Genomic DNA, 55,919 nt, shown 5'->3' on the forward strand with positions numbered 1-55,919 from the left:
TGGCAGGGCGACGCTGATCGTTGTTCCCGCCCCTGGGCGGGATTCCACCGTGATCGGATAGCCGAGGTGATCCGCCAGCGTCTTCACGATGAACAGGCCAAGGCCCAGGCCAACGACCTCATCTCCGGCTTCGATGCGGTAGAACTCTTCGAAAATGTCGGCCAGGGAACTCTCCGGGATGCCTCGGCCGGTATCGCAGACGTCGACCCATACCTTGCCGCCGGCGGTGCGGCACACGATCCGGATTTCCCCGCGGTCGGTGTACTTGATGGCGTTGTCGACGAGGTTGTGGAGAATGCGCGACGCAAGCAGCCGGTCCGTGCGCACCGTCACCCCTCTGCCACTCCCTTCCATGCGCCAGTCAAGCCCCTTGGCTTCGGCGGCCAGTTGGAACGTCGCCGTGGCGTGCGTCATCAGATCGTCCAACGGGACGTCTTCGATCCGGACGGCGATCGTGCCGTCGTCCATCCGCACCAGATCCTGCACGCCATCCATCAGTCGCTTCACAACGCCCAGGCAGTGCTTCATCGTCGACACGTAGGTTTCCCCGCGGGCGGTCACCCGGGACGACAGGGCGTGGGTGGCGAGGGTCAGGGCATGGACCGGTTGGCGCAGGTCATGGTTCAACGTCGCGAGGAGCCGGGTGCGCGCCGCGTTGGCCCGCGCCAGTTCCCTGGCCTGTGTCCTTGCGGCTTCGGCCGATTCCTGCAGCGATTCAAGAAGGCGGACGTTGGACAGCGCCAGGGCCGCCGATCGGGCGATCGCCAGCAGCAGGGTGACCGTGCCCGTGGCGGGCGTGTGCCGCGTCGCCCAATACGCACCGATGGCGGCGATGGGCTCGGGCGCGCCGACCGGCACCATGACGAGGCTCCGCACGAAGGTGGGGCGATAGGCTTCGTGCGGGATGCGCGGATCGGCGTAGATGTCCGGGATGACCGCCGGTTGCCCGGTCAGCATGGCCCAGCCCGAGATGCACATGCCCATGGGAAACCGCTGCCCTTTCCACAGCGGACTGATCGCGTCCTCCTCGACGTAATGGCACAGCTCGCCGTCGCGCAGCACGATGGTGACGCCGTCGGCGCCTGTCAGGCGGCGCGCGACCGTTCGGAGGATGGCAACCACGGCCGGCAGGTCGCGGGCGAAGAACAGGCGTTCGTTGAGATCGACGAGCGCCGTCAGATGGTCGGCATCGCGCAGGGCGGACGGTTGCAGGGCATCGGTATCGGCAGCGGGCATCAGCCACGGTTCCCAGGCGGTTCGTCACGCCAACAGTCCTTGGCGTGAAGAAGCGGACGAGCGCTTCGTAGACCGAAATATAGCGCATGGAAGCCGCTTCCGCAGCAGGAACTACAGCGCCATCGGCTGCCGATGCCTGTGCGATCACAACCTTTGGAGGTCGGCCCGGTTCTGGGGGAACCGCCGGAACCGGTTGAATTGGCGGAGGGTTGAATCGCCATGGCAGCACGGAGACAATTCATGGCGGAGGCTCTCAGCAACCGAACCATCGACATCGTCAAGGCCACGGTTCCCGCTCTGGAGAAAGGCGGCACCGCGGTCACCGACCGCATGTATCAGCGGTTGTTCCGCACCCCGGAAATCCGCGACCTGTTCAATCAATCCCATCATGGCGAGACCGGGTCGCAGTCCAAGGCGCTGACGGCGGCGATCATCGCCTATGGCCGCAACATCGACAATCTGGGTGTGCTGGCCTCGCGGGTGGAGCGGATCACGCAGAAGCATGTCGGGCTGAACATCCTGCCCGAACATTACCCCTATGTTGCCGATGCCCTGCTGGGCGCAATCAAGGACGTGCTGGGCGATGCCGCGACCGAGGAGGTCCTCGACGCGTGGGGCGAGGCCTATTGGTTTCTGGCAGACGTGCTGAAAGCGCGGGAGGCCAGCATCTACTCTGGGCTCGCCACGGCGCCGGGCGGCTGGAACGGCTGGCGCGATTTCACGGTGGAGAGCGTGACTCCGGAAAGCGACATCATCCGCTCCTTCATCCTGGTTCCGGCAGACGGGCGCGGTGTGATCCGCCACCGCCCTGGTCAGTATCTGACCTTTGCGCTGGATGTGCCGGGAGCCGGTGTGCTGAAGCGCAACTATTCCATCTCCTCCGCTCCGGATTCCCGGTCCTACCGCATCAGCGTCAAGCGGGAGGTGGGGTCGGGCAGGCCGGCGGGGCTGGCCTCCAACTGGCTGCACGATCACGCCGAGCCGGGCACAATGCTGAAGGTGGCGCCTCCGGCCGGCGAATTCTTCCTCGACGAGGCTTCCGCCGGGCCGGTCGTGCTGCTGAGCGGCGGCGTCGGGCTGACCCCGATGATGAGCATGCTGGAGACCATCGCCGGTTCCGGCAACGGCCGGCCGACATGGTACATCCACGGCGCCGAGAACGGCCGCGTCCACGCGATGCGTGATTATTCCCGGGCGCTCGCCGCTCAGGCTCACAACATCACGCTGCGCACCTATTACAACGCCCCTGACCCAGCCGACGTTCAGGGGCGCGACTACGATGAGCGAGGTTTCATCAGCATGGATTGGATCGTGGCCAACACGCCGACGCAGGAGGCGGCCTACTATCTGTGTGGCCCTCGACCGTTCCTGCGCGCTATGGTCGGTGGCCTCGCCGGCCGGGGCGTGCCATTGGGCAGCATCCATTACGAGTTCTTCGGCCCAGCGGACGAACTGCTTGCCGTATGAGATTTCAGGGCGTGCGCCGGTTTATTCCAGGGAGACTTCAATGGCGCGACACGTTCTGTTGTTTGTTTGTCGCTACACGCTTTGTTTTTGCAAGGAGCCAAAGGCATGCCTCGAAATCCACGGCGCTTTGCTTTCTTGCGAAAGCACAATCTGGTGTCGTTCCTATTGACGCACCTCGCGATTGGGGTGGTGGCCGGGGTTGTCGTTTGCCTTGGCCTTCTCGCCCTGGATGTCGCCAGTCTTCGTACACTGCTCCTTGGCTCCGAATACTGGCTGATCGGTTTTATTCTGCTCTTCGGCTCGGTTTGCGGAACGTTCGGCGGTGTGGCGATGGCGGTCGCCGTGATGAATCTGGGCGACTGGTCCGATCACCCGGATCGGGATTACTGACCCACCCCTGGCATCGTCAGGAGACGACCGTCGTGAAGCCGGCCACCATAGGGTTGCCGGGCGGGCTGGACAGAGGTCCTCGATCGGCGGACCCGTCGTCCGGGCCTGCGCCACTCACACAGCGGGTCTCTTCGGCATCCACCTCGACCTCATGCAACATGAAGTGCATGGCCCTGCGCATCCAGAATCAGAACCGATTGCCGTGCCCGGTAGCGGAAGGTCACCCGCCTCCGACCATGGTCCACACCCGTTCCCTGTTCATGAACCTGATGGACCATGCCTTTCTTCAGTTCTTCCATGAAGGCGCCCGGTTCGAGGCCGAGGAGCGGCCCCACGATCGCGGCGTCAAACACGAGATCCCCGGCCCCGTCCACCTCGGCAACCTGGGTTCCGAGCAGCCCCGCCGGCTGCGGTTGCGTCTCCGTCATGTCCGCCTCGCTCGTCCTTGGAATGATGGCCGGAAGGAATCATGACGTGGGGCGTGGTTCCCGTCTTTGCCCGGGGGCAAACGCACGGCAGATGCCCTGTCACCGGCGGAGCGGACATGTCATGGCGGTCGTCGGCCTCAACGGGCCTTGGTCGGATCGCCATACTGAACCGGCTGGCCCGTTGCCGGTGCGCTGATCCCGAAGCGGCCGGCCATCTGCCGCAGGGCGTCGCGGTCCTTCTGGATGGACACCAGACTGGTGATGGCGAAGGTGGCAAGCTCGCGGTCCGGCGTGTTCGACGCCTCGGTCTGGTAGAGGTCGACGATGCGGTCATGAATGCGGAGCTGCGCCTCGACGTAGCCCTTGGCGAAGGCATCGCCCGACGCCCCGGACAGCGCCTTGACGGCGTCCTGCGTCATGCCCTCCTGGGCGTTCGCCGGGTTGGTCACCGCCCCGGCGGCACCGAAGGCGTCGGCGCGCTCCGGCTTCAACTGGTCGGCCGGCGGCAGGGAACGGGCGGAGGAGAGCCGCTTCAGGGACTCACCCAAGGTGGCGTGGGTTTCCGCAATTCCTTTGGCCAGGTTCTTGAACGCGTCGTCCGCCCCCTTCTCCGCCGCGAGACGCCCGAGTTCCGCCTGCCCCTGGCTGGCCGCGGCCGCCTCCTTGAGGAAAAGCGCATCCTCGACGGGCAGGGACTGCCCCGGTTGCGGCGGCAGGCGGGGCGTTGTGTCCGGCCGGATGTTGACCTGCGCCCACGGAGAGCCGGACACCAGGACGGCTCCGAGGATGGCGGCAAGGATGATCCTGAGCATGATGCCTCCTGTTTCTTGAGCGTTCAGCCGGTCAGCTGGCGGTAGATGGCGGGCAGCGCCGCCGGCAGGCGGGCGGCGTGCGGGAAGATGGCGTAGGCGCCGGGGCCGAAGATGTAGGGCAGGTAATCGCGCCCCTTCTCGTCCACCGTGACGCCGAACAGCCGCAGTCCGGCGCGGCGCGCCTCCTGCACCGCCACGCGCGTGTCCTCGATGGCGTAGCGGCCCTCGTAATGGTCCGTGTCGTTCGGTTTGCCGTCCGTCAGCACCAGAAGCAGCCGGTGTGTGTGCGGGCGGTCCTTGAGAAGGGCCGTCGCGTGGCGCAGCGCCGCTCCCATGCGCGTGTAGCTGCCCGGCTTGAGCGCCTGGATGCGGCGCACGACGCGGGCGTCCAACCGCTCCTCGAAGTCCTTCACGGTGCGCATGTCCACCCGGTGGCGCCGGTGCGAGGTGAAGGTGAGGATGGCGTGCTCGTCGCCGCAGGCGGTCAGCCCGTGCGTCAACGCCAGCAGAGCCTCCTTCTCGACGTCGAGCACGCGCCGCTCCTCGATGCAGCTGTCGGTGGACAGCGAGACGTCGACCAGCACGCACACCGACAGGTCGCGGGCGACGTTGCGCACCGCCGTGTAGACCCGATCCGAGCCGATGCCCCCCGCGCGCCGGTCGGCGACCGAGCGGACCAGAGCCGACAGGTCGAGTTCGTCACCGTCGGGCTGCCCGGTCATCACCTGGCGGCGTGGCCGCATCGCCTCGAACTGGCGGCGGACCAGGCGGATGCGGCGCAGCGCGTCGTCGTCGGGCCGCCACTCCTCGCCCTCCAGCGCGGCCGGCTCGGCAATCACGCGGCAATGGTCGGGATGATAGAGGCGGCGTTTCCAGTCCCACTCGGGATAGGTGATTTCCGCCCGCAATGGCGCGACGTCGGCTTCTTCGGAGGCCAGATCGAGGTCGAGCTTGAGCTTGGTCGACGCCTTGCGCTCGTGCTGCCCTACGGAGATCTCGTCCAGGTCCTCCGCGGCCTTGCGCGCGCTTTCCTCGTCGTCGTCCTCGACCTTGCGATTGAGATTGACCATCTCCGCCAGCCCGAGAATCTTCTCGAAGCGGTTCAGCATCAGCGGGTCGTCGCGCCGTGTCTGGTCGTTGTCGCGGCGCTTGGCCCTGCGGCGCTTGCCGTCCCCTTCGGCCCCGGCGCCGCCCTCCTCATCGCTCTCGGGGGAAGCGGCGCCCTCCGGTGGCGCGGACACCTCGCCCCACAGCGGCACCGGCAGGAAGGGCCGATAGCCGGAGGCGGCGCGGAAGCGGTCGAGCGGGACCGTCGCGTCGGTGACCGCGGCCAGCAGGTCCGGATCGGATGGGCCGCCGCTTCCGATGAGCGTTCCGACGAGCGTCTCGACGGCGGCCTCCCGTCCGGGCAGCCGCCGTTCGGGCCGGGCCGCGCGCATGGCCTGGCAGAGCCGGACGTGCAGCGGGCGAAGACCCGGCCATTCGGCGAGCGCCCGTTGCGTGGCCCGATGGGCCGAACGCAGGCGGACGAGGTCGGCTTGCAGCCGGTCGTCGGGCATCGCCGGAGGCGGTTCGGCCTGGACGAAGAAAGCGGTGAGCCATTCGTAGAGCGCCGCGTTGTCCTCGCGGGACGGGAAGACATCGACGCGGTCGGGAAGTTGGAGGGTGACGCCGTCGTAGCGGGCGCGCTCCAGCTTCTCCGTTCCGAGGCCGAGACGCTGCTTCAGACCGAGGCGATGCCCGGAGGTTTCGGCGGAGGTCCCGGCGATGCGAACGGCGCCGGGGCCGCCGAGCGCCCGAAACAGCACGCCGAGGCGCGCGCGCATCGCGTCCAGGCGGACCGCGGCGTCGGGATGACGCGGGTAGGACGCGGCGTCACCGACCAGACGGTGCCACAGGGCTCCGACGAACTCCTCGGGTTCCCAGATGGAGGCCATGCGATCATCCCAGCGTGAGTTCGGCGACCCGAAGCAGCGCCTTCTTGACCTCCGGGTCGTCGGTGAGCGGCTCGATCATCGACGCCAGGATCGCCTCGTCGCGAGGCATGCCGTCGCGGATCAAGGAGGCGCAATACACCAACAGCCGGGTCGACACTCCTTCCTCAAGATCCTGCCCCTTGAGAGCGCGCAGGGCATTGCCAAGCCGCACCAGCGGAGCGACCCGGTCTGCGGGCAGCCCGCTTTCCTGGACGACGATCCCGGTTTCGGCATCGGGCTTCGGGAAGCCGAACTCGATGGCGACGAAGCGCTGGCGCGTGCTGGGCTTCAACGATTTCAGGATGTTCTGGTAGCCGGGGTTGTAGGAGACGACCAGCATGAACGCCGGCGGCGCCTCCAGCAGTTCGCCGGTGCGTTCCAGGGGCAGCAGGCGGCGGTCGTCGGTCAGCGGGTGCAGCACCACGGTGACGTCCTTGCGCGCCTCGACCACCTCGTCGAGGTAGCAGATCGCGCCTTCGCGCACCGAGCGGGTCAGCGGGCCGTCGGTCCAGACCGTGTCGCCACCCTTGAGCAGGTAGCGGCCGGTCAGGTCGGCGGCGGTCAGGTCGTCGTGGCAGGACACCGTGTGGAGCGGACGCCCCAGCCTTGCGGCCATGTGCGCGACGAAGCGGGTCTTCCCGCAGCCGGTCGGCCCCTTGAGCAACAGCGGCAGACGGTTGCGGTGGGCGTGCTCGAACAACGCCACCTCGTTGCCGGTGGGGGCGTAGAAGGGGACGGCGCCGCCCGCCGTCCCATGCTGGGAGGACGTCTCCTCCGCCATCACTCGGCCGGCGCGACGGAGGGTTGGGTGCGCGCGGGCACCCGCTCACGCGCCGGTCCGAACATCGCATAGACGAACATGAGCACCGAGATGACCACGAAGATGCCGGAACCCAGCCGCATCCAGTAGAACAAGGCCAGCTGCTCCTGGACCTCCATGTAGGTCATGCCCAGCACGCGCTGCAGGTGGACCTGCACGACGCCCGCGAAGGTCAGCGTGAAGGTCATGAAGGCCATGGCCGAGGTCATGATCCAGAAGCTCCACATGTTGAGCACCTGGTTGTAGGGCGCACGGCCGCGCAGGCTCGGCAGGGCGTAGCTGATGATCGCGAGGTTCAGCATCACGTAGGCCCCGAAGAAGGCAAGGTGCCCGTGCGCCGCGGTGACCTGGGTGCCGTGGCTGTAGTAGTTGACCCAGGACAGCGTGTGCATGAATCCCCACACGCCAGCACCGAAGAAGGCCATCACCGGGGTGCCGAGCGTCCACAGGAAGGCAGCCTTGTTCGGGTGGTCGCGCCGCCCCTTCCAGGCCATGGTGAAGGCGAACACGACCATGGCGAAGAAGGGCGCGACCTCCAGCGTGGAGAACAGCGAGCCGATCCACTGCCAGTAGCCCGGAGCGCCGATCCAGTAGTAATGGTGCCCGGTGCCCAGCAGGCCGGAGAACAGGGCCAGCCCGACGATGGCGTAGAGCCACTTCTCCACGACCTCGCGGTCGACGCCGGTCATCTTGATGACCAGGAAGGCGAGGACCGAGGCCATCACCAGCTCCCACACGCCCTCGACCCACAGATGGACGACGTACCACCAGTACAGCTTGTCCAGCGCGAGGTTGGTCGGGTTGTAGAAGGCGAACAGGAAGAAGACCGCGATGCCCCACAACCCGAGCAGGAGGACGTTGGTGATCGCCGTCCTGCGTCCTCTGATCACGGTCAGCGAAACGTTGTAGAGGAAGATCAACGCCGCGACGACGATGCCGATCTTCACCCACAGCGGCTGTTCGAGGAACTCACGCCCCTCGTGGATGCCCAGCGTGTAGCCGACCACCGCGCCCAGCGCGCCGACCATCAGGATGGCCAATTGGGCGTAGGCGAGCGCCGGGCTCTCGATGTCGCGCTCCGCCTCCTCCGGGATCAGGTAGTAGGCCGAGCCGAAGAAGCCGAGCAGGAGCCACACGATCAGCGCGTTGGTGTGGATCATGCGCAGGATGTTGAAGGGCAGGATCTCGGACAGGAAGTTCGGCAGGACGTAGACGGTCCCGGCGAGCGAGCCGACCAGCACCTGGACGACGAACAGGGCCATCGCGCAGGCGAAGTACCAATAGGCGATGCGTTGGGTCGCGTATTTCATGCCATGCCTCCCCCTTCAGCCCGCTTGGTTCGGTGGCCAGCCTTGCGTGTCGATGCGGCTGGTCCATTCGAGGAAGTCGACGAGGTCGTTGAGTTCCGCGTCGGTCAGGTTGAACTGCGGCATCTGGCGGCGCCCCTCGACGCCGCTGGGCTGCGACTGCATCCAGGCGATCAGCGCCGTCCGCGCGCCTTCGGCGTCCTCCCGCCCGCCGTAGCGGACCCAGACGTTGCCGAGCTCCGGGGCGAAGTAGGCACCCTCACCAAGCAGCGAGTGGCAGTTGATGCAGGCGTTCCTTTCCCACACGTGCTTGCCGCGTGCGACGCTCTCGGACAGCGTGGCCTCGTCCGTGCTGGTCGTTCGGATGTAGTAGTGGCTGTGAATCGTCAGGGCGACGAAGGTGACGAAGAAGAAGAGCGACCCGCCGTAGAAGATGTTGCGCGCCGCTGATTTCGTGAATCGCTCGGCCATCACCTCCCCCTGTTATCGTTACACGGTTAGGTTACGTGTCCAGGACCAGTGGAAGCGCAAACAGGACCGTTGGGCCAGTGCGGAAAAGGATAGGATGGAACGACCGAGTGTCCTCGAACGCGGTTCTCGAAGCCGAAGGGTGCTGCATGGCGCGGCAACCCTGTGCGGCGGCATTGTTCACGCCGTGAGCTGCGGCGGGATGTCGCAGGGGTGCCGGGCCGATTCCATGCTCCCAGCGGGACGGACGATGAGCTGCTCGGTGACCTCATCAGCATCCGCCTTGTGATTCGTGGTTTTTCTCAGTCCTTTGCAGGCGATACACCCCTTCAACCCCCCTCGCTCCAGAAAGCAACTTCTCGCAATTGCGAAAAAATCAGAATAAAAACGGAAGTGATCGGAGCGTTGCCCTTACCTAAAATTCTTGACGACCGTCAAGTAACGGGGCCGGGAAATCTGGGACGTTGGCTTCACAAGCAACACTCGCCCTGGATTGCATCATGAAAACCAAGACCTTCCTCGCCACCGTCAGCGCCGCCGCCCTCATCGCCCTGTCGGGGATCGGCGCCGCATCGGCCACCACGCTGTACGCCGAGCCGAAGGTCAAGGAGCCGGCGGTCGACATTGTCCAGGACCCCGCGGCGGTCCCGGCGCCGGAAGCGGCGGGCAAACGCGCGCCAAAGACCCACAACGTCGTGTTGACCACGACCGAGGTCGAAGCCAGGCTGGATGACGGCACGACCTACACTTACTGGACGTTCAACAACAAGGTCCCCGGCCCGATGGTCCGCGTCCGTGTCGGCGACACGGTGAACGTGTCCATGACGAACGCGCCCGGGTCGGTCATGAACCATTCCATTGATTTCCACGCGGCCACCGGTTTCCTCGGCGGCGGACAGATCACCCAGGCGGAGCCGGGCCAGACCAAGGAATTCTCGTTCAAGGCGATGGCGCCGGGTGTGTACGTCTATCATTGCGCCACGCCGATGGTCGCCCAGCACATCGCCAAGGGCATGTTCGGCCTGATTGTGGTGGAGCCCGAAGGCGGCCTGCCGAAGGTCGACAAGGAATTCTATGTCATGCAGCAGGAAATCTACGCCACCAAGGCGAAGAACCTGCCGGCTGCGGAGGACGACTATGACGGCTTGGTCAACGAGAAGCCCGGCTATCTGGTGTTCAACGGCGCCGTGGGTGGGCTGGTGAAGGACAAGCCGCTGAAGGCCAGTGTGGGCGAAACCGTGCGCATCTGGTTCGGTGTCGGCGGGCCGAACTTCACCTCGTCGTTCCATGTCATCGGTGAGATCTTCGATCGCGTCCACAACCTCGGTGCCCTGGACACGCCGCCGCTGAAAAACGTGCAGACGGTCTCGGTGGCGCCGGGCGGGGCGACGATGGTGGAGTTCAAGGTCGACTATCCGGGCAAGTACGCGTTGGTCGACCACGCTCTGAGCCGCGCCACCAAGGGGCTCATCGGCATTCTGGAGGTCGATGGCAAGGCGGACGACAGCATCATCCTCGACAAGAGCGGCGACTCCCGCAAGCAGCTCGGCGAGATGAAGCACTGATCCCACCCCGGTGGGATGCGCACGGGGAGGGTGGGGGTGAGACCCTGCCTTCCTCCGTTGGGCATTTCCCGTTTGCCGCCGGTGCTTGGCCGTGCCGTTTGCGCGAGGACAAAGAGGCTCTTGCATCATCGTGGCACGATCCGGTCATGACCTTTCCATCCTTCTATGATGCGGCGCCGCGGCTCGTCGTGTTCGATCCGCTCAGCGCGTTCCTCGGCGCGGCCGAGGACGGCCTGCTTGAGTACGGCTATGCCGATGCGGTGCGGCTGGCCGGCCATTCCTGCCCGACCGTCGCGGGCGCTTACCTGATGACCGTACGGTCACTGGAACGTCTGTATCCCGATGAGGTGCCCGAGCGCGGGGCCGTCGCGGTGTCTGTTCGCGAGGCCGCCGACGACGGTGTGGCCGGCGTGATGGCAAGCGTCGCCACGCTGCTGACCGGAGCGACGGAAAACACCGGCTTCAAGGGCATCGCTGGACGCTTCGACCGCCGGAACCTCCTGTCCTTCGGTGTCGGCATTCAAGGGACGATGGCCTTCGTCCGCATGGACACGGGAGCGGGCGTGCAGGCGACGCTCGACAGCGGCGTCGTGCCGGTCGATCCGGCGATGCCCGGCCTTCTTCAGCGCCTGTTGTCCCAAGCGGCATCCCCGGACGAAGCGGCACAGTTCCGCACCTTATGGCAGGAACGGGTCCGACGCATGCTGGTGGACCACGCCGACGATCCTCGGCTGGTCAGGCTTGCCGCCTGGAATGGCCGACCCGACGCGTGACCTCCTTTCAAACGGCTTCGAACATGCACACCGACAGCAAGACCGGCCAACTCCTGCACGACGATCATCACCGGACCATCGACCTTCTGAACGCGTTCGAAGCCTATCTCGAACGCACCGGGGAGGACGACATCCCGCATCTCGACGCGGACGGTCGCGGTCTGCTCGCCACCCTTGGCAAGGAGCTGGGCCAGGACCTTGAACGGCATTTCCTCCTGGAAGAGCAGTGGCTCTTCCCGCCCATCGCCGCCGCCGGCGCTTACGAGATGACGGCCGACCTCTCGACCGATCATGAAGCCCTGCGCCCGCTCGTCCGCCGCATTGCCCGGCTGTGTGCCCTGGCTCTGCGTGAGGGGTTCGATGAGGAAAGCTGGCCGGTCTTCCGCCATTTCGGGCAGCAACTGATCGAGGGCCTCGTCCTGCACATTCAAAAGGAAGAGACCGCGCTGCTCAGCGCCGTCGATGCCGTCCTCACGCCGGCGCAGGACGTTGCCCTGGCACGGGCTTACCGCCATGGGGACGAGGTGCTTGGCGGCACGGATGAACGCGCATCATCTCCGCAGGTTTAGGGCGGGCATTCAGCGGCAGTTCTGTCGCGGCCAACGTGCGCCGGTGTTCCGAACCGCATCAGGCCGGATTCATCGGCTCGGTGGGCGGGGTGGGGTTGTCCTCAGGTTCCGCCGGAGCGGCGGGCACGGGCTTGTCCTCCTGCTCGTCCGGAAGACGACCGAGGCAGGACCCGTCGGGGCGTGCGAAGGGTGACGAGGGCAGGGGCGCGGACCGCTGGGGCTTCATGGTGATTCCTCCCTTCCTGCCAGAACACCGTTCACGCCGCATCATCGCGACGGCGTGAAATCCTGCCGGTGAAGCGGCATCCAATTGCGGGCATCAGCCCCGCGCGCGCCGACGCCGGCCGGAACGGGATTCTATTGGGCGTCGGCACCTTGTTGAGAATTCCCTGTCACCTCGTCAGAGCCGAGGATGGCCCGCAGGCCTTCGAACGCGGTTTCGAGAACGCTGACATCAGGCTCCGCCGGGTGAACAGCGTAAATGGGCAAACTGAACGGGTGCGCTTCGGGAACGACTTCCCCCACCCCCTGGTCGAGCATGGGCTGGACCAAGCTCCGTGGGAAATGCCCGGTTCCCCCGCATTGCTTGACATAGTCCAGCCCGAGCGTGCCGACGCCGATCGACAAGGGTGTGGACAGAAGCTCCGGATTTCGCAAACGGATGCTGCGCTGGAACTCGTCGCTCCAGTCGATGAGGACGTAGTGGTCGCCACCGGCGCTCGGAGCGGGGCGAACCCTGACAAGGACCAAATCCTCCTCCAGCAGCAGGCGCACGGCGAGGCCCGGCACGGCGCGCGGCGAATAAAGGACCGCGAGATCGAGCGTCCCGTCGCGAAGGCGCTGGAGCAGATCGTCCGCCAACCCGACCTCGCACCGCAGGGCGATGTCTTCGGCATTCCGCCGCATCCAGGGAATCCAACGGTTCAGCATCCGGTTCCACAGACCGGCCTCGCTGCCGATGCGCAGCAGGGCGCGATGCCCGATGGGAAGCGCAGCCTCCTGCCGGGCCTGCTCCCAGAGGCGGAGCATGGCGATGGCATGACGCTGGAACCGGACCCCGGCCGCAGTGAGCATCGCGCCGTTCTTGTTGCGCACAAACAGCTGGCAACCCAGCTGATCTTCCAAGTGCCGGATGCGCGTGCTGACCGTCGATTGCGTGACGTGCAGCCGCTCCGCCGCCGCGACGAAGCTTCCAGCCGTGGCCGCTTCAAGAAAGGTGCGGGCCGCTTCCATGTCCATGCGACGTCCCTGCCAGAATTCGTATCGGATAATCCGATGCAATCCATCGAATAAATTCGCTTTTGCTATGCTTAGGCGCGACCTAGGCTCTGCGCAACCGTGTTACGAGCCGTCGGGCAAGGCGCCTGTGATCCTCCCATTCCAAAACGGGACGGGAGTCCGCGCGCCCTGCGCCGGGCGGCCCTGACCGGCCATCGCCGACCGGGCCGCCATGACGTCGGCCGTCCGGCCGTTCCCGCCTTGCGACGTCGACAGGGTCTTGCGCATGACCGATCTCGCGATCAGCACCACGCTATCCATACCCGCGGCCGGCCGGCCGGACGGCGACGCGGCCTCGTACGACGCCGGAGACGCCGCGGTGCGGATGTTCATCCAGGCATCCCTGTTCTGGTGTGTGGCCGGACTGGCAATGGGCCTGTGGGTTGCCCTTCTGCTGGTCGCTCCGACGTTCAACCTCGGGCTGGAATGGACGAGCTTCGGCCGCGTCCGGCCGATCCACACCACTCTGATCGTCTATGCCTTCACCGGGAACGCGCTGATCGGCTCGTCCTTCTTCGTGGCGCAACGGACCTGCCGAACTGCCCTATGGGGAAGCCGTGAACTGCACCAGCTGCTGTTCGGGTGCTATCAGATATTCGTCCTCCTGGCGGTGTCCGGCTACGTGATGGGCGCCACCCAGAGCAAGGAGTACGCGGAGTTCGAGTGGTACACCGACCTGTTTCTGCTCGGTGTGTGGCTGCTCTACGCGACGATCCTGGTCCGGACGATCCTGCAGCGGCGGGAGAGGCACATCTATGTGGCCCTGTGGTTCTACCTGTCCTTCGTCATCGTCGTCGGCATGGTGCACACGCTGAACAATCTGGCCGTGCCCGTCTCCTTCACCGGAGCGAAGAGCTACCCGTTGCTGTCCGGTGTGCAGGACGCGATGGTGCAGTGGTGGTTCGGGCACAACATCGTCGGCTTCTTCCTGACCGCCGGTGTCGTCGGCATGATGTATTATTTCGTGCCGAAACAGGCGGAGCGGCCGGTCTATTCGTACCGCCTGTCGATCGTGCATTTCTGGTCGCTGGTGTTCATCTACATCTGGGCCGGTCCGCATCATCTGCACTACACGGCCCTGCCGGACTGGGCGCAGACGCTGGGCATGACCTTTTCGATCATGCTTTGGATGCCGTCCTGGGGCGGCATGATCAACGGCATCATGACCCTGTCGGGTGCCTGGGACAAGCTGCGCACCGACCCGGTCCTGCGCTTCCTCGTGACGTCGGTGGCCTTCTACGGCATGTCGACCTTCGAGGGTCCGCTGATGGCCATCAAGCCGGTGAACGCCCTGTCGCACTACACCGACTGGACGGTCGGCCATGTGCATTCCGGCGCGCTCGGCTGGGTGGCCTTCATGGTGTTCGGCTCCCTCTACCATCTCGTCCCGCGGCTCTGGGGGCGGAAGCGCCTTTACTCCGTGGGGCTGGTCAGCCTGCATTTCTGGACGGCGAGCGTGGGCATTCTGCTTTACATCGCCGCCATGTGGGTGTCGGGCATCATGCAGGGTCTGATGTGGCGCGCCTACGACACCCTTGGCTTTCTCCAATATTCGTTCGTCGAGACGGTCACGGCCACGCACCCCTTCCACGTCATCCGCGCAGCCGGCGGCGCCCTGTTTCTCGCGGGTGCGCTCATGATGGTCTATAACCTGGCGCGCACCATGCGGGGCGATGTGGCGAGCGAGCCCGGACGGACAAGCCGCGCCGCGAACCTTCGGGCGGTGGCGCGCTGACGCGGCGCCATCGGGGCGGGCCGGGAGCGGTCGAACAGCCGGACCGCAGCACGCAGCAAAGGATGCCGAGCATGGACAATGGAAAATCCCCGCAGACGATCGCCGCCGCCAACGGCATTGGGAGCGACGCGCAGTACGGCGCGGTGACGCCGCCGATCCACCTGTCGACCACCTACCGGTTTCCCGGCTTTGAGAAGCCCGGACCATACGACTATTCGCGAACGGCCAACCCGACGCGCGATCTGCTCGCCGATACCCTCGCCCAATTGGAGGGTGGCGCCGGTGCGGTGGTCACGGCCACCGGCATGGCCGCTGTCAGCCTGCTGCTGGCGACGCTTGACCCTGGCGACCTGGTAGTCGCTCCTCACGATTGCTACGGCGGAACCCATCGCCTGCTTTCGATGCGAGCGGCGAAGGGGCATTTCGACGTGGCGTTCGTCAATCTGAACGAGGCGGCAGGTTTCGCCGAGGCTCTTCGACACGGCCCGGCCCTCATCCTGATCGAAACCCCAAGCAATCCGCTGATGCGCATCACCGACATCGCGAAGCTGGCCGAGCAAGGCAAAGCGGCGGGAGCAAAGATCGCCGTCGACAACACCTTCCTTTCGCCCGCGCTCCAGCAGCCGCTGGCGCTCGGGGCCGACTTCGTCATCCATTCAACGACCAAGTACCTCAACGGCCATTCCGACGTCGTGGGGGGAGCCGTCATCGCCGCGGACACGCGGGATCTGAACCACCTCAAGGATTGGGCGAACGCGATGGGCCTCACAGGGTCGCCCTTCGACGCGTACCTGACGTTGCGTGGCTTGAGAACGCTGTTCCCACGGCTGGAGCACCAGCAGCGCACTGCTTTTGCGATGGCCGATTTTCTCGATCGTCATCCGTGCGTGGAGACCGTGCATTATCCAGGCCTGCCGTCTCACCCCGGCCACGCCATCGCGGAGCGCCAGCAGCGTGGCTACGGCGCCATGCTGAGCTTCAACATCAAAGGCGGAGCGGACGGCGCACGCCGTTTCGTGGAGGCGGTGAAAGTGTTCACGCTCGCCGAGTCCCTTGGCGGCATCGAAAGCCTCGTCGCTCATCCGGCGACGATGACGCACGCGAGCATGGGGATCGAGGCGCGGCGCGCAGCGGGCATTGACGACAGCCTGTTGCGCTTGTCCATCGGATTGGAAGGGGAACGAGACTTGCTCATGGATTTGGACCATGCCCTGAGAACGGTCGCTCCGCTGCTTGGTCGCAATTCCGTATAAGGGTTCCGTCAGGTGTCGCGCCATACATGAGTCGACGATGCCGAAGGGCTGGCGGGAGGCGCCATGAACTACGCGAGGCCGATCATATCGCGCAGCGCGGCGACCCTCTGAACATGGATCACCCGTCGCTGCGCCACAGAGACGTGCTGGTTGCGGCGGGTTCCGGCGTCGCCACCACTCCCATCCGCATCGGCTCAGGCCTTGGCGGCCACCGGGAGACGGAAGGGGGCACCCAGCCGGTTGAAGGCATTCATCGCCGCGATGGCGATGGTGAGATCGATCAGATCCTTCGGCTCGAACGCCGACGATGCCGCCGCGTAGGCGGCGTCGGACGCGTGGGTTTCGCTGACGCGGGTCACCTCTTCGGCCCAGGCCAAGGCCGCGCGCTCCGTGTCGGAGAACAGGTGCGGGACCTCCTCCCACACCGGCGCCAGCGTGACCTTGTCGATCGACATGGTCTTCCGGAGGTCGCGGCTGTGCAGATCGATGCAGTGAGCGCAGCCGTTGATCTGCGAGACCCTGAGGAACACGAGGTGGATGAGTTCCTCGGGCAGGTTGGTGCTCTTCGTGACGTAATGGTGGACGCCGAAGAGAGCCTTCGCGCCGTCGGGCGCAACCTCGTACCAAGCCAAGCGTGCCATGTCCTTTGCCTTTCCTATCAACAATTGATTGCGGTTCCCACAGCGCCGGCCCATGGCCGCCGGGTGTCTTCGACGCCCCTCAGCGCGCGGTTTGCTGGCCGAGCCAGTCCTCGAACCGGATGGCGCCGAGTTGGGCGCCCCGGCCGGAGGTCAGTGATTGATCGTTGAGAACGTCGCCGAAGTAGCGCGCGTGGATGTCCGGCACGACCTTGCGCGTGTCCTTTGTCGCCTGCAGGAAGCGCCGGACCAACTCGTCGAGCGGGATCGCCTCCGGACCGGCGACTTCGAGCGTGCCGTTGACCGGCGACGCGAGCGCGACCTCGGCGAGGGCCGCCACGACGTCGTCGGAGGCGACCGGCTGGATCAGCGCCGGCGACAGGCGGATCTCCCCGCCGATGGTGGCCGACTGCGCGATCCCGCCGACGAATTCGAAAAACTGCGTGGCGCGCAGGATGGTGTGGGGAATGCCCGACGCCTTGATGAGGTTTTCCTGGGCGACTTTCGCCCGGAAATAGCCGTTGTCGGGAAGCCGTTCGCTGCCGACGATCGAGAGGGCGACGTGATGGCGGACACCGGCGGCCGCTTCGGCGGCGAGCAGGTTGCGGCCCGAGGTCTCGAAGAAGTCGAGGACGGCCTTGTCCTCCCAGGCCGGCGCGTTCGCCACGTCGACGACAACGGCGGCTCCGTCCATCGCCTAGGCCAAGCCCTCGCGGGTGATGGTGTTCACGCCCGTTTTTTGGCGAGGCTGCGAGCGCATCGTGGCCGCGCTCGCGGAGGGTCTGCACCAGCTTCGATCCGATGAGGCCGGTGCCTCCGATGACGACGATCTTCATGGGGCTCTCCGCTTCTCGACGCAAACCAGCGCCGTCGATGGAAAACAGAGTGCCCGCGCACGCCGGGGAAGTCCTTGCGGCGGGCTTGAATTGCCCTCCAAGAATGCTTGGACTTCCGTCCAAGAAACCATACGGCGCGCCTCGACGCGAACGGTGCAGCCGTCCATGCGCCGCCGTGCTATCAAGGGCGCATCGTTCGCCCGCTGCCCCGGACAGGGAGGCGATGGCGCTCGGTCCAGGGAGGTGCGGGCCTTGCCGTTCCGTTTCGGAGAGTGTGTGCTCGATCAGGAGCGCCGGGAACTGACCCTGCGCGGACAGGTCGTGGGCGTTGGCCCGCAGGTCTTCGACCTGCTGCTGCATCTCGTCCGCAACCACGACCGCGTCGTCAGCAAGGACGATTTGCTGGAGGCGGTGTGGAACGGACGGATCGTCTCGGAATCGACCATCACCAGCCACATCAACGCGGTTCGCAAGGCCATCGGCGACAGCGGCGGGTAGGCCGGAAAGGGTTTCGCCGTCGTGGCGCAGGAGGTGAAAAAATCTTGCCAATCAGACGGCGCGCTCGACCGGGGAGATCACCCGCCAGATCGCCGAGATTCAGGGAGCGACGGTGACGGCGGTGACGGCGGTGGACGAGCCCTGCACCGTGACGGTCGGCGGTCAGACGCAGTCCGGGCAGGTCGTGAGCCTGTCGGTTGGCGGTGCCATGATCACCGGGCTGACCGGCCTCGGCGCCGCTGATCACGGTTACTTGCGCCTGGACCGGCATGGCGTGCAGATCGGGTTTGAGGTTCGCAGCCTTTATGGTGACGCCGTTCACGTCGAGTTCGCTGAGGCCGATTCGTCGGCTCCCGCCTTCACGGGTGTGATCGAGCGCCTGACCCATGGCTTCAGCCGCTCGACACCCTGTCCCTCGGCGCAGTGGCTTGAACTTGGAGTGGGGCCGGTGCGGCGCTTGCAGAACCGGCCCCCCTCATCGCCGATCGGAACGGTCGGCCAACGTCGGGCCGAATTGGGCGCCAGGGCCTTCCTGGTCCACCCATTCAGCCGGATGGCAGGAGGTGATGGGTGTCCAGAAGCACTCCCGGCGGCACGCCCAGCGCGTCGGCGAGTTCCTTCAGCACCGTGACGGTCGGGTTGCGTGCGCCGCGCTCGATGCCGCTGATGTAGGTGCGGTGCAGACCCGACTCGAAGGCAAGCTCCTCTTGCGACCAGCCGCGCGTGCGCCTGATCCGCTGAACGTTGAGCCCGACCTGCTGACGGATATCCATCCGGGCAGCTAGCCGGCGTGCAGCCTATCGGTCTACAGACTATGAGTAACATTTTGTTAGGAGCAGGCGCGCTACGGTCCGGGACGGCACAGCCGGAACGCGAGAAACGGCTAACATTCACCGCGCAGGAAGGCCTGAGGCAGGAGGAGACTTCGTGGACGTCGTATCGGGGGCGAAGCGCCAGGGGCGCGGCCGTCGGTCCAAGGCCGGGAGCGGGCTGGGCATGGTGGACACGCACGTGGACAGCCGGCTGCGGTCGCGCCGCACGCTGCTCGGCCTGACGTTTCAGCAGATCCAAAAATATGAGCACAGCACCAACGGCATCGCCGCGTCCCGGCTCTGGCCGTTGACGGAGGAGTTCCACGTGCCGGTCAGTTTCTTCGACGACGACATGCAGGACACGCTGCCCCGTAACCCTGAGCCGTTCGATTCCGAAACGCTGGTGCCGCCTTCCGGCCAGCACTCTCTTCAGAGGCGCCTCGTCACGCCTGTCAAAGCTCAGGCGAGCCAAGCAACCATGGGAGGTCAATAGGGCGCCATCGTTGCGCACTTATGTCGCAGACAAGGCGACTTGAAAATAAAATTGCTTAGCGCAAAATGTTTTCAGAGGAGTTTGTGAGCGAATTCGGTTCAGTATTCGCTTTGCAAGCAAATTAATGCGTTGTGATTCCATGTAATAAATTGTCAATTCGGCGTACTTGCTGAAGTCTCGTTGCATTTTGATTTTGTAAGATCGCTAGGCCGTTTGGCATTGATTTTCTTTTTCTATGGCAATAGCCGCTGAGATGCAGTTTCGACTATCGCGACGGAATTCCGTTACGCGGGATGTCGCATCCAGACCGCGTCAAACGGTCGTCAAGCGCCTGAGATCCTCGGGGCCGACGTTCTGGCCGACGTTTCGATGCCGGCGATGGGGGTCCTCATCCCTCCGCATTGACGAGGCCGCCATGACCCGGTGTCCCAAACGGACCTGAGATCGGGCGTGAGCCGGGGTTCGCCGCCTGCCCAACCCGGACGTCTCCGCCCGGCGCACGGGCACGGTGGTTCCCGGGACTCCAAGCAACGCTGACCGGGCCGGACGCTCCCGAGAAAGGATACCTGACTAAAGAACGAAGCGCAGTCGTCTCCATGAACGCGTTCAGAACAATAGGAGGAAACAGAACACAATGCTGACGGCTTTCAGGAACATTTCGATCGCCGCGAAGCTCTCCGGCAGCGGTATTCTGGTGGTGATGCTGGTCGCCGGCATCGCCTATTGGACGCACGAGGTTTTCGACCAGGTTCGCACCGACATGACCCTGTCGCAGCGCGCGGCGCAGGTGGCGTCGATCACGCAGGAGATTCAGGCCCGTTTCATGGGCGTCGCCTACACGAACCTCGCCATCACGGCGGCAGGCAGCGAGGAGGAGGTGAAGCGGCTCGAAACGGTGAGCGTGCAGGGCCGGGAGCAGAGCCGGATGCTCCTCGACCGGGTCATCGAGGCGTCCGTACACCCCGATCGGAAGGCGACGCTGCACGAGGCGCGGGAGATGATGCAGCGCTACGGTGAGCTGGCGGAGCGGGGTATTGCCGCTCGGCGGCGTTCCCTCCAGGCCTCCGAACAGGACTATCGGACAGCGCGGGCGGTTCTTGACCGGGAGGTCGCAGCCGCGGTTGGCACGACGGAGGCCAACAGCCCGCATGGCAGCGCCATTCGTGTCTATGAACGGGGGATGAAGGCTGCCTTCGATGCGGCAGCGGCTTTCCTGGTGACCGGTGCGGATGGTGACGCCGCGAATATCGCGCGGGCGGAGGAGGCGTTGCGCGCTCCGGTTGCCGAACTTGAACGGCTGGCCGCGACCGGTCCGAAGTTTCGTGACGCCGTCGCCGCGCACGCCGTGTTCACCGGGGCGCTGGCCGAAATGATCCGTTCACGGCAGGTGAACGACCGCATCTGGTTCGGCGAGGCTCGTCCGTTGCGCTTGGCCATGCAGGATCGCCTGACTGCCATCGCCGACGCCGCTCAAGCTCGTTCCGCCGAACTGGCCGAGCATGCGGTCGTGACCACCGACGACGCCGTCCGGCGCACCTTGATCGCCATCGCCGCGCTGATCGCCCTGGTCGCCGGGATCAACGTGGCGCTGTATCGCATCATCGCGACGCCGGTCATCCGGCTCACCGGCGTCATGCGGAGTCTGGCGGGTGGCAACACTGACACCGCGATCCCGGCGCTGGAGCAGCGGGACGAGATCGGCGCCATGGCGCGCGCCGTGGTTGTCTTTCGCGACAGCATGGTCGAAGCACAGCGGCTCCGCGCGGCGCAGGAGCACGCCCGTGCCAAAGCCGAGGCGCGCAAGGCGGAGGCGATGCGGCGCATGGCCGAGACGATCGAACGCGAGGCGGGCCGAGCCGTGGAGCAGGTGGCGCGGTACACCGGTGCGATGGCCCGGGACGCCGACGGCATGGCCAACTCGGCCGACCGGGTGAGCATCAACGCACAGAGCGTCGCCGGGGCCGCCGGGCAAGCGCTGGCGAACGCCCAGACCGTGGCCGCGGCAACGGAGCAGCTGGCGGCGTCGATCCACGAGATCTCCGGGCAGATCGCCCAGGCCGGTGCCGTCACCCGGCGGGCGGTGGAGACTGGACAGCAGACCCAGGGGACGATCCGGTCGCTGTCCGACACGGTGGGGCGCATCGACGAAGTGGTGAAATTGATCAGCGATATCGCCGCGCAGACCAATTTGCTGGCGTTGAACGCCACCATCGAGGCGGCGCGCGCCGGGGAGGCCGGCAAGGGTTTCGCCGTCGTGGCGCAGGAGGTGAAAAATCTTGCCAATCAGACGGCGCGCTCGACCGGGGAGATCACTCGCCAGATCGCGGAGATTCAGGGAGCGACGGCGACGGCGGTGACGGCGGTGGATGAGATCGGCGCCACCATCGGCGAGATCGATCGGATCTCCAGCGCCATCGCGGCGGCCATGGAGGAGCAGGCGGCAGCAACCCAGGAGATCAGCCGCAACGTCGTCGAAACCTCGAACGCGGCGCAGGAGGTGTCGGCCCGCATCGCCGTGGTGTCCCAGGAGGCTGAGCACACGGGCGGGCAGGCGCAGCGCCTGCGTGACGGATCGGGCGCGGTCGCCAGCAGCATCGAGGAGCTTCGGCACGTCCTCGTCCGCGTCGTTCGCACGTCGACCAGCGAAGCGGACCGCCGTCGGCAGCCGCGCTATCGGGTGGACGAGCCCTGCACCGTGACGGTCGGCGGTCAGACGCAGTCCGGGCAGGTCGTGAACCTGTCGGTTGGCGGTGCCATGATCACCGGGCTGACCGGCCTCGGCGCCGCTGATCGCGGTTCCTTGCGCCTGGACCGGCATGGCGTGCAGATCATGTTTGAGGTTCGCAGCCTTTATGGTGACGCCGTTCACGTCGAGTTCGCCGAGGCCAATTCGTCGGCGCCCGCCTTCACGAGTGTGATCGAGCGCCTGACCCATCGGCTTCAGCCGCTCGACACCCTGTCCCTCGGCGCAGTGGCTTGAACTTGGAGTGGGGGCGGTGCGGCGCTTGCAGAACCAGCCCCCCTCATCGCCGATCGGAACGGTCGGCCAACGTCGGGCCGAATCGGGCCTCAGGGCCTTCCTGGTCCACCCATTCAGCCGGATGGCAGGAGGTGCTGGGTGTCCAGAAGCACTCCCGGCGGCACGCCCAGCGCGTCGGCGAGCTCCTTCAGCACCGTGATGGTCGGGTTACGGGCGCCGCGCTCGATGCCGCTGATGTAGGTGCGGTGCAGCCCCGACTCGAAGGCGAGCTCCTCCTGCGACCAGCCGCGCGTGCGCCTGATCCGCTGAACGTTGAGCCCAACCTGCTGGCGGATATCCATCCGGGCAGCTAGCCGGCGTGCAGCCTATCGGTCTACAGACTATGAGTAACATTTCGTTAGGAGCAGGTGCGCTACGGTCCATGCTGCACATCCAAAGCGCGAGAAATGCCGAACGCTCACCCCGCAGGGAAAGGCCTGAGGCAGGAGGAGACTTCGTGGACGTCGTATCGGGGGCGAAGCACCAGGGGCGTGGTCGCCGGCCCAAGGCCGGGAGCGGGCTGGACATGGTGGACACGCACGTGGGCAGCCGGCTGCGGCTGCGCCGCACGCTGCTTGGCCTGTCGCAGACCGAACTGGGGCGAAGGCTCGGCCTGACGTTTCAGCAGATCCAAAAGTACGAGCACGGCACCAACGGCATCGCAGCGTCTCGGCTCTGGCAGTTGGCGGAGGTGCTCGACGTGCCGGTCAGTTTCTTCTTTGACGACATGCCGGACACGGCGCTCCGTGCCTCCGAACCGCCTGATACTAAATCGCCACCGATGGGGCGGCGGGAGACGCTGGAATTGGCCAAGTGCTACTACCGGATCAAGGACCCACACGTGCGCCGGGGGATCTTCGATTTGGTCAAGGCGACCGTGGGCGCGGTCGAGGGCATGATCAAATGACGTCCGTCTCCTGCGGCCGATCCTTCTTGAACCGAACCCCTTCGCCGCCGCCGTTCTCTGGGATGAATTCCACACCGGCAGCCTCCAACGCCGCGCGAAGTGCACGAAGGGTCCGGACGTTGAGTTGGCGCTCAATTTCCCGCTCGAAGTCGGCCACGGTCTTCGTCGAAACCTCCGCCGCCTTCGCGAGGTTCTGCTGGTTCATCCGCACCAGAGCCCGTCCCGCACGACATTGCGCCGGCGAAATGACATTATTCTTGGCATCAATCATTTTTTATGGTGTCATCATTAATGTCATTTTGCATCATATCAGTTGCGGCGAAAGCCGCAAAGGAGGTGACGTGTCTCCAAGGACGCGAACGCCAAAGATAAGCCACGCATCCCGGAAAGGGAGCATCGTTGCCGCTGCTCGTCTACTGACCTCCACTTTGAGAGAGAGTCAGGACGCCGACCCGCTCATCCTGCTCTGGCAGGATTGGCGGGAGACCTTCGCCTCCTCGCAGCGGCTGTGCCGCGAGGCCCAACGCCTAGAACGGGAATTAGCCGAGACGATCGGCTTTCCCCGTGTCGAAATCCCCCTCGACGACCCAGGGCGCCCCTCGATTGTCGCCACGGAAGCCCGCCAGATCGACCGGGTGCTGGGGACGGCGCCGGCCACCCGCTCCCTGCGCCGGCGACTGAAGCGTGACCTCGCCGCCGCACAGGCGCGCTGGGACGCCGAGGCGGCCGCGGTCGGCCTCACCAGCGCCGTGGAGCGGGAGGCCGCAGCGGATCGGCGGGTGGACGAGTTGCTCAAGACCGCGTCCCGCATGCCGGCACACTCGCTCCTCGGCGTCATCGCCAAGCTCGCCATCGCGACCGAATGGAGCGAGTTGGAGCCGGACGCCGACGGCTATCCCTGGGACTTCATCCGCGGCGTTCTCGCCGACCTGACCGCGCTGACCGTAAAGGAAGCCTAGCGTGGCTCGTGCCTCTTTCCATGCTTTGGGTGGGTGACTGCCAAGAGAGCACCGCCAAGCTCCGCAAACACAGGAATCATGTCCGAGCGCACAAGTCGGGATCATTTGACGGTGAACAGAGGAAGCCTCGTTGCCGCGCTGGTCGGATCGGCGGTTGCCGTCACCATGATCGCCCAAAGGCGCAGCCCGAACTGTGCAATCAAGATAACGCACGGAACGCAAAGAACATTTTTCGTGTGCGATGCCACTGCGTCAAAATGACCACCCGCTACCGATTGGCAGTAAAATGTATATTAAGGGTTGTTGATGTTCAATGTTTTCAAATGGATCTGGCAACTCGCGACGAGGGAGGGCATAAAGATCTTTATAGAGAAAATTAAATTCCCAATGAAATCGTCAGCGCTCTTGATGGTTTCTGTTCGGATAGAAAGTGAACATCATTTTTTCTGTCAAAGGCGGGTGCTGTCCGCTTTGACGGAAACAAACGGATGAGCAACTTGCCCATCCCGAGCGAAAGCCTGTGCCCTCTGGCGAGTGCGAAAGAGGAGCCTTGTGCGTATGCGACGTCACTTTGAAGCAATCTCACCGATCCTGGAGCAAATCTTATACGGAGGTTCCAGCGTATCGCTGAACCTGCTGTCCATTACCCAAAGCCTGCCGGAAGAGGCCCATCTCTTCCGGACGCATGCTCTGAACCATGTCATCCTGTTCAAGTACCCGAATTTCGACGAAAGCCAGGGCGACGGGCACGATTTCCTGAATTGCGACGCTGGGAACGCGCTCAGCAAGCGTCCGGTCGAAACCGGCATTTACATCCCCCATGACGGCCGTCAATGGGAGACCGGTGGGGTCGCCATCTATCTGAGGTCCCGCAACAGCACCGTTCTATTGGAGGAGCACTTCGGTCCCGAAGCGGTGGAACAGGAAAGTGTCCATAATGACCTTAGCCTTCTATCCCTGATCGACAACATTCCATCTCTGGATGCCTTTCTGCTGAAGACTTACTTCGAAGCGAAGAAAATTCGGCTCGATCAACGTTATTGGCAGATTGCCGCAGAGGAAGAGGCCCAGTTGCGTCGGCTGATCAGCCGGCGAGTGGAGCCAATCGTGCGCAAGGCCGTCAACGATGGTATCGGCAGCGAGGCAATCGTTGCTCGGTTTCTCGACGCCATCTGGAATCCCGACATGGAAGAGGCCGGGCATTTCGTATCGGCCTTCGGCATCGATCACTCCGAAGCCGACGCAATCTTCAGCGCCTGGAAGGGGATCACCTTCTATGAATACCAACTCCGCCGCATCGCTCCGCGGGTCCGCACCATCATCACATGGTTGAGATCCCGGGAATGCGTGCCGGCTGACTTGAAAATGCACCGTCCCTACGATGAGCATTTGCTGATGCACATTGACCGGGTGGGGCATATGCTCAACGCCACTCTGCTGGATATCCGCCACATTCTGGGCGAGTACGAGAAGAGCTTCAAGGCGCTGATGAATGGGTCACCGTCACTGTTCCGCGAGTTCCTGCGCACAATCCATGCGCATTACTGGCTTCTGGGCTATTGCGTGTCGGCGCTGATCAGCGTGGTGCATCTGGACAATCGTTGCATGAAGAATTTGCCGTCCCGCCACGTCGATTTCGAGACGTTGAGCCGCCTGCTGCGCCAATTCGATGTCGCTCTGGACCGGCGTCGGGAGCAGAAGTCAGCATTTTGAGTGTTCAGCGCCATGACGACGTCGAGCGATCGCCGACAACGCTTCTGAGACAGGGAGTTCCCGATGGGGCTGTGCAGCCCAAGCCGGAACCCGAGACGGAGATCCGACAAGCGGGCGGCGCCCCTTACGGTGCGTTCCGTAATCTCCGCCCGGTTCGACCGAGTCCCCTCGCCTTGGCGAGCGCGGAGCAGGACGCCGCGTGGTTTGGAGCGGTCATCGGGTAGTTGTCCGGCAGTTTCCATCGCGTCCGGTACTCCTCCGGCGACAGGCCATAGACGGTTCGTAGATGGCGCTTCAGCATCTTCAGCCTCCGGCCGTCTTCGAGACAGACGATATAGTCGGGAGTCACCGAGCGGCGGATCGGCACCGCTGGCTCCCGTACGAGGTTAGGCGGTTTCGCAGGCGTGCCAAGGGTCGTCAGGGCCCGGTGCACGGCTGCGATCAGCGGCGGCACCTCCTCGACACCGACACGGTGGTTTCGGACGTAGGCGGCCACAATCCTGGTGGCCTGCTCGAGAACATCGGTCATGGCACAGAGCACTCGGCGTTGATGTTGCATACTATTGTATGCAATCGTTGCTGGCCGGTCAAAATCCATATTCCTTAAATGGCTTTTTGACCCTTTCGTGACGTTGCCGGGCACAAGGGCCGCTTCCACCCACGCGCTTGAGCGCTGTCACGAAAAGCCAAGCACGGTCTGGATGGCCGCGATGACCGGCGGGGAACTCACCGGTTTGGCCAGGATGACGATGCCGGCTTCCGTTGCGTCGCGCAGTTCGTCGAGGGCAGTGTCGTCCGGGGCGCCGGTCATCATGACCACCGGCAGCGCGGGGCGCGTTGCCCGTAACCGCCGGATCAGTTCCCGTCCGTCGAGGCGGGGCATCTGGAAATCGGTCATCAGCACGTCGACGGGGCCCTGGGCCTGGAGTGCGAGCGCCTGCACGCCGTCGTGGGCGAGCGTGACGTGGTAGCCAGCTTCCTCCAGGATGGCGCGCAGCGCCCAGGCGACCAGCACGTCGTCCTCTGCGATGAGGACGTGGATGGGCGTGTCCTTGGTCATGGCTGATGTCCTCATTGCCCCTCGGGATGTGCCGGTTCGTACCGGCCGCGCGCCGACGATCACTGCTTCTCTTCGATCCAGGCCGGCCGTGTCCTCCATACCGTTGTCGGTTCATTTCCAGGCGTTTGCCGCCACGTGAGGATGGGCGATGCCGGTGGCGGGGTGGGGCGGGTATGCGGTCCCTCCATCACCACTCTGTGGCCGGGAAAAGGCGGTGGACCATTTCGGCTCGGGAGTGTATCCCCATCGGCATTGCAATGCGACTATAATAGTCGTCTTGGTGGCGCCGGACGCGCGCTTCGGGAATGTGATCATCGATGATCACACCCAGGCAAATACGGGCGGCGCGGGCGCTCCTCGGCTGGACGCAGGAAATGCTGGCGGACACGGCTCTGGTCGCCTTGACCGCCCTGAAGCGGCTTGAATCGGACCGACTTGACGTGCGCGACACGACGCGCGACGCCGTGCGCAAGGCGTTGGAGGAGCATGGCGTCATCTTTCTGTCGTCGGCCCGCGGCCTCGGCGTCATGCTGGTCGATCAGCCGGAAGACACGCCCGCTGCGCCGCTGGAAACGTCCGGGCAGAAGCGCGGCTGACCGCCCGTCGCCCGGCCTTTCCATTTCCCGTCTCCGTTGACCCCTTAAGGCTTCCTCCGTGCGGGCGCCTCTGCCGCTGCACGGCGGATCGGGGCGCCGGCTCCGGGCTGGGCAGAAGGCTCCTTGGACCCCGCAGCCCGCGGCACTTGAGTGGGGGCGCTGGTTCAATCCCTGGCATTTGCTCAAACCGGTCGACAGCATTCCGCTCGTCGAAGCCGAAAGCGCGCTGCCACGCTCAAGCAGAAGACGTTGGCTTGGTGGCCTGACCCAAGCCAAGTGAGGGTCATGTGTGGACGGCCCCTCTGGCGCAAGAGGGAAATTCGTGGTGACTGGCCGAGAAGGATACATCTATGTGTCTGGCCTGTTGTTGCAGCCGCTGGCTGCTGGCCTTGAGCGGGACGAGCGTTTCATCCATTCGGTCGACCGGCACGCCAGCATCCACCGAGACGATCCCCGGCAGCATCCGTTTACACGGCAAGGTCGCCGGCCTCGGGCTCGACCATGAGCTGGAGGAATTGATCATGCTGTTTCGTGATGTCGGCAAAGATGTGATCGCCATCCCGCAGCCGAGCCATGCCTGGCTGTCAGGCCAGTTGCTCCGCGCCTGGGGCAACGGGATCTTCGCTCCGGTCGTACCCTACGAGGAGGTCTGCCTCGGGGCGGAGCTGCATGACATCGGCTGGCTGTCCTGGGAAGCCGCCCCGACGCTGAACCCCCAGACCGCCCGCCCACACAGCTTCCAGGAACTCGGCGCCGCCATCCATACGAGCCTTTGGACGGAGGGTGTGCGCCGCGCGCTCGCGTTCGGGCGTTATCCGGCCCTTCTCGTCTCGCTGCACGCCGACACCATCTACGGCAGCCTTTTCAACTTCGCCAAAGCGCCGCCGGAGGATGCTGCGCTGGTTCGCCGCTTCCTGGACGACCAGCACCGCTTCCAAAGCGCCTGCGTCGAGGCGATGACGGACAACCCCCGTTATGCGACGATCCTCTCCCCGCAGGCGATCGAGCGCAACCGATTGCTCGTCGCTGCGGTGGACCGCATGTCTTTGCAGATCGGATGGGGTCTCACCAGCGAAGCGTGCATTCCCAATGTCCCGACCATTGGCGAGGCCCGGACGGAAATCCGCCTCCACTCACTGTCTGGCGACCCGGCGGAACTGGTCGTCGATCCCTGGCCCTTCGCTGCCGACCATGTCGAGGTGGTCTGCGAGGGACGGCTCCTGCGCGGCCGTTTCACCGACGAGCGAGCGATGCGTCAGGCGCTGGATAGTGCGGAGACCGTCACCATCCCAACGGTGTTGAGGCACCCGTAACGCCGATTCCCCGCTCGGGCTGGAGCCTTATGGAGTGTTCGGCGTGATGGGTGCGCCGACCCGCAACAGGTTGCCGTCCGGATCGATGTGGGCAAACTCGCGCAGGCCATAGGGCGTGGCGGCGATCGCGGTCAGGCGGCCATCGACTTCGGCGGCCTGCCATGCCGCATGCAACGCGTCAACGTCGTCGACGTAGAGATAGCAGGCCGCAACCGAGCGTGCTGGGTCCAGGTCGGGAACCCGCGCCAGGTGGAGGCTCACGCTGCCCCAGGCAAGAAACCCGTAAATGGGATCGGCGGCCGCTTCCTCGTAAGCGGTCGCCTCGAAACCAAGACGCCGGTAGTGGGCGAGCGCCGCACGGACATCCCGGACTGGCAAAATCGGTGCTACCCTCGCGAACTGAACAGCCATTGCCCTTTTCCCTCCAGTCTCCAACCACAGTCCATGATGCAGAAGCAGCGCGGCGGACCACAAGCTTGAGGAGGCTGATCGGTAGGGGTTCGAAAGCGGCATTGTGGCGAAAGGAGAACTTGGCGCTTCGCTTCCGTTCGTTCGTCGATTGGCGGGTGCCCGCACAGGGCGGTGCTGCAACATCACCCCAATGTGAAGGCTTCGTGCACGGCGGATTGGACGGAGCCGCCGAGGACCGCACCACCACCCGCTACATGGATCCAGTCGCCGATCGTCACGGCTCCAACCGCATGGCGCGGCGTCGGCATCGGCGCATGGTGTTGCCAGCTGTCGCTGCCCGGATCATAGCTTTCCATCTGCCCGAACACTTTTGCCTGCCGCGGTACCCCGCCGTTGAGAATTCCGCCTTCTCCCCCCATGGCGAAGAGGCGGTCACGGTAAACGACAAGCCCATGGCCCGACCGGGCCGTCGGCAACGGCGCCCGCATCTCCCATGTGTCCCGATCCGGGAGGTAAACGTGGTGCAGATCGGTGTTGTACTCGAACGTGTTGAAGCGGCCGCCAACGACGTGGATCGCGCCGGCATGAACAACGCACCCGACATGATCGCGCGCCCCCGGGAGCGGTTTGCGGGCCGACCAGCGATCGGTCTTTGGGTCATAGACTTCGTGCCAACCGACGCTCGCCCGTTCGCTGGCCGGCTCCGATGCGCCACCGATCAGATGAATGGCGCCATCGAGTACCACAGCCGCCGCCGCACCGCGGGGGCGTGGCAGTGGCGCAATGGGGGTCCAGGCGTTGGTGGTCACATCGTAGGCGTAGGCGTTCGTATCGGACCGCCGGTTTTGCTCGATGAACCCGCCAAGCGCGTAGACGCGGCCGGCTTCTGCGGCGACCGCGACATGGTTGGCGCCACGCGGCAAGGCAGCGCCCTCATACCAGAGGTCGGCCACCGGGGTATAGATGTGGTGGTAGGCACGATTGACGGCACCTTCGCCATAGCCGCCCACGACATGCATCCGTGCCGCACTGACGGTGGCCCAGGCCATTTCGCTGCGCGGGATTGGAAGCGCGGCGCGGCTGACCCAACGACCTGGCGGGCCGGCGGGAGCTGGACTGTCGAAGACACGTTGCGCTTCCTGATCCGGCGTCAGATGGTGCGGCATGCCACCTTGGAGGCGAGCATAGGGGTCTGCGGCGGGCCGCAACTCCGGCAAGGGCGATTGCGCGTGTGACAATGGCACCCGGACAGCACCAAGCGCCAAAGCTCCAGCACTTGCGCCAAGGAATGTCCTGCGATCCATGTGACCTCGCTTTCTGCCTGTGTTGTCATGATGACCCCGGTTTCGCCATGGAGGCCCACCGCTTTGCACTGTTCGCAGATTTGCAGGATCATCGTTCCTGATTTCAGCCGTTTTAGCCATCGACCAGAACGCCCATCCATATAACGTGCGCGTCCAACACCTTGGAGCGCGTGGTTGCAGGCGGATGCACACATGAACACCATCCCTCCCACCGCAGAAAGCCAGTTTCCCTTTCCAAACGGACGGGAAACCCGCTGCCTTGAGATGATTTTCCCCGAGCAGGCCAACCATTACGGCACGCTGTTCGGAGGCACGGCCCTCAGCCTCATGGGAAAGGCCGCCTTCATCACCGCCAGCCGCGCCGCCCGCCATGCGGTCGTGATGGCCTCCTCAGAGCGGATCACATTCCACACCCCCGTCATGGTCGGCCAACTGGCCGACTTGGTCGGACGGGTCGACACGGTCGGGAAACGGTCGATGACCGTCCATGTCTCCCTCGTCGCCGAGACTTTGGCGTCCGGGGAGCGCCGGCTGGCTGCCGAGGGATGGTTCGTCCTGGTCGCCGTCGACGGTCAGGGGCGGCCGGTTCCAGTCCCGGCCTTCCAAGACATCCAGCACGGCACGCAGCAGGGATGATCCGGAAAGCCCCCGGCGCGACGACTGGGAAAGACGAGGGTGGACACCGTGAAGCCTTGAGGCCTCCGACCGAAGCCAGCCGCAGGAAGTCCGGATGCGCTTGATGCCGTTATCGTCGCAACAACGGTGACGCTCGGCGTATAGAAACATAAAGGTGTCTTTATGTCTCTCTTGACAGGATTGCGGCGTTGCGGTTGGATCGCGACGTCATGGTTCTGCCGGTTCCGCTCGGGGCCGGGAGCTAAGAGGGAAGCCGGTGCCGCCAGATCCGATGGCCAGTCCGGCGCTGCCCCCGCAACTGTAAGCGGAGAGTCGTTTCGTCGCCTCAGCGCCACTGGTGCCTCGTTGGGCACCGGGAAGGCCGGACGGAATGGTGCCGACCCGCGAGCCAGGAGACCTGCCGTGACCGTTCGTTCGTCCTCGGGCGGGGTGTCCCGGTGGTCGCGTGGGCCGTGTCCAGCGTCTGTCGCTGGTCTCCTCTCGTGCGCCCGCCTGGTTTCCGTTCCCGGACGTCCTTATTACGACACCGATCCGCTGGCCGAGCGCTTGGCCGGACAGGGGAGAACCATGTCGATCGTCTTCTGCAGGCTCGGTTCCCCGTGCATGGGACCACGCCGCGACGTGAGCCGAGAGCGGCGTTGGGCATCCGTCGGGCCTGGACGAACGACACCGCCAAGGCCGCCTGCCGGCCTTCGATCACCCTTCCGCTTGTGGAGAACCCGTCTTGGCTGGCTGCGGCACCTATGTGATCACCGTCCGGGGGTTTGTCGCCCCTTTCCAAATCGGGGTTTACGCCCACGAACGTGGCCGCCGTCAGCGCTTGCGCATCGATGTGCGGCTGGTCGTCGAACGCGGCCGACCGCGTTTCCCCGACGACGTGGCGACCGTCCTGTCCTACGAAGGGTTGGTCCTGGCGTTGGAGAAGCTGGCCGACGGGCCGCACACCCAGCTCTTGGAATGCCTGGCGGACCGCATCGGCGACCTCTGCCTTGCCGACCAGCGCGTCGTCGAGGCCGAGGTGTCCATCGAGAAGCCCAACGTGCTCCCGCAGATCGATTCGGCCGGGGTAACCATCACCTACCGGCGGGACGACGCCGTTCAAGCCGCGCCGGGAGCGCTGTCATGACCGCCTCTCTGTCCGCACCGCCGTCGATCAGCTTCGAATTCATTCCGTCGAAGACGGAGAGGATGGAGCAGGGCCTGTGGCAGTCGATCCGGCGGCTGGCCCCATTGGCTCCAATCTTCATGTCGGTGACCCACGGGGCCGGCGGTTCGACCCGCGAACGCACCCACGCCACCGTCTGCCGAATCCAGGACGAGACCGGCCTTCCGGCGGCAGTGCATGTCACCTGCGTCGGCGCGACGCGGGACGAGATCGACGCCATCGCCCACAGCTACTGGAATGCCGGCATCCGCCATCTGGTGGCACTGCGCGGTGACCCGTCGGACATGCCCGGCGGCAGCGGGCGTTGCGAACCGTCTCCCGGCGGCTACGCCTACGCCGCCAATCTGGTGGCGGGAATGAGGCGCATCGCCGATTTCGAGATCTCGGTCGCCGCCTATCCAGAGTCCCACCCGGAAGCGCCAAGCGCGCAGTTCGACCTGGACAACCTGAAGCGCAAGGTGGACGCTGGGGCGACTCGTGCCATCACCCACTTCTTCTTCGACAACGACGTTTATTTCCGTTTTCTCGACCGCTGCGCCGCGGCGGGCATCCATGTGCCGGTGATTCCCGGCATCCTGCCGATCACCAACGTCGCCCGTGCCGTGGAATTTGCTGCCAAATGCGGCGCCTCGATGCCGGCCAGGCTGGTCGAAACCTTCGAAGGGTTGGACGACGACCCCGAGACCCGCAGGCTCGTCGCCGCGACGGTGGCGGCGGAGCAGTGTCAGGCCCTTCAGGCTCAGGGCGTCCGGGATTTCCACTTCCACACCCTGAACCGTTCCGACATCACCCTCGCCACCTGCCACATGCTGGGGATAAGGGCCGCGGTTCCGGCACCGTGATCGCCACACGCGCCACGGCTACGCCGCCTTCGGCGCGTAGCCGTGGCGCTCGTTGAGGATGCGCAGCAGGTCTACCGCCGCCTCGCTGATGACGGTGCCCGGCGGGAAGATCGCCGTGGCGCCGGCGGCGTAGAGCGCGTCGTAATCCTGCGGCGGCACCACGCCGCCGACCACGATCAGGATGTCGCCGGCCCCGTGACGCTCCAGCTCCGCCTTCAACTGCGGCACCAGCGTCAGATGGCCTGCCGCCAGCGAGCTGACGCCGACGATGTGGCAGTCGTTCTCCACCGCCTGCCGCGCGGCCTCCTCCGGCGTCTGGAACAGCGGCCCGACGTCCACGTCGAAGCCCAAGTCGGCGAAGGCGGTGGCGATCACCTTCTGGCCGCGGTCGTGGCCGTCCTGGCCCATCTTCGCCACCATAATGCGCGGGCGGCGGCCATCCCGCTCGGCGAACTCCGCCACCAGCGCCCGCACCCTGGCGATGGCGTCGGACTGCCGCCCCACCTCGCCGGCGTAGATGCCGGTGATGGTGCGGATCTCGGCCTTGTGACGGCCATACACCTTTTCCAGCGCGTCGGAGATCTCGCCGACCGTGGCGCGGGCGCGGATGGCGTCCACCGACAGGGCCAGCAGGTTGCCGTCGCCGGCGGCCGCCGCGTTGGTCAAGGCCTCCAGCGTCTGGCGGCAGCGGATGGGATCGCGCTCGGCGCGCAGCCGTTCGAGCTGGGCGATCTGCTGGGCGCGGACGGCGGAGTTGTCCACCTTCAGCACCTCGATGGCCTCCTCCTGCTCCAGCCGGTACTTGTTGACGCCGACGACGGTCTGGCGGCCGGAATCGATGCGGGCCTGGGTGCGGGCGGCGGCCTCCTCGACGCGCATTTTGGGGATGCCGGTCTCGATCGCCTTCGCCATGCCGCCGGTCTCCTCGACCTCGCGGATGTGGCCCCAGGCGCGGGCGGCCAGTTCGCGGGTCAGCCGCTCGACGTAATAGCTGCCGCCCCAGGGGTCGATCACCCGGCAGGTACCGCTCTCCTGCTGGAGGAAAAGCTGGGTGTTGCGGGCGATGCGCGCGGAGAAGTCGGTCGGCAGCGCCAGGGCCTCGTCGAGCGCGTTGGTGTGAAGCGACTGGGTGTGGCCCTGCGTGGAGGCCATCGCCTCGATGCAGGTGCGCGTCACGTTGTTGAAGACGTCCTGCGCCGTCAGGCTCCAGCCCGAGGTCTGGGAATGGGTGCGCAGCGACAGCGACTTGTCGCTCTTCGGGGCGAACTCCTTGATCAGCTTGGCCCACAGCATGCGGCCGGCGCGCATTTTGGCGACTTCCATGAAGAAGTTCATGCCGATCGCCCAGAAGAAGGACAGGCGCGGCGCGAACTGGTCGATGGTCAGCCCGGCGGCCAGCCCGGCACGCGCGTACTCCACGCCGTCGGCCAGCGTGTAGGCCAGTTCCAGGTCGGCGGTCGCCCCCGCCTCCTGCAGGTGATAGCCGGAGATTGAGATCGAGTTGAACTTCGGCATGTGCTGCGAGGTGAAGGCGAAGATGTCGGAGATGATCCGCATCGAGGGCTTGGGCGGGTAGATGTAGGTGTTGCGGACCATGAACTCCTTGAGGATGTCGTTCTGGATGGTGCCGCTCAACTTGTCGGCGGTCACCCCCTGCTCCTCGGCGGCGACGATGTAGCCGGCCAGCACCGGCAGCACCGCGCCGTTCATCGTCATCGACACCGACATCTGGTCGAGCGGGATGCCGTCGAACAGCGTCTTCATGTCCAGGATGGAGTCGATGGCGACCCCCGCCATACCGACGTCGCCGGTGACGCGCGGGTGGTCGCTGTCGTAGCCGCGGTGGGTGGCGAGATCGAAGGCGACCGACAAGCCCTTCTGCCCGGCCGCGAGGTTGCGCCGGTAGAAGGCGTTGGATTCCTGCGCGGTCGAGAAACCGGCGTACTGCCGCACCGTCCAGGGCTTGTCGACGTACATCGTCGGGTAGGGGCCGCGCAGGAAGGGCGCCATCCCCGGCATGGTCGCCAGATGGTCGAGCCCGTCGAGGTCGGCCGCCGTGTAGAGCGGTTTGACGTCCAGCATCTCCGGCGTGCGCCACAGCGCTGTGGCCGGATCGGCCCCGGTTTCCGCCGCGAAACGGCGGCTCCAGTCGGCGGAAGAGGCACCGGGAGCGGCGGCGTCCAGGGGCAGCGTGGCGAAGTCCGGCAGACTGGTCATCGCGCTTTTCATCACAAGGGCACTCCCAAACGGGCCAGGGTCGCGCGCAGGACCGAGAGAACGTCGCAGCCGACCGACACGAATTCGTCGATGCCGGCGGCCGTGAGATCGGCGCGGCGGTCGCCGGGGTTTCCGGCCAGGAACAGGTGCTCGACACCCGCCGCCTTCAATGCCTGGGCGAAGGGTGCGGCGTGGGCCTCGTAGAGCGCGTCGGAGCCGCACAGCACGGCGATGCGCGCTCCGGAGACACGGAAGGCCGCGGCCACGGCTTCGGCGTCGGGGAAGCCGTTGTTGCCGAGCGCCTGGATGCCGCCGGCCTCGAAGAGGTTCTTGGCGTAGGTGGCGCGCGCCGTGTGCTGGGCGACCGGCCCGATGTTGGCGAGGAAGACCGACGGCCACGATCCCTGGGTCCGCTTGTGGCGGTCGGCGGCGTCGCGCAGGGCCTCGAAGGATTCGTGCAGGCGGTGGCGGGGCAGCGGCTCGACGCGGGCCGGGGTGCCCCGCGCCAGGGCCGCCGTCAGTCCGGTCCGCGTCGCCCCGCCGGTGGCGGCCTCCACGAGATCGTCCAGCGACCCGGAGCCGACCGCCGCCGGTGCCACGGCAGCGTCGTCATGGCCGCGCGGTACGGGGGACGGGCGGACGACCGCCTGTTCGAGGAGGTTGGGAAACTCGCTGACGCCGGTCAGCGGGTCCTTGCGGCGGGCGATGTTGGCTTCCCGCTGCGCCCAGGACCCGGCGATGGCGCGGGCGAGGCTGCCATCGGCCAGCACGGCGGCGATGCCGCCCCGCCGCTCGATGTCCTGGAAGTCCGCCCAAGCGGCCTGGGCCAGTTGCTCGGTCAGCGTTTCGACGTACCAGGAGCCGCCGGCCGGATCGGCGACGCGGGCCAGCGAGGATTCCTCCTTCAGCAGGATCTGGCTGTTGCGGGCGATGCGGCGGGCGAAGTCGTCGGATTCGCCCAGCGCCGCGTCGAAGGGCAGCACCGCCACCGCGTCGGCCCCGCCGACCCCGGCGGCGAAGCCGGCCACCGTGGTGCGCAGCATGTTCACCCAGGGATCGCGCCGCGCCATGATGCGCCGCGCCGTGCGGGCGGTCAGGTGCATGGCGCGGGCCGACTCCGAGGCGCCCGACGCCTCGGCGATGCGCCCCCACAGGCGCCGCGCGGCGCGCAGCTTGGCGATGGAGAGGAATTGGTCGCAGCCGACGGATAGGGTGAAGGCGATCTGCCGGCAGGCGGTGTCGATGTCCAGCCCGGCAGCGGTCAGGGCGCGCAGATAGGCGACCCCGGTCGCCATGGCGGCGGCGAGGTCCTGGCTTTCGGTCGCCCCGGCGTCGTGCCAGGGGGAACTGTCCACCCCGACGGCGGTGACGTGAGGGAAATTGCGGGCGGTCCAGGCGGCCAAGGCCGCCGTGTCGGCGAGCGCCGCCTCCAGACTGCCCGGCAGGGCGTCGGCCGCGGCCAGAGTCCCGATGGGATCGGCGTTGAAGGCGCCCCGCGCCTTGTCCGGCATCACCGAGCGGCGGCGCCACAGGGCGGCGAGCAGCGCCGCGCCGGCCACTGCGTCGCCTCCCGCCTCCAGCGACAGTGGCACCATCTCCGGATAGACGTTGGCCAGCGTGCGGTCGAGATCGTCCAGCCGGTCGATGGCGATGCCGGGGCTGTCCGGCCTGTCGAGGCGCAGCCGGATGGCGGTGGCGCCGCGCAGCAGATCGGTCAGGATGGCGGCGTTCGCCGCCTTGGGATCGGAGACGTCGTGTTCGGTCAGGATGTCCCAGCCGTCCGGTCCGGCGCCTCTGGCATGGCCGCCGCGGGTGAACGGGGCGAAGCCCGGCAAACCGGACGGATCGCCCGCGGCCGGCCAGTCTTCCGCCGTATAGAGGGGCTGCACGGCGATGCCTTCGTACAGCCGGGTGACCAACCGCTTCTCGAAGGGGGCGCCCTTCAGCCCCTTGTCGACGAGAACCCGCCATTGCTCGCGCGTGGCCGGAGGGAATTCGGTGGCGAAGATCGTCTCGGCATCGTCCCGGCGGTCGTCCATGCTGGCGAGATTCCTTCCCATCCGTGTTCCGAACATTTGCAAGATACGCCGAACGACCCGTGGGAATCAGGCGGAAATTGGCAAAATTTGGCGAAGGGCTGCGGGCAATCTTGCGAATTTTGCAAAAGGGACTTGCCGTGGCGCTCGCGCTTGACGCCGCCGGGTGCACCCTCTTACCGTTCCCGCTGGATACGGTCCCCGTTCGCCCCAGGGCGTCCGGGGCTAAGAGGGAAGACGGTGAACCGTTCGCCTCGCCATGAGGATGACGGCGAAGCCGGCGCTGCCCCCGCAACTGTGAGCGGAGAGTGGGTCCGCCGTTTCAGCGCCACTGGTGCCCATCCCGGTTCGGGACGACGGCACCGGGAAGGCCGGACGGTCCCGCGACGACCCGTGAGCCAGGAGACCTGCCGGATCTGTCGAACGCGAGTCGGGCGGGGTGTCCCGGCGGGTGCGGCGTCGCCGGAGGTCTCCCGTGCCGCGTCGGCGTCCGTCCCATCCTTGCCCTTTGGGAGCGAGGGGTGCCACCGCCGATGTCCGTCCAACCAACGCCCGTTCCACCCAATCTCATCCGTCTGGCGTTCCGACGCCGTCCGGTGACGCCGACCCCCGCCGACCGGTCGGCACCCTTTGTCCTGACGGCGACGGAGGGACGCTGGTCCCTGCGGGGAACCAGGGAGCCGCTGGACGCCGCCGGGCTGGTCGCGGCGGCCGACACCCTGCGGGAGATCGCCCGCGCCCTGGTCGAGCAGGCGCATGCGGAAGCCGGCCAACCGGCGAACCGCTGCGTCGCCGAATTCGTGCTGCACCAGGACGGCGGCATCGACCATTGGCTGGCGCCGGGCGGGGATGCGGACGAGCGCCGCACCATTGCGCTCGGCCTGCGCAACGCCATCGGCAGCTTGCGGATGGGTGGCTGACCGGCGCGGCTTCGCCTGCCGCTACAACTGGGCGGTTCCACCGTCGCGATGGGCAAGCGCCAGATCGATGAAACCCCGCAGATAGCCGATGTCGGCGTCCGCCTCGCGGAAGCCCAGGAAAATCTGCTTGGCGACACCGTCCCGGCCCAGGCGCACCGGGCTCACGTCGAACTTGGCGCCATACTCCTCGACCAGCCAGCGCGGCAGGGCGGCGACGCCACGGCCGTGGGCCACCATCAGCAGCATGATGTCGGTCGTCTCGATCGGCTTGTGCTGCCTCGGGCTGATCCCGGCCGGCATCAGGAACTGGGTGTAGATGTCGAGACGGTCGGGCGCCACCGGGTAGGTGATCAGGACTTCGTCCGCCATCTGCTGCGGTTCGACGAAGGCGGCATGGCGCAGACGGTGCCCCGGCCCGACCACCAGAACCTGTTCGTAGTCGAACACCGGCTCGAAGCACAGTCCGGGCTTGAACAGCGGATCCGGTGTCACCAGCATGTCGATGTCGTGGCCGAACAGGGCCCCGATGCCGCCGAACTGAAACTTCTGCCGGACGTCCACGTCGACCTTCGGCCAAGCATCGACGTAGGGAGCGACGATCTTCAGGAGCCACTGATAGCAGGGATGGCATTCCATCCCGATGCGCAGGGTCCCGCGCCCGCCCTGGGCGAACTGCTGGAGGCGTTCTTCAGCATGGGCCAGTTGCGGCAGCAAGCGGTTGGCGACCGCCAGCAGCCATTCCCCGGCCTGGGTCGGCCGCAAGCGGCGGCCTTCGCGGTGCCACACATCCACGCCGAGCTGCTCTTCCAGCTTGCGGATGGCGTGGCTCAGCGCCGGTTGGGTCAGGTTCAAATGGCTGGCCGCCGCCGTCAGCGAGCCGTGACGATCAACCTCGCGGATGATCGAGAGATGGATGCGCTCCAGGATCGCCATACCGTCCACCTCATCCATGAATGAAATTTATCGAACGATAAAATCATACCATTTTTCATTCATGTTCTGAACTCCGTATGGTCCGCGCCGATCCCTCTTTTCAAGGCGCCCCCCATGGCAATGACCCACACCCTCGGATTCCCCCGCATCGGCGCCAAGCGCGAGTTGAAGTTCGCCTTGGAGGCTTATTGGAAGGGGGCGTCCTCCCGCGACGAGCTGGTCCGCGTCGGCGCTGACCTCCGCAAGCGCCACTGGCGGGACCAGGGCGCGCTCGACCTCGTTCCCGTGGGCGATTTCGCCTTCTACGATCAGGTGCTCGACATGAGCTTCACGCTCGGCAACCTGCCGGAGCGCGTGAAGGGCTTCCATGGCGATGCCCTGGACAATTACTTCCGCGTGGCGCGCGGCCGTTCGGCCGAGACCGCCGCCCATAGTGCCGAAGAGCACGGCGGATGCTGCAGTGGCGTCGCTGCCGGCGAGATGACCAAGTGGTTCGACACCAACTACCACTACATCGTCCCCGAGTTCGACGCCGAAACCCAGTTCAACCTCGACGCCTCCCGTCTGCTGCAGCAACTCGCTGAAGCCAAGGAGCAGGGTGTCAAGGCCAAGCCGGTGATCATCGGCCCGGTCACCTACCTCGCGCTGGGCAAGGCCAAGGACGGTTCGGACAAGCTGGCTCTGCTGCCCCGCCTGCTGCCCGTCTACGCCGAACTGCTGCAGGCCCTGGCCGATCAGGGCGTCGAGTGGGTGCAGATCGACGAACCCATCCTGGTGACCGAGCTGGAAGCGGCGTGGCGGGACGCCTTCACCCAGGCCTATCGGGATCTCGGTACCGGCGCGGTCAAGCTGCTGCTGGCGACCTATTTCGGCCAGCTCCAGGAGAATTTGCCACTGGTCTGCTCCCTACCGGTGCAGGGCCTCCATCTCGACGCCATCAACGCCCGCGACGAGGTCGATGCCCTGATCCAGGCCCTCCCGACCGACCGCGTCGTGTCGCTGGGCGTCGTCAACGGCCGGAACATCTGGAAGACCGACCTACACGCAACGCTCGACTGGCTGGAGCCGGTGGCCGAGAGGCTCGGTGAGCGGCTGTGGATCGCACCGTCCTGCTCGCTGCTGCACGTGCCGGTCGACCTCGCCGGCGAGCGCAAGCTGGATGAGGAGGTCCGCTCATGGCTGGCCTTTGCGGTGCAGAAGCTGGAGGAGATCCGGGTTCTGGCGACCGCGCTGACCCCGGGATGGGATAGGGGCCGTGCCGCCGTCGCGGCCGAGTTGGAGGCCAACCGCACCGCCATCGAAGCGCGCCGCCATTCGCCGCGGGTCAACAACCCGGCGGTGAAGGCGGCGGTTGCCGCCATCGACGCCCAGCTCGGACGGCGCAAGAGCGCCTTCGCCGAGCGCGCCGCCAAGCAGGCCGCCCGCCTGAATCTGCCGACGTTCCCGACCACCACCATCGGCTCCTTCCCGCAGACCAAGGAGATCCGTCAGGCGCGCAGCCAGTTCAAGGCCGGGACGATCGACGCGGTGGCCTACACCGAGGCGATGCGCGGCGAGATCGCGCGGAGCGTGCGCGAGCAGGAGGCGCTGGGCCTCGACGTGCTGGTTCACGGTGAGGCCGAGCGCAACGACATGGTCGAGTATTTCGGCGAGCAGCTCGATGGCTACGTCTTCAGCCAGTCGGGCTGGGTGCAGTCCTATGGCTCGCGCTGCGTGAAGCCGCCGATCCTGTTCGGCGACATCAGCCGCCCCAAGGCGATGACCGTGGACTGGATCACCTACGCCGCCTCGCTGACGGACAAGCCGATGAAGGGCATGCTCACCGGCCCGGTGACCATCCTCAACTGGTCCTTCGTGCGCGACGACCAGCCGCGTTCGGAATCCTGCCGCCAGCTGGCGCTCGCCATCCGGGAGGAGGTGCTGGACCTGGAGAAGGCCGGCGTCGGCGTGATCCAGATCGACGAGGCCGCCCTTCGTGAAGGTCTGCCGCTGCGCAGGTCCCAGTGGCAGGCGTATCTGGACTGGGCGGTGGAGTCGTTCCGCATCACCGCCAACGGGGTGGCGGACGAGACGCAGATCCACACCCACATGTGCTATTCGGAGTTCAACGACATCATCGCGTCGATCGCGGCGATGGACGCTGACGTCATCACCATCGAGACCTCACGGTCGGACATGGAACTGCTCGACGCCTTCGACGACTTCAAGTACCCGAACGAGATCGGTCCCGGCGTCTACGACATCCACTCGCCGAACATCCCGACCGAAGGGCACATCGTCGATCTGATGAAGAAGGCGGCCGAGCGCATTCCCGCCGAGCGGCTGTGGGTCAATCCGGACTGCGGTCTCAAGACCCGCCAGTGGGCCGAGGTGCTGCCGGCCCTGACCAACATGGTCAGTGCGGCCAGGACCCTGCGCGCCACCATCGCCTGACGTGGTCCGCACGGGGGCAAGGGGCCGGACGCCGCTTGCCCCCGTGTCTTTGCACCCTGAAGCTGCTGATGGCGGAACTTGCCTGGTAGCCGCGTCCTTTGCAATATACGCAGACCGCTTGTTTGGATGACCGCTGACATTGCCAAGATTAGCAAGGTGTTTTCAGTGAGTCGGCGAATTTTGCAAATGGGATTCCTGGTATGGCCAAGGCGTTCATGGGGGTGCGGCTGCAGCGGCTGCGCGAGGAGCGGGGGCTGACCCAGACAGCCCTGGCCCGCATCCTGGAGATTTCGCCGAGCTATCTGAACCAGCTCGAACGCAACCAGCGGCCTCTGACGGTGCCGCTGCTGCTGCGGATCAACGCCGCCTTCGGCATCGACGTCCAGATCTTCTCGGAGGACGAGGAAGCCCGGCTGGTCGCCGATCTGCGCGAGGCGCTGTCGGAGGCCGGAACCGGCGAGACCATCGCCATGGCCGAGATCAAGGCGCTCGCCACCAACATGCCGGCGGTCGGCCGGGCGCTGGTGGCGCTGCACCGGCGCGGGCGCGGGCTCGCGGAACGGCTGGATGCGCTCGCCTCGGGGATCGTCCCAGCCGGGCCGGACAGCGGGCTGCCGCCGCCGATGCCCTACGAAGAGGTGCGCGACTTCTTCTACCGCCATCACAACCACATCACCGCGCTGGACGACGCGGCGGAACGGCTGTTCGGCGAGGCCGGTTTGGAGATCGGGGCGGTGGACCGCGGGCTGGAACGGCTGCTGGCGGACCGCCACGGCATCCGCACGCTGGTGACCGACGACACGGCCATGCCGGAGGGCGCGCTGCGCCAGTATGACGGCGATGCCCGGACGTTGCGGATCGCCCGGTCGCTGGAGCCTGGCCGCCGCGCCTTCCAGATGGCGACCCAGCTCGCCTTCCACCAGGAACCGGCCCTCCTGCTCCGGCTGGTCGAGGAGGGACGCTTCTCCGGCCCGCAGGCCCGCTCGCTCGCCCGCATCGGGCTTGCCAACTATTACGCCGGCGCCGTGGTCATGCCCTACCGCGCCTTTCAGGAGACGGCGGAGGCCGTGGCCTACGACATTGAGTTGCTGGGACAGCGCTTCGGCACCGGCTTCGAGACCGTCTGCCACCGGCTGAGCACCCTCCAGCGGCCGGGGATGCCGGGCGTTCCCTTCTTCTTCGTCCGGGTCGATCGCGCCGGCAACATGTCGAAGCGCCAGTCCGCCACCAGCTTCCACTTTTCCCGTGTCGGCGGAACCTGCCCGCTGTGGAACGTCTACGAGGCCTTCTCGACGCCCGGTCGTCTGCTGACCCAGTTGGCGCGGATGCCGGACGGGCGGGCCTATCTGTGGATCGCCCGCACGGTGGTCCATGGCCGCAGCGGTTACGGCGCGCCGTCGAAGAGCTTCGCGATCGGACTCGGTTGCGACATCCAGCACGCCGGCCGGCTGATCTATTCCCGTGGGCTGGCGCTGGGCGATCCCGACGCCGCCACGCCGATCGGGGCCGGTTGCAAGGTCTGTGAGCGTCCATCCTGCCCGCAACGCGCCTTTCCGCCGATCGGACGCACCGTGACGGTTGACGAAAGCCTCAGCCGGTTCGAACCTTATCCGGTGGCCCAGCCTCCGGTTTGATCGAGGACCCGCAGCATGGTTGCCGATGGCGCCGGCGTTTGGGAAAGTCGTTTTCTGGACATCCATCTTTGCGGGCGGACGGTGGCGGTGTCTCATCAGCGTTGCCTGGAGGAATGCTTCGGCCTGAGGGCGCGTGAACGGGAGTTGCGCCGGCGCATCCGTTCGGCGCTGAAGCGGCTTGGACCGCTCGAAGGACCGGCGCACGCCCACGTCCTGACGCTTGCGCCAAAGCCCGAGGCCGTGGCGACCGTTCCGGCAGCCCTGGCCGGCCTTGACGGTGCGATCGAGCGGATCGCGAAACGCCCTTTCTCTCCCCGTCAGATCGAGGAGGCGTTGGGCATCACCGCCCGGGAACGGTTGCGTTGGACAAAGGACGGGCGGCTGCCGCAATCGGGGTCGGCAACCATCATGAGGGGGCAGCGGATTACCCTCAGCACTTACGCGGTGGACACGGTCGCCAAGCTGGCGGGTGACGCCTCCATCATCGACGATTGGCGGCGAACCGACCGGGTCGGCTGCCTCGGCTGAGGCTGCGCCGGAGCGGGCGGTGACCCATGGCGGTGGCTTGCCCAACCTCCGCGCCGGCCCTGAGGAGGTAGCCCCCGCCATCCGTATGGCTTGACAGACTGCGGGCTTCCCGCTACTTCATCTTGCGTTACGGTTCTCTGGATATCCAATATCTAGGGCTAAGAGGGAAGCCGGTGCGTCGCCACCCCGAACGGGGGATCGCGGCAAAGCCGGCGCTGCCCCCGCAACTGTGAGCGGAGAGCGGCTTCGTCGTTTCAGCGTCACTGGTGCCCATCCCGGTTCGGGACGACGGCACCGGGAAGGCCGGACGGAGCCGCCGTGACCCGTGAGCCAGGAGACCTGCCGTAACCGAATGAACGTCCACGGGCGGGGTGTCCCGGTGGTGCGCTTGCCCCCGCGCGGCGTTCCCGTCCGCGTTTGCGCAAGTCGTGCTCCCGTGCCTTCCCGCCGCACAAGAACAAGGGATCACGGATGCCGGCGCTCGCTCAAGACCTTGCCCAGGACTTCGCCAACGGCTTCGACCGTCACGGAAACCTGCTGACGCTGCCCCGGCGGACGCCCGAGCGGTCCGGCGGCCGTGCCCCGGCGGAGCGCTGGACGCCGCCCGATTCCTCCGTCATCCGCATCGACCGCAGCCGGGACGCCCTGCTGACCGCCTTTGGCAAGGCGACGCTGGACGACCGTTACCTGTTGCCGGGGGAAAGCTATCAGGACCTGTTCGCCCGCGTCGCCGCGGCCTATGCCGACGACGCGGCGCACGCCCAGCGCCTGTACGACGCGATTTCCCGCCTGTGGTTCATGCCGGCCACGCCGGTTCTCAGCAACGGCGGCACCACGCGCGGCCTGCCGATCTCCTGCTTCCTCAACGCGGTGTCCGATTCGCTCGACGGGATCGTCGACATCTGGAACGAGAACGTCCGGCTGGCCTCCAACGGTGGTGGCATCGGCACCTATTGGGGCGGGGTGCGCTCCATCGGCGAGCCGGTGAAGGGCTGCGGCAGCACGTCTGGCATCATTCCCTTCATCCGCGTGATGGACAGCCTGACGCTGGCGATCAGCCAGGGCTCGTTGCGGCGCGGCTCTGCCGCCGTCTACCTCGACATCCACCACCCGGAGATCGAGGAATTCCTGGAGATCCGCAAGTCGTCGGGCGACTTCAACCGCAAGAGCCTGAACCTGCACCACGCCGTCATCGTCACCGACGCTTTCATGCAGGCGGTGCGCGACGACAGGCCCTTCGCGCTGATCAGCCCCAAGACCGGCGCCGTCCTGAAGCACGTCAACGCCCGTCAGGTCTGGCAGAAGATCCTGGAAGCCCGCATGCAGACCGGCGAGCCGTACCTGCTGTTCGGCGACACGGTGAACCGCGCCCTGCCCAAGCACCAGCGCGACCTCGGCCTGCGCGTCTCCACCTCCAACCTGTGCAGCGAGATCACCCTGCCGACCGGCAAGGACCATCTGGGCAAGGAGCGCACGGCGGTGTGCTGCCTCGCCTCGATGAACCTGGAGACCTGGGATGAGTGGAACGGCGAGGCGGGGCTGGTCGAGGACGTGCTGCGCTTCCTCGACAACGTGCTAACCCGCTTCATCGAGGAGGCGCCCGAGGGGATGGAGAACGCCGTCTATTCGGCGATGCGCGAACGCTCGGTCGGGCTGGGGGTGATGGGTTTCCACTCCTTCCTCCAGGCGCGCGGCATTCCCTTCGAGAGCGCCATGGCCAAGGTGTGGAACCTGCGCTTCTTCCGCAAGATCCGCCGCGACGCCGACGCCGCCTCGGTCCTGCTGGCCGAGGAGCGCGGCGCCTGCCCGGACGCCGCCGAGCGCGGGATCAAGGCGCGCTTCAGCCACAAGCTGGCGATCGCGCCGACCGCCTCCATCAGCATCATCTGCGGCGGCACCAGCGCCTGCATCGAGCCGATCCCGGCCAACGTCTACACCCACAAGACGCTGTCCGGCTCGATCAGCGTGCGCAACCCGCATCTGGAAAGGCTGCTGGCCGCCAAGGGCGCCGACCGGCCGGAGGTCTGGCAGTCGATCATCGAGCATGAGGGCTCGGTCCAGCATCTTGACCTGCTGAGCGACGATGAGAAGTCGGTCTTCCGCACCGCCTTCGAGATCGACCAGCGCTGGATCATCGAGTTCGCCGCCGACCGCACCCCCTTCATCTGCCAGAGCCAGTCGATCAACCTCTACCTCGCGGGCGACATCGACAAGTGGGACCTGCACATGCTGCACTGGACCGCCTGGGAGAAGGGCCTGAAGAGCCTCTACTATTGCCGCTCCAAGTCGGTGCAGCGCGCCGCCTTCGCCGGCAAGGACCGGGTGACGGGCATGACGGAGATGCAGGCAACGTCGCGCACCGATTACGAGGAATGCCTCGCCTGCCAGTGATCGCCGGCCTTCCCGACCGCCGCCCGTCCCCCCGCCATCACGGACCCGTTCGCATGAGCTCGCTTCTCCACATCAACCCGGTCAGCCTGATCGGCACCGGCCGCGTCGGCCTGTTGCAGGGCTCGGTCGCCTACAACGTCTCGCGCTACCCCTGGGCCTACGCCTACTGGAAGAAGCAGCAGCAGGTCCACTGGATGGGCGAGGAGGTGCCGCTGGGCGAGGACATCAAGGACTGGACCTCCGACCGCGTCACCAACGGCGAGCGCAACCTGCTGACCCAGATCTTCCGCTTCTTCACCCAGAGCGACGTGGAGGTCAGCGACAATTACCTGAAGCGCTACATGCCGATCTTCCAGCCGCTGGAAGTGCAGATGATGATGGCCGCCTTCACCAACATGGAGACGGTGCACATCGACGCCTACGCCCTGCTGCTGACCACCATCGGGATGCCGGAGACCGAGTTCGCCGCCTTCCGCGACTATGCGGAGATGCGCGACAAGGCCGACTACATGCACAGCTTCGGCGTCGGCACGGTGGCCGACGTGTCGCGCACCCTGGCGATGTTCGGCGCCTTCACCGAAGGGATGGCCCTGTTCGCCAGCTTCGCCATGCTGCTGAACTTCCCGCGCCACAACAAGATGAAGGGGATGGGCCAGATCGTCACCTGGTCGGTGCGCGACGAGAGCCTGCACTGCGAGGGCATCATCCGGCTGTTCCACGAATGGAACCGCGAGACTGGCGCCATGACACCCGCGGTGCGCGACGACATCCTGGACGTCTGCCGCACCATGGTCAGGCTGGAGGAGCGCTTCATCGACCTGGCCTTCGGCCTGGGTGCGGTGGAGGGCATGACGCCGGAGGACATCCGCGCCTATGTCCACTACATCGCCGATTGGCGGCTGACGCAATTGCGCCTGCCGACCCTCTACGGCTATTTCAAGCCGGTGGATGGCGGCTACGAACCGGTGAAGCCGCACCCGCTGCCCTGGCTGGTGGAGATCCTGAACGGGGTCGAGCACGCCAACTTCTTCGAGCAGCGCGCCACCGAATATTCCAAGGGTGCGACCAGCGGCCAGTGGGACGGGGCGGATGGCGTCTGGGCCGCCTTCGACCGTCTGCAAGCGCCCGGCACGGCGACGCCCTGAAGTCGGTGGAGCGCGCCGACATCCGGACGCGGTCTTCGCAAATTTTGCCAATTTGCAAGTTCCCCTCGGCAAATCTCCACCTTTTCAGCCATTCCCGGCGCGGGGTTCCGTTCCGATGATGCGCGTGTCGGTAGACGACGGGTCGGACAGGCCTGCCGTCCGCCGACAGGCAGATCTCGAACAGGGAACCACCCGATGTCCATGACCGCGCCCGAGACGGCAGCGCTTCCCCCCTTCAAGCCCAAGAAATCCGTGGCCCTTTCGGGTGTCACCGCCGGCAACACCGCGCTCTGCACCGTCGGCAAGTCCGGCAACGATCTGCATTACCGGGGTTACGACATCCTCGACATCGCCGAGCGCTGCGAGTTCGAGGAGGTGGCGTATCTGCTGGTGCATGGCAAGTTGCCGACCTTCGCCGAGTTGAAGGCCTACAAGGCCAAGCTCAAATCGCTGCGCGGCCTGCCGACCAACGTCAAACAGGCGCTGGAATGCCTGCCGGCCTCGGCCCACCCGATGGACGTGATGCGTACCGGCGTGTCGGCGCTGGGCTGCGCGCTGCCGGAAAAGGACGATCACAACGTCCCCGGCGCCCGCGACATCGCCGACCGCCTGATGGCCTCGCTGGGCTCCATGCTGCTCTACTGGTACCACTGGTCGAGCAACGGCCGGCGCATCGAGGTCGAAACCGACGACGAGTCCATCGGAGCCCACTTCCTGCATCTGCTGCACGGCCGCAAGCCGTCGGCGCTGTGGGAGCGGGCCATGCACACCTCGCTGATCCTCTACGCCGAGCACGAGTTCAACGCCTCGACCTTCACCGGGCGGGTCATCGCCGGCACGGGTTCCGACCTGTACTCGGCGATCACCGGCGCCATCGGCGCCTTGCGCGGGCCGAAACACGGCGGCGCCAACGAGGTCGCCTTCGAGATCCAGAAGCGCTACGACACCCCCGACGAGGCGGAGGCCGACATCCGCCGCCGTGTCGAGAGCAAGGAGGTGGTGATCGGCTTCGGCCACCCGGTCTACACCGTTTCCGATCCGCGCAACGACGTCATCAAGGGCGTCGCCCACAAGCTGTCGGTGGACGCCGGGTCGACCCGGATGTTCGACATCGCCGCCCGGCTCGAAGCCGTAATGTGGGACGTCAAGCGGATGTTCCCCAACCTCGATTGGTTCAGCGCCGTCAGCTATCACATGATGGGTGTGCCGACGGCCATGTTCACGCCGTTGTTCGTCATCGCCCGCACGTCGGGCTGGGCCGCCCACATCATCGAACAGCGCATCGACAACAAGATCATCCGCCCCAGCGCCAACTATGTCGGGCCGGACGATCGCGTTTTCGTGGCCATCGACCAGCGCCAGTGAGGACGCGCCATGAACACCGCCCACCGCAAGCCGCTGCCGGGAACGCCGCTCGACCACTTCGACGCCCGTGCCGCCGTGAACGCCCTCCGTCCGGGGGCCTGGGACGGGTTGCCCTACGTGTCGCGCGTCCTGGCCGAGCAACTGGTGCGCCGCTGCGACCCGGCGCTGCTCGACGACGCCCTGCAGCAGCTCGTCGAACGCCGGCGCGACCGCGATTTCCCCTGGTACCCGGCCCGCGTCGTCTGCCACGACATCCTCGGCCAGACCGCCCTGGTCGATCTGGCCGGCCTGCGCGACGCCATTGCCGAGCAGGGCGGCGACCCGGCCAAGATCAACCCGGTGGTGCCGACGCAGCTCATCGTCGATCATTCGCTGGCCGTCGAGTATGGCGGCGATGACCCGCAGGCGTTCGAGAAGAACCGTGCCGTCGAAGACCGCCGCAACGAGGACCGTTTCCATTTCATCGACTGGACCAGACGCGCCTTCGAGAACGTCGATGTGATCCCGGCCGGCAACGGCATCATGCACCAGATCAACCTTGAGACGATGTCGCCGGTGATCCAGGTCCGTGACGGGGTGGCCTTTCCCGACACCTGCGTCGGCACCGACAGCCACACCCCGCACGTCGACGCCCTGGGCGTCATCGGCATCGGCGTCGGCGGGCTCGAGGCCGAAACGGTGATGCTCGGCCGCGCCTCGATGATGCGGCTGCCGGACATCGTCGGCGTCCGCCTGACCGGCGCGCGCCAGCCCGGCATCACCGCGACCGACATCGTGCTGGCCCTCACCGCGTTCCTGCGTGAACAGCGCGTGGTCGGCGCCTGGATCGAGTTCTTCGGCGAGGGCGCCGCCGGCCTGTCCGTCGGGGACCGGGCGACGATCTCCAACATGTGCCCGGAATACGGGGCCACCGCGGCGCTGTTCCACATCGACCGGCAGACCATCGACTATCTGAGGCTGACCGGCCGCGCGCCGGAGCAGGTGGCTTTGGTCGAGACCTACGCCAAGACCCTTGGCCTCTGGGCCGACGCGCTGCGGACCGCCGAGTACGAGCGCGTGCTGGCGTTTGATCTGGCCAGCGTCGAACGGACCATGGCCGGCCCGTCCAACCCGCACCGGCGTCTGCCGACCGCGGCGCTGAAGGAGCGCGGCATCGCCGTCGGTCTCGACACGGCGCAGGAGGAGGAGCGCGCCGGCCTGCTGCCGGATGGTGCAGTGGTCATCGCGGCCATCACCAGCTGCACCAACACGTCAAACCCGCGCAACGTGGTGGCGGCCGGCCTCCTGGCGAAGAAGGCCAACGCGCTGGGGCTGGTCCGCAAGCCTTGGGTCAAGACCTCCTTCGCGCCGGGGTCCAAGGTCGCCCGGCTGTACCTGGAGGAGGCCGGCCTGCTGGCCGAGCTGGAGACGCTCGGCTTCGGCATCGTCGCCTACGCCTGCACCACCTGCAACGGCATGTCCGGCGCGCTCGACCCGGCGATCCAGCGGGAGATCGTCGACCGCGATCTGTACGCGACCGCCGTCCTGTCCGGAAACCGCAACTTCGACGGCCGCATCCACCCCCACGCCAAGCAGGCGTTCCTCGCCTCGCCGCCGCTGGTCGTCGCCTACGCCATCGCCGGCACCGTGCGTTTCGACATCGAGCGGGACGCCCTGGGCGTGGACCGGGACGGCAAGCCGATCACGTTGAAGGACCTGTGGCCGTCCGACGCGGAGATCGATGCCATCGTCGCCTCCTGTGTCCGGCCCGAGCAGTTCCGCGCGGTGTACGATCCGATGTTCGCGGCGAACCGCGACGGTGTTGAAAAGACCAGCCCGCTCTACGACTGGCGCCCGGCGTCCACCTACATCCGCCGGCCGCCCTATTGGGACACCGAAGGGGTGGGCGCTTTGGCCGCCACCCCGCGCACCCTCACCGGCATGCGCCCGCTGGCGGTGCTGCCGGACAACATCACCACCGACCACCTGTCGCCGTCGAACGCCATCCTCGCCAATTCGGCGGCGGGTGAATATCTGGCGCGGATGGGGCTGCCGGAAGAGGATTTCAACTCCTACGCCACCCACCGCGGCGACCATCTGACCGCCCTGCGCGCCACCTTCGCCAACCCGCAGCTGGTCAATGAAATGGCCGTGGTGGAGGGGGCGGTGAGGAAGGGCTCGCTGACCCGTTTGGAACCCGACGGCACGGTCATGCGCATGTGGGAGGCCATCGAGACCTACCTGGAGCGCCGGCAGCCGCTGATCGTCGTCGCCGGAGCCGACTACGGCCAGGGGTCGAGCCGCGACTGGGCCGCCAAGGGTGTGCGTCTGGCCGGCGTCGAGGCCATCGTCGCCGAGGGCTTCGAGCGCATCCACCGCACCAACCTGATCGGCATGGGGGTGTTGCCGCTGGAGTTCAAGCTGGGCACCACGCGCCTGACGCTGGGCCTGGACGGCGGCGAGACCTACGATGTGACCGGCGAACGCCGGCCGCGCGCCGACCTGACCCTGGTCGTCCATCGCCGCGACGGTGGAACCTTGCGGGTTCCGGTGACATGCCGCCTCGACACCGCCGAGGAGCTGTCGATTTATGAGGCCGGAGGCGTGCTGCAACGGTTCGCGCAGGATTTCCTGGCCTCGGAAAGCGCGCAGAAAGGAGCCGCCTGATGGCGTTCGCACCGCAAATCCGCATCCCCGCCACCTATATGCGCGGCGGCACGAGCAAGGGCGTGTTCTTCCGCCTCGACGACCTGCCGGAGCGCTGCCGCGTGCCGGGCGAAGCGCGCGACCGGCTGTTCCTGCGGGTGATCGGCAGCCCCGACCCCTACGCCAAGCACATCGACGGCATGGGCGGCGCCACCTCCAGCACCAGCAAGTGCGTCATTCTGTCGACGAGCGCGCGCCCCGGCCATGATGTCGATTATCTGTACGGACAGGTCGCCATCGACGCCGCCTTCGTCGATTGGTCGGGCAATTGCGGCAACCTGTCCACCGCGGCGGGCGCCTTCGCCATCCACGCCGGGCTGGTCGATCCGGCGCGCATTCCGGAGAACGGCGTCTGCACGGTGCGCCTCTGGCAGGCCAACATCGGCAGGACGATCATCGCCCATGTGCCGGTCGCCGACGGTGCGGTGCGGGAAACCGGCGACTTCGAGCTGGATGGCGTGACCTTCCCGGCGGCCGAGATCGTGCTGGAGTTCATCGACCCCGCCGACGAAGGCGACGGTGAGGGCGGCGGAGCGATGTTCCCGACCGGCAACCTGACCGACGAGTTGGACGTGCCGGACTCGCTCGTTCCCGGCGGCCGGTTGACGGCAACGCTGATCAACGCCGGGATCCCGACCATCTTCGTCAACGCCGTCGACCTCGGCTATCGCGGCACCGAATTGCAGGACGCGATCAACGCCGACGCCGATGCGCTATTCCGCTTCGAGGCCCTGCGCATCATCGGCGCGCTGCGCATGGGGCTGATCAGGGAGGCAGGCGAAGCTTTGAGGCGCCAGCACACGCCGAAGATCGCCTTCGTCGCCTCACCCGACGCCTACACCGCGTCCAGCGGAAAGCGGGTGGAGACTGGCGATATCGACCTGCTGGTGCGGGCCTTGTCCATGGGCAAGCTGCACCACGCGATGATGGGAACGGCGTCGGTCGCCATCGCCGCCGCCGCCGCGGTGCCCGGCACGCTGGTCAACCGGGCGGCCGGTGGCGGCATGCGCAACGCGGTCCGCTTCGGCCACCCGTCCGGCACCCTGCGCGTCGGTGCCGAGGCGGCGCTGGTGGACGGCCGATGGACCGTCACCAAGGCGATCATGAGCCGCAGCGCCCGCGTGCTGATGGAAGGCTGGGTGCGCGTGCCCGCCGATTCGTTCTGAACCCCAACGTCCGAAATTCCAAGGAAACACCATGCCCACCCGCAAATCGCTCAAGACCCTCGTCGAAGCCCGCCGCGGCGCCATTGTTCCCGGCGCCTTCAACGCCCTGTCCGCCAAGGTGGTGGAGGATCTGGGATTCGAGGCCATCTACGTCACCGGCGCCGGCGTGACCAACATGTGGTTCGGCATGCCCGACCAGGGCTTCATGGGGCTGGCCGAGATCGCCGATCACACGGCGCGCATCCGCGACGCGGTGAGCGTACCTCTGATCGTCGACGCCGACACCGGCTTCGGCAATGCGCTCAACGTCTACCACACCGTCCGCACGCTGGAGCGCGCGGGCGCCGACTGCATTCAGCTCGAAGATCAAGTGGCGCCCAAGCGCTGCGGCCATTTCTCCGGCAAGGACGTGATCTCCACCGAGGAGGCGGTGAGCAAGATCAAGGCCGCGACCGATGCCCGCCGCGACGCGGATCTCCTGATCATGGCGCGCACCGACGCCGCCGCCGTGTATGGCTTCGAAGCCGCGGTCGAGCGCGCCCAGCGCTTCACCGAGGCCGGCGCCGACATCCTCTTCGTCGAGGCGGTGACGACGGCCGACGACATCCGCGCTCTGCCACAACGTCTGGAAAAGCCGCAGTTGATGAACATGGTCATCGGCGGCCGGACGCCGATCGTCAATGCGACCGAACTGGGGGAACTCGGCTACGGCATCGTCCTCTATGCCAACGCCGCCTTGCAGGGTGCCGTGGCAGGCATGCAGAAGGCGCTGACCGTGCTGCGCGACGACAAGGAGGTCAAGGAGTCGAGCGGCCTCGTCACGCCGTTCGCCGAGCGCCAGCGTCTGGTTGGCAAGCCCGAGTGGGATGCTCTCGAAAAGATCTACAGCTGATCCGTCGCCGGTGCGATGGATGAGGTGGAGTTGGTGCTAAATCTGCCGCACCAACTGGGATGGTCCTGCTGTGTGAGCGGCCGTACATTCAGCCTCAGGAACGCATGGCCAACTCCGTGCAACAGGTGGGCCGATGCAACGTGCATGCTTTAACTCCCATTATGGACGGACTCGGCCAGGACATTCCAGAGGTCTGGGAGCAGCACCATCCTTCGCTGATGAGGGCTTGCCGTGCCACTTGTGCTTTCCTTCATTAACCCTTGCCGACAAACGTTTCTGGAAAGGCCCCCTGCACGGTGCGCCGCTCCGAACCGTGCAGGCTGACAGAAAGCACCTCTGATCGATCGGACCGTCAGAAGGTCATGGAGAAGGCCAGTTCGGCCGAGCGCGGTCGGCCCAACTTCCAGCTCGTCGTTCCACTGGCCACCGCGTAGACCTCGTCGAACAGGTTGAAGGCGCGCAGGCTGAGCTTGGTGTTGTCGGTGGGCCGGTAATCCAGGCCGGCGTTGACCACTGTATAGGCGGGCCGCGTGACGGTGTTGGCGACGTCGGCGTAGGTCTTGCCGATATACTGCACGCCGGCCCGCGCCTCCCAGCCCGGCAGGAAGGCCCAGCTTGCCCAGGCATTGGCGGTGCGTTCCGGCACGCCCCGACACCGTCTGGATGAAGTCGTCGTACTTCGTCCGCAGCAGCGCGCCGTTCACGTCCCCCCGCACCCCCTCCCACAGGCCAAGCGACAGGGACGCCTCCAGTCCACGTGACGACTGCTGGCCGACCTGCACGGTGATCCCCGGCCGGTTCGGATCGGTGGTCAGCAGCTTGTCCTTGACGATGTGGTAGGCGGCGAGCGTCCATGCGTCCCTCCAGGAAGGACTGCTTGACGCCCACTTCGATCTGGCGGCCGGTGGACAGGTCGAAATCCCTCTGGGCAGGGGACAGCGAGATCAGATTGCCGACCGGATCGACCGCCGTGGCGTAGTCCGCCGACCAGCGCGAGGCGGTCGGTCACCGACAGCCGATCCTCCAGGAACAGCGCGTACTGATCGGTCTTCGACCGGAGCCGCGCCGTGGTGCCGGCGAGGTTGACGAACAGGCCGGGCGAGGGGTCGAAGGGATCGACGCTGCTGGTTCCTCTATAGGGCGAATTCCTGCTGTTCTGGAAGTGATCCGGTTGACGTCGAAGCCGCCGACCAACTCGTTCCTCATGCCAAACAGCTGGCTGCGCCACGTCGCGTCGAAGCGGTCGCCGACCTGTCGCTGGTCGTGATAGATCTCGATGTAGCTGCTGCGGTTGACCCGCCGCGTGGCGGCGTTCCAGGCGTAGCTCTCCACATTCTTCCAGTGCCGATGGCTCGTCAGGTGATATGCAGTGATGCGCAGGGTGAGGGCGTCCGACACTGCCCATTCTGTCTCGAGTTGGGTCCAGTTGTCGCGGTAGCGGATCGCGCTGTCGACCACGTTGAAATTTCGGTGCCGCAGCGCGCGGTCGAGGCTGCCGTTAATAAGCGGCTTCCCGAAGTACTTAGTGTGTGTGGTAGTGTGGGTCTGGGATATTATTTGCCCTCATTGGCAACGGTTGCTGTTCAGATCAACGTCGAGATCCCACGTTTGTTCACAGCGTGGACCGCCTAACGGTCTACGCTGCTTCGATGCCATAAGGGTGTTATTGCTTAACCTCCAAATTCTTTTGCATCTTCTCGATGATCTGGTCGACCGTAAAGCTCGCTGCACGCTGCCGCGGTGGGAATTCCCGGAATGTTTCCAGAAATTTCCCAACCTCCGTCTGCGCGGCAAAGATGATGTATGGCTGGGATACGAACCAATCATAGTAGGTGTTGGAGGTGATGTCCGCCCGCTCATACGGGTCGGCGCGCAGGTCGAACAGCTTGGGCAGACGCAACGTCGTGAACGGCTCGGCCCAGATGCGCATGGTTCCCGGCGCCCGCTGCTCGGAGAACACGATCTTCCAGTTCTCGAACCTCATGGCAACCAGATCGCCGTCATCGTCGAAATAGAAGAACTCCCTTCTGGCGCCACGGTCCTGCTGGCCAAGCAGGTGTGGGAGCTGGTTGTAGCCATCGAGATGGACTTTGAAGGTTTTGCCGCCGGCACCGTGTCCTTTCAGCAGCTTGTCCTTGACGTCCGTATCCCCGGCGGCGGCCATGAAGGTTGGAACCCAGTCCAGGCCACTGACGATCTCGTTCGATACGGTCCCCGCTCGGATTTTCCCAGGCCAACGGATCATGCAGGGCACACGGAAGGCCCCCTCCCAATTCGTGTCCTTCTCGCTGCGAA

Annotated in this window: 52 protein-coding genes and 3 riboswitches (1 of these 55 running past the window's edge); of the genes, 28 read left to right on the forward strand and 24 right to left on the reverse strand. The window is 66.1% G+C overall.

The genetic code is table 11. The features are described 5' to 3' along the window. A partial coding sequence (locus ACWPN7_RS28405) for a sensor histidine kinase (RefSeq protein ID WP_492273533.1) occupies positions 1-1,236 on the reverse strand: 1,236 nt, incomplete at its 3' end. 240 nt (positions 1,237-1,476) lie between these two features. On the opposite strand from ACWPN7_RS28405, the gene hmpA reads away from it, so the two are divergent. Together hmpA and ACWPN7_RS28415 are read left to right on the forward strand one after the other, a co-directional pair. Then, positions 1,477-2,703 carry an NO-inducible flavohemoprotein gene (gene hmpA / locus ACWPN7_RS28410; RefSeq protein WP_200475196.1) on the forward strand — a complete coding sequence of 409 codons (1,227 nt, stop codon included), beginning with the start codon at positions 1,477-1,479 and terminating at the stop codon, positions 2,701-2,703. Between the two features lie 105 nt (positions 2,704-2,808). Next, the gene (locus ACWPN7_RS28415) at positions 2,809-3,093 is read left to right on the forward strand and encodes a hypothetical protein (RefSeq protein WP_211112710.1); all 285 of its coding nucleotides are present in this window, start codon (positions 2,809-2,811) and stop codon (positions 3,091-3,093) included. Between the two features lie 149 nt (positions 3,094-3,242). On the opposite strand, the gene ACWPN7_RS28420 is transcribed toward ACWPN7_RS28415, so the two are convergent. The 6 genes from ACWPN7_RS28420 to ACWPN7_RS28445 all read right to left on the reverse strand — a co-directional run bounded on the left by ACWPN7_RS28420 (position 3,243) and on the right by ACWPN7_RS28445 (position 8,907). After that, positions 3,243-3,521 carry a DUF6522 family protein gene (locus ACWPN7_RS28420; protein WP_200475197.1) on the reverse strand — a complete coding sequence of 93 codons (279 nt, stop codon included), beginning with the start codon at positions 3,519-3,521 and terminating at the stop codon, positions 3,243-3,245. 137 nt (positions 3,522-3,658) lie between these two features. Then, a complete protein-coding gene (locus tag ACWPN7_RS28425; RefSeq protein ID WP_200475198.1) occupies positions 3,659-4,333 on the reverse strand; it encodes a DUF4142 domain-containing protein in 675 nt (224 codons plus the stop codon). Between the two features lie 23 nt (positions 4,334-4,356). Beyond that, the gene (locus ACWPN7_RS28430; RefSeq protein WP_200475199.1) at positions 4,357-6,270 is read right to left on the reverse strand and encodes a nitric oxide reductase activation protein NorD; all 1,914 of its coding nucleotides are present in this window, start codon (positions 6,268-6,270) and stop codon (positions 4,357-4,359) included. A gap of 4 nt (positions 6,271-6,274) precedes the next feature. After that, positions 6,275-7,090 (reverse strand): CbbQ/NirQ/NorQ/GpvN family protein, encoded by an 816-nt coding sequence (locus ACWPN7_RS28435; RefSeq protein WP_200475200.1) that lies wholly within the window; start codon positions 7,088-7,090, stop codon positions 6,275-6,277. After that, positions 7,090-8,439 (reverse strand): cbb3-type cytochrome c oxidase subunit I, encoded by a 1,350-nt coding sequence (locus ACWPN7_RS28440; RefSeq protein ID WP_200475201.1) that lies wholly within the window; start codon positions 8,437-8,439, stop codon positions 7,090-7,092. Before ACWPN7_RS28440 ends, ACWPN7_RS28435 begins: the two co-directional genes overlap by 1 nt. Before the next feature lie 15 nt (positions 8,440-8,454). Beyond that, a complete protein-coding gene (locus tag ACWPN7_RS28445; RefSeq protein WP_109069058.1) occupies positions 8,455-8,907 on the reverse strand; it encodes a c-type cytochrome in 453 nt (150 codons plus the stop codon). Positions 8,908-9,404: 497 nt separating this feature from the next. On the opposite strand from ACWPN7_RS28445, the gene nirK reads away from it, so the two are divergent. The 3 genes from nirK (at position 9,405) to ACWPN7_RS28460 (ending at position 11,811) form a co-directional block, all read left to right on the forward strand. Further along, complete coding sequence (gene nirK / locus ACWPN7_RS28450; RefSeq protein WP_109069057.1) at positions 9,405-10,469, forward strand: copper-containing nitrite reductase; 1,065 nt, start codon at positions 9,405-9,407, stop codon at positions 10,467-10,469. Positions 10,470-10,615: 146 nt separating this feature from the next. Then, on the forward strand, positions 10,616-11,242 hold the full coding sequence (locus tag ACWPN7_RS28455; RefSeq protein WP_200475202.1) for an FmdE family protein: 627 nt from the start codon (positions 10,616-10,618) through the stop codon (positions 11,240-11,242). Between the two features lie 23 nt (positions 11,243-11,265). Next, positions 11,266-11,811 carry a hemerythrin domain-containing protein gene (locus tag ACWPN7_RS28460; RefSeq protein ID WP_200475203.1) on the forward strand — a complete coding sequence of 182 codons (546 nt, stop codon included), beginning with the start codon at positions 11,266-11,268 and terminating at the stop codon, positions 11,809-11,811. Positions 11,812-11,869: 58 nt separating this feature from the next. Here ACWPN7_RS28460 and ACWPN7_RS28465 read toward each other — a convergent pair whose 3' ends face one another. Both ACWPN7_RS28465 and ACWPN7_RS28470 read right to left on the reverse strand, forming a co-directional pair. Next, a complete protein-coding gene (locus ACWPN7_RS28465) occupies positions 11,870-12,037 on the reverse strand; it encodes a hypothetical protein (protein WP_176025361.1) in 168 nt (55 codons plus the stop codon). A 131-nt stretch (positions 12,038-12,168) separates the two neighbouring features. After that, positions 12,169-13,050 carry a LysR family transcriptional regulator gene (locus tag ACWPN7_RS28470; protein WP_200475204.1) on the reverse strand — a complete coding sequence of 294 codons (882 nt, stop codon included), beginning with the start codon at positions 13,048-13,050 and terminating at the stop codon, positions 12,169-12,171. Between the two features lie 364 nt (positions 13,051-13,414). On the opposite strand from ACWPN7_RS28470, the gene ccoN reads away from it, so the two are divergent. Together ccoN and metB are read left to right on the forward strand one after the other, a co-directional pair. Then, positions 13,415-14,824, forward strand: a complete 1,410-nt coding sequence (gene ccoN, locus ACWPN7_RS28475) for a cytochrome-c oxidase, cbb3-type subunit I (protein ID WP_247891475.1) — start codon at positions 13,415-13,417, stop codon at positions 14,822-14,824. A gap of 71 nt (positions 14,825-14,895) precedes the next feature. Further along, a complete protein-coding gene (gene metB / locus ACWPN7_RS28480) occupies positions 14,896-16,077 on the forward strand; it encodes a cystathionine gamma-synthase (RefSeq protein ID WP_194911010.1) in 1,182 nt (393 codons plus the stop codon). Positions 16,078-16,271: 194 nt separating this feature from the next. On the opposite strand, the gene ACWPN7_RS28485 is transcribed toward metB, so the two are convergent. Together ACWPN7_RS28485 and ACWPN7_RS28490 are read right to left on the reverse strand one after the other, a co-directional pair. Further along, entirely contained in the window at positions 16,272-16,718 is a 447-nt protein-coding gene (locus ACWPN7_RS28485; RefSeq protein ID WP_200475206.1) for a carboxymuconolactone decarboxylase family protein, read from the reverse strand. A 79-nt stretch (positions 16,719-16,797) separates the two neighbouring features. Next, entirely contained in the window at positions 16,798-17,409 is a 612-nt protein-coding gene (locus ACWPN7_RS28490) for an SDR family oxidoreductase (RefSeq protein ID WP_492273534.1), read from the reverse strand. 418 nt (positions 17,410-17,827) lie between these two features. Between ACWPN7_RS28490 and ACWPN7_RS28495 the strand changes: the two genes are divergently transcribed. Further along, the gene (locus ACWPN7_RS28495; protein WP_372441509.1) at positions 17,828-18,049 is read left to right on the forward strand and encodes a winged helix-turn-helix domain-containing protein; all 222 of its coding nucleotides are present in this window, start codon (positions 17,828-17,830) and stop codon (positions 18,047-18,049) included. Between the two features lie 545 nt (positions 18,050-18,594). Here the strand turns inward: ACWPN7_RS28495 and ACWPN7_RS28500 are convergent. Continuing rightward, entirely contained in the window at positions 18,595-18,822 is a 228-nt protein-coding gene (locus ACWPN7_RS28500) for a helix-turn-helix domain-containing protein (RefSeq protein ID WP_194911012.1), read from the reverse strand. 154 nt (positions 18,823-18,976) lie between these two features. Between ACWPN7_RS28500 and ACWPN7_RS28505 the strand changes: the two genes are divergently transcribed. Together ACWPN7_RS28505 and ACWPN7_RS28510 are read left to right on the forward strand one after the other, a co-directional pair. After that, positions 18,977-19,354 carry a hypothetical protein gene (locus ACWPN7_RS28505; protein ID WP_137106388.1) on the forward strand — a complete coding sequence of 126 codons (378 nt, stop codon included), beginning with the start codon at positions 18,977-18,979 and terminating at the stop codon, positions 19,352-19,354. A 634-nt stretch (positions 19,355-19,988) separates the two neighbouring features. Next, entirely contained in the window at positions 19,989-22,334 is a 2,346-nt protein-coding gene (locus tag ACWPN7_RS28510) for a methyl-accepting chemotaxis protein (protein ID WP_492273535.1), read from the forward strand. Positions 22,335-22,447: 113 nt separating this feature from the next. Here the strand turns inward: ACWPN7_RS28510 and ACWPN7_RS28515 are convergent, their stop codons facing one another. Beyond that, positions 22,448-22,675, reverse strand: a complete 228-nt coding sequence (locus tag ACWPN7_RS28515) for a helix-turn-helix domain-containing protein (RefSeq protein ID WP_200475207.1) — start codon at positions 22,673-22,675, stop codon at positions 22,448-22,450. 155 nt (positions 22,676-22,830) lie between these two features. On the opposite strand from ACWPN7_RS28515, the gene ACWPN7_RS28520 reads away from it, so the two are divergent. Then, a complete protein-coding gene (locus ACWPN7_RS28520) occupies positions 22,831-23,280 on the forward strand; it encodes a helix-turn-helix domain-containing protein (protein WP_492273536.1) in 450 nt (149 codons plus the stop codon). Here the strand turns inward: ACWPN7_RS28520 and ACWPN7_RS28525 are convergent. Further along, complete coding sequence (locus ACWPN7_RS28525; protein ID WP_307832586.1) at positions 23,273-23,551, reverse strand: transcriptional regulator; 279 nt, start codon at positions 23,549-23,551, stop codon at positions 23,273-23,275. The two genes, ACWPN7_RS28520 and ACWPN7_RS28525, sit on opposite strands and share 8 nt — an antisense overlap. A 157-nt stretch (positions 23,552-23,708) precedes the next feature. On the opposite strand from ACWPN7_RS28525, the gene ACWPN7_RS28530 reads away from it, so the two are divergent. Both ACWPN7_RS28530 and ACWPN7_RS28535 read left to right on the forward strand, forming a co-directional pair. Beyond that, positions 23,709-24,239, forward strand: coding sequence for a hypothetical protein (locus tag ACWPN7_RS28530; protein ID WP_456525949.1), 531 nt, complete (start codon positions 23,709-23,711; stop codon positions 24,237-24,239). Between the two features lie 558 nt (positions 24,240-24,797). Continuing rightward, a complete protein-coding gene (locus tag ACWPN7_RS28535; protein ID WP_200775804.1) occupies positions 24,798-25,952 on the forward strand; it encodes a hypothetical protein in 1,155 nt (384 codons plus the stop codon). 124 nt (positions 25,953-26,076) lie between these two features. On the opposite strand, the gene ACWPN7_RS28540 is transcribed toward ACWPN7_RS28535, so the two are convergent. Together ACWPN7_RS28540 and ACWPN7_RS28545 are read right to left on the reverse strand one after the other, a co-directional pair. Next, positions 26,077-26,481 (reverse strand): Ros/MucR family transcriptional regulator, encoded by a 405-nt coding sequence (locus tag ACWPN7_RS28540; protein ID WP_200528939.1) that lies wholly within the window; start codon positions 26,479-26,481, stop codon positions 26,077-26,079. 147 nt (positions 26,482-26,628) lie between these two features. Beyond that, positions 26,629-27,012 carry a response regulator gene (locus ACWPN7_RS28545; RefSeq protein ID WP_492273537.1) on the reverse strand — a complete coding sequence of 128 codons (384 nt, stop codon included), beginning with the start codon at positions 27,010-27,012 and terminating at the stop codon, positions 26,629-26,631. Positions 27,013-27,329: 317 nt separating this feature from the next. On the opposite strand from ACWPN7_RS28545, the gene ACWPN7_RS28550 reads away from it, so the two are divergent. Both ACWPN7_RS28550 and ACWPN7_RS28555 read left to right on the forward strand, forming a co-directional pair. Beyond that, complete coding sequence (locus ACWPN7_RS28550; protein ID WP_200775805.1) at positions 27,330-27,608, forward strand: helix-turn-helix domain-containing protein; 279 nt, start codon at positions 27,330-27,332, stop codon at positions 27,606-27,608. Between the two features lie 350 nt (positions 27,609-27,958). After that, positions 27,959-28,921: a DUF3891 family protein gene (locus tag ACWPN7_RS28555; RefSeq protein ID WP_247891774.1), complete on the forward strand. Its 963-nt coding sequence runs from the start codon at positions 27,959-27,961 to the stop codon at positions 28,919-28,921. A gap of 27 nt (positions 28,922-28,948) precedes the next feature. On the opposite strand, the gene ACWPN7_RS28560 is transcribed toward ACWPN7_RS28555, so the two are convergent. Continuing rightward, complete coding sequence (locus tag ACWPN7_RS28560; protein WP_051658163.1) at positions 28,949-29,332, reverse strand: bleomycin resistance protein; 384 nt, start codon at positions 29,330-29,332, stop codon at positions 28,949-28,951. A gap of 182 nt (positions 29,333-29,514) precedes the next feature. Then, entirely contained in the window at positions 29,515-30,498 is a 984-nt protein-coding gene (locus ACWPN7_RS28565; protein WP_200775806.1) for a Kelch repeat-containing protein, read from the reverse strand. A gap of 402 nt (positions 30,499-30,900) precedes the next feature. Between ACWPN7_RS28565 and ACWPN7_RS28570 the strand changes: the two genes are divergently transcribed. The 3 genes from ACWPN7_RS28570 to metF all read left to right on the forward strand — a co-directional run bounded on the left by ACWPN7_RS28570 (position 30,901) and on the right by metF (position 33,279). Beyond that, positions 30,901-31,272: an acyl-CoA thioesterase gene (locus tag ACWPN7_RS28570; RefSeq protein ID WP_200775807.1), complete on the forward strand. Its 372-nt coding sequence runs from the start codon at positions 30,901-30,903 to the stop codon at positions 31,270-31,272. A gap of 198 nt (positions 31,273-31,470) precedes the next feature. After that, positions 31,471-31,691: riboswitch (cobalamin riboswitch) on the forward strand. 326 nt (positions 31,692-32,017) lie between these two features. After that, positions 32,018-32,398: a dihydroneopterin aldolase gene (locus tag ACWPN7_RS28575; RefSeq protein WP_247887874.1), complete on the forward strand. Its 381-nt coding sequence runs from the start codon at positions 32,018-32,020 to the stop codon at positions 32,396-32,398. Beyond that, positions 32,395-33,279 (forward strand): methylenetetrahydrofolate reductase [NAD(P)H], encoded by an 885-nt coding sequence (gene metF, locus ACWPN7_RS28580; protein ID WP_456525948.1) that lies wholly within the window; start codon positions 32,395-32,397, stop codon positions 33,277-33,279. Before ACWPN7_RS28575 ends, metF begins: the two co-directional genes overlap by 4 nt. Before the next feature lie 18 nt (positions 33,280-33,297). Here the strand turns inward: metF and scpA are convergent, their stop codons facing one another. Together scpA and ACWPN7_RS28590 are read right to left on the reverse strand one after the other, a co-directional pair. Next, the gene (gene scpA, locus ACWPN7_RS28585; protein ID WP_459198080.1) at positions 33,298-35,496 is read right to left on the reverse strand and encodes a methylmalonyl-CoA mutase; all 2,199 of its coding nucleotides are present in this window, start codon (positions 35,494-35,496) and stop codon (positions 33,298-33,300) included. Positions 35,497-35,507: 11 nt separating this feature from the next. Further along, the gene (locus tag ACWPN7_RS28590; protein WP_200775809.1) at positions 35,508-37,535 is read right to left on the reverse strand and encodes a methylmalonyl-CoA mutase family protein; all 2,028 of its coding nucleotides are present in this window, start codon (positions 37,533-37,535) and stop codon (positions 35,508-35,510) included. Between the two features lie 175 nt (positions 37,536-37,710). After that, positions 37,711-37,961, forward strand: a riboswitch (cobalamin riboswitch). Between the two features lie 167 nt (positions 37,962-38,128). On the opposite strand from ACWPN7_RS28590, the gene ACWPN7_RS28595 reads away from it, so the two are divergent. Further along, positions 38,129-38,452, forward strand: a complete 324-nt coding sequence (locus ACWPN7_RS28595; protein ID WP_040133950.1) for a hypothetical protein — start codon at positions 38,129-38,131, stop codon at positions 38,450-38,452. Between the two features lie 21 nt (positions 38,453-38,473). Here ACWPN7_RS28595 and ACWPN7_RS28600 read toward each other — a convergent pair whose 3' ends face one another. Next, positions 38,474-39,403, reverse strand: coding sequence for a LysR family transcriptional regulator (locus ACWPN7_RS28600; protein ID WP_247881697.1), 930 nt, complete (start codon positions 39,401-39,403; stop codon positions 38,474-38,476). 102 nt (positions 39,404-39,505) lie between these two features. Here ACWPN7_RS28600 and metE point away from each other — a divergent pair, with 102 nt between their 5' ends. The 9 genes from metE to ACWPN7_RS28645 all read left to right on the forward strand — a co-directional run bounded on the left by metE (position 39,506) and on the right by ACWPN7_RS28645 (position 53,624). Next, positions 39,506-41,818 carry a 5-methyltetrahydropteroyltriglutamate--homocysteine S-methyltransferase gene (metE, locus tag ACWPN7_RS28605; RefSeq protein WP_492273538.1) on the forward strand — a complete coding sequence of 771 codons (2,313 nt, stop codon included), beginning with the start codon at positions 39,506-39,508 and terminating at the stop codon, positions 41,816-41,818. Positions 41,819-42,018: 200 nt separating this feature from the next. Then, entirely contained in the window at positions 42,019-43,452 is a 1,434-nt protein-coding gene (locus ACWPN7_RS28610) for a short-chain fatty acyl-CoA regulator family protein (protein WP_149651440.1), read from the forward strand. A gap of 15 nt (positions 43,453-43,467) precedes the next feature. Further along, complete coding sequence (locus tag ACWPN7_RS28615; protein WP_247891716.1) at positions 43,468-43,980, forward strand: hypothetical protein; 513 nt, start codon at positions 43,468-43,470, stop codon at positions 43,978-43,980. Between the two features lie 113 nt (positions 43,981-44,093). Further along, positions 44,094-44,341: riboswitch (cobalamin riboswitch) on the forward strand. 110 nt (positions 44,342-44,451) lie between these two features. Next, a complete protein-coding gene (locus ACWPN7_RS28620) occupies positions 44,452-46,371 on the forward strand; it encodes a ribonucleoside-diphosphate reductase subunit alpha (protein WP_200775447.1) in 1,920 nt (639 codons plus the stop codon). 53 nt (positions 46,372-46,424) lie between these two features. Further along, complete coding sequence (locus tag ACWPN7_RS28625; RefSeq protein WP_200775448.1) at positions 46,425-47,516, forward strand: ribonucleotide-diphosphate reductase subunit beta; 1,092 nt, start codon at positions 46,425-46,427, stop codon at positions 47,514-47,516. Between the two features lie 195 nt (positions 47,517-47,711). Beyond that, the gene (prpC, locus tag ACWPN7_RS28630; RefSeq protein WP_176025429.1) at positions 47,712-48,881 is read left to right on the forward strand and encodes a bifunctional 2-methylcitrate synthase/citrate synthase; all 1,170 of its coding nucleotides are present in this window, start codon (positions 47,712-47,714) and stop codon (positions 48,879-48,881) included. A 9-nt stretch (positions 48,882-48,890) separates the two neighbouring features. Continuing rightward, entirely contained in the window at positions 48,891-51,527 is a 2,637-nt protein-coding gene (gene acnD, locus ACWPN7_RS28635; RefSeq protein ID WP_200775449.1) for a Fe/S-dependent 2-methylisocitrate dehydratase AcnD, read from the forward strand. Further along, a complete protein-coding gene (prpF, locus tag ACWPN7_RS28640; RefSeq protein WP_200775450.1) occupies positions 51,527-52,732 on the forward strand; it encodes a 2-methylaconitate cis-trans isomerase PrpF in 1,206 nt (401 codons plus the stop codon). Before acnD ends, prpF begins: the two co-directional genes overlap by 1 nt. Positions 52,733-52,763: 31 nt before the next feature. Next, positions 52,764-53,624 carry an isocitrate lyase/PEP mutase family protein gene (locus ACWPN7_RS28645; RefSeq protein ID WP_200775451.1) on the forward strand — a complete coding sequence of 287 codons (861 nt, stop codon included), beginning with the start codon at positions 52,764-52,766 and terminating at the stop codon, positions 53,622-53,624. A 352-nt stretch (positions 53,625-53,976) separates the two neighbouring features. Here ACWPN7_RS28645 and ACWPN7_RS28650 read toward each other — a convergent pair whose 3' ends face one another. The 3 genes from ACWPN7_RS28650 to ACWPN7_RS28660 form a co-directional block, all read right to left on the reverse strand. Next, positions 53,977-54,270, reverse strand: a complete 294-nt coding sequence (locus tag ACWPN7_RS28650) for a TonB-dependent receptor domain-containing protein (RefSeq protein ID WP_247887865.1) — start codon at positions 54,268-54,270, stop codon at positions 53,977-53,979. Positions 54,271-54,435: 165 nt separating this feature from the next. Next, positions 54,436-55,029, reverse strand: a complete 594-nt coding sequence (locus ACWPN7_RS28655) for a TonB-dependent receptor domain-containing protein (protein WP_247887866.1) — start codon at positions 55,027-55,029, stop codon at positions 54,436-54,438. 258 nt (positions 55,030-55,287) lie between these two features. Further along, positions 55,288-55,919: the 3' end of an arylsulfatase gene (locus ACWPN7_RS28660; RefSeq protein WP_040133955.1), read on the reverse strand. It continues 1,039 nt past the right edge of the window; only the last 632 of its 1,671 coding nucleotides appear in the window; its start codon lies off the right edge, out of view; its stop codon occupies positions 55,288-55,290.

This window comes from Azospirillum sp. UENF 312511 (assembly GCF_058780635.1).

Bases quoted from the DNA above. Each gene is read 5' to 3' on its own strand.
- hmpA (WP_200475196.1), top strand. From the start codon at position 1,477: ATGGCGGAGGCTCTCAGCAACCGAACCATCGACATCGTCAAGGCCACG.
- ACWPN7_RS28415 (WP_211112710.1), top strand. From the start codon at position 2,809: ATGCCTCGAAATCCACGGCGCTTTGCTTTCTTGCGAAAGCACAATCTG.
- ACWPN7_RS28420 (WP_200475197.1), bottom strand. From the start codon at position 3,521: ATGACGGAGACGCAACCGCAGCCGGCGGGGCTGCTCGGAACCCAGGTT.
- ACWPN7_RS28425 (WP_200475198.1), bottom strand. From the start codon at position 4,333: ATGCTCAGGATCATCCTTGCCGCCATCCTCGGAGCCGTCCTGGTGTCC.
- ACWPN7_RS28430 (WP_200475199.1), bottom strand. From the start codon at position 6,270: ATGGCCTCCATCTGGGAACCCGAGGAGTTCGTCGGAGCCCTGTGGCAC.
- ACWPN7_RS28435 (WP_200475200.1), bottom strand. From the start codon at position 7,090: ATGGCGGAGGAGACGTCCTCCCAGCATGGGACGGCGGGCGGCGCCGTC.
- ACWPN7_RS28440 (WP_200475201.1), bottom strand. From the start codon at position 8,439: ATGAAATACGCGACCCAACGCATCGCCTATTGGTACTTCGCCTGCGCG.
- ACWPN7_RS28445 (WP_109069058.1), bottom strand. From the start codon at position 8,907: ATGGCCGAGCGATTCACGAAATCAGCGGCGCGCAACATCTTCTACGGC.
- nirK (WP_109069057.1), top strand. From the start codon at position 9,405: ATGAAAACCAAGACCTTCCTCGCCACCGTCAGCGCCGCCGCCCTCATC.
- ACWPN7_RS28455 (WP_200475202.1), top strand. From the start codon at position 10,616: ATGACCTTTCCATCCTTCTATGATGCGGCGCCGCGGCTCGTCGTGTTC.
- ACWPN7_RS28460 (WP_200475203.1), top strand. From the start codon at position 11,266: ATGCACACCGACAGCAAGACCGGCCAACTCCTGCACGACGATCATCAC.
- ACWPN7_RS28465 (WP_176025361.1), bottom strand. From the start codon at position 12,037: ATGAAGCCCCAGCGGTCCGCGCCCCTGCCCTCGTCACCCTTCGCACGC.
- ACWPN7_RS28470 (WP_200475204.1), bottom strand. From the start codon at position 13,050: ATGGACATGGAAGCGGCCCGCACCTTTCTTGAAGCGGCCACGGCTGGA.
- ccoN (WP_247891475.1), top strand. From the start codon at position 13,415: ATGTTCATCCAGGCATCCCTGTTCTGGTGTGTGGCCGGACTGGCAATG.
- metB (WP_194911010.1), top strand. From the start codon at position 14,896: ATGGACAATGGAAAATCCCCGCAGACGATCGCCGCCGCCAACGGCATT.
- ACWPN7_RS28485 (WP_200475206.1), bottom strand. From the start codon at position 16,718: ATGGCACGCTTGGCTTGGTACGAGGTTGCGCCCGACGGCGCGAAGGCT.
- ACWPN7_RS28490 (WP_492273534.1), bottom strand. From the start codon at position 17,409: ATGGACGGAGCCGCCGTTGTCGTCGACGTGGCGAACGCGCCGGCCTGG.
- ACWPN7_RS28500 (WP_194911012.1), bottom strand. From the start codon at position 18,822: ATGGATATCCGTCAGCAGGTCGGGCTCAACGTTCAGCGGATCAGGCGC.
- ACWPN7_RS28510 (WP_492273535.1), top strand. From the start codon at position 19,989: ATGCTGACGGCTTTCAGGAACATTTCGATCGCCGCGAAGCTCTCCGGC.
- ACWPN7_RS28515 (WP_200475207.1), bottom strand. From the start codon at position 22,675: ATGGATATCCGCCAGCAGGTTGGGCTCAACGTTCAGCGGATCAGGCGC.
- ACWPN7_RS28525 (WP_307832586.1), bottom strand. From the start codon at position 23,551: ATGATTGATGCCAAGAATAATGTCATTTCGCCGGCGCAATGTCGTGCG.
- ACWPN7_RS28535 (WP_200775804.1), top strand. From the start codon at position 24,798: ATGCGACGTCACTTTGAAGCAATCTCACCGATCCTGGAGCAAATCTTA.
- ACWPN7_RS28540 (WP_200528939.1), bottom strand. From the start codon at position 26,481: ATGACCGATGTTCTCGAGCAGGCCACCAGGATTGTGGCCGCCTACGTC.
- ACWPN7_RS28545 (WP_492273537.1), bottom strand. From the start codon at position 27,012: ATGACCAAGGACACGCCCATCCACGTCCTCATCGCAGAGGACGACGTG.
- ACWPN7_RS28550 (WP_200775805.1), top strand. From the start codon at position 27,330: ATGATCACACCCAGGCAAATACGGGCGGCGCGGGCGCTCCTCGGCTGG.
- ACWPN7_RS28555 (WP_247891774.1), top strand. From the start codon at position 27,959: ATGTGTCTGGCCTGTTGTTGCAGCCGCTGGCTGCTGGCCTTGAGCGGG.
- ACWPN7_RS28560 (WP_051658163.1), bottom strand. From the start codon at position 29,332: ATGGCTGTTCAGTTCGCGAGGGTAGCACCGATTTTGCCAGTCCGGGAT.
- ACWPN7_RS28565 (WP_200775806.1), bottom strand. From the start codon at position 30,498: ATGCCGCACCATCTGACGCCGGATCAGGAAGCGCAACGTGTCTTCGAC.
- ACWPN7_RS28570 (WP_200775807.1), top strand. From the start codon at position 30,901: ATGATTTTCCCCGAGCAGGCCAACCATTACGGCACGCTGTTCGGAGGC.
- metF (WP_456525948.1), top strand. From the start codon at position 32,395: ATGACCGCCTCTCTGTCCGCACCGCCGTCGATCAGCTTCGAATTCATT.
- scpA (WP_459198080.1), bottom strand. From the start codon at position 35,496: ATGACCAGTCTGCCGGACTTCGCCACGCTGCCCCTGGACGCCGCCGCT.
- ACWPN7_RS28590 (WP_200775809.1), bottom strand. From the start codon at position 37,535: ATGGACGACCGCCGGGACGATGCCGAGACGATCTTCGCCACCGAATTC.
- ACWPN7_RS28600 (WP_247881697.1), bottom strand. From the start codon at position 39,403: ATGGATGAGGTGGACGGTATGGCGATCCTGGAGCGCATCCATCTCTCG.
- metE (WP_492273538.1), top strand. From the start codon at position 39,506: ATGACCCACACCCTCGGATTCCCCCGCATCGGCGCCAAGCGCGAGTTG.
- ACWPN7_RS28610 (WP_149651440.1), top strand. From the start codon at position 42,019: ATGGCCAAGGCGTTCATGGGGGTGCGGCTGCAGCGGCTGCGCGAGGAG.
- ACWPN7_RS28615 (WP_247891716.1), top strand. From the start codon at position 43,468: ATGGTTGCCGATGGCGCCGGCGTTTGGGAAAGTCGTTTTCTGGACATC.
- ACWPN7_RS28620 (WP_200775447.1), top strand. From the start codon at position 44,452: ATGCCGGCGCTCGCTCAAGACCTTGCCCAGGACTTCGCCAACGGCTTC.
- ACWPN7_RS28625 (WP_200775448.1), top strand. From the start codon at position 46,425: ATGAGCTCGCTTCTCCACATCAACCCGGTCAGCCTGATCGGCACCGGC.
- prpC (WP_176025429.1), top strand. From the start codon at position 47,712: ATGTCCATGACCGCGCCCGAGACGGCAGCGCTTCCCCCCTTCAAGCCC.
- acnD (WP_200775449.1), top strand. From the start codon at position 48,891: ATGAACACCGCCCACCGCAAGCCGCTGCCGGGAACGCCGCTCGACCAC.
- prpF (WP_200775450.1), top strand. From the start codon at position 51,527: ATGGCGTTCGCACCGCAAATCCGCATCCCCGCCACCTATATGCGCGGC.
- ACWPN7_RS28645 (WP_200775451.1), top strand. From the start codon at position 52,764: ATGCCCACCCGCAAATCGCTCAAGACCCTCGTCGAAGCCCGCCGCGGC.
- ACWPN7_RS28655 (WP_247887866.1), bottom strand. From the start codon at position 55,029: ATGGGCAGTGTCGGACGCCCTCACCCTGCGCATCACTGCATATCACCT.